The sequence below is a fragment of the Viridibacillus soli genome, from assembly GCF_016612995.1.
GTDB lineage: Bacteria > Bacillota > Bacilli > Bacillales_A > Planococcaceae > Viridibacillus > Viridibacillus soli.
Window position 1 is genome coordinate 1 of the sequence record NZ_JAEOAH010000037.1, and the last position, 57,671, is coordinate 57,671.

Genomic DNA, 57,671 nt, shown 5'->3' on the forward strand with positions numbered 1-57,671 from the left:
TGTTCAGCCCCAACTAGCGTTGTAGAATGGAACACAGTCTAAGACCGCCACATCCTGTGGCAACGACTGCGTGACCCGCATCGTGCGGGCTTGAAACAAAAGCATATAAAAAGAAATCTACTATCTAAATTTACCGTAACCGCAAGACCAAAAACCTCACCCTCGTATTTACACGAAGGTGAGGTTTTCTCATTTTACAAGCCACCAAGATAAGCAGCTTTAACTTCTTCTGTTTCTTGCAGCTCTTTCGCTGTACCCGATAAAACAATGCGCCCTGTCTCAATAACATACGCACGATCTGCAACAGACAATGCCATATGCGCATTTTGCTCAACAAGAAGAATTGTTGTCCCTTCTTTATTGATTTCCCTAATAATACTAAAAATCGTTTTAACCATGAGCGGCGCAAGCCCCATTGAAGGCTCATCAAGCAATAATAGCTTTGGCTTTGCCATAATAGCACGCCCCATCGCTAACATTTGCTGCTCACCACCGGACAAAGTACCAGAAAGTTGTTTACGACGTTCTAGTAAACGTGGGAAAAGCTCAAATACACGCTGCAAATCTTTTGCGATACCATCCTTATCTTTACGTAAATAAGCACCTAGCTCTAGGTTTTCCTCAACTGTCATATTAGCAAATACACGGCGTCCTTCTGGAACATGTGAAATACCTGCCTTCACAATTGATTGTGCTTGTTTACCTGCAATAGAAGAACCTACATACTCGATTGTACCTTTCTTAGGCTTCAATAACCCCGATAAAGTTTTCAATAAAGTACTTTTACCCGCACCATTGGCACCGATTAATGTTACAACTTCACCTTCATTTACCTCTAAGGAGACGCCCTTTAATGCTTGGATATTGCCGTAAAATACATTGATGTCATTCACTTTAAGCATATTATTCCGTAACCTCCTCACCAAGGTAAGCTTCAATAACCTTTGGATTGTTGCGAATTTCTTCTGGAATACCATCTGCGATTAATTGGCCATGATCTAAAACATAAATTCGTTCACAAATACCCATTACTAATCCCATATCATGCTCGATTAATAAGATAGTTAAATCGAATCTCTTACGAATTAATGCAATCAATTCCATCAAGTCCTTAGTTTCTTGTGGATTCATACCTGCTGCTGGTTCATCAAGAAGTAGTAGCTTTGGACCTGCCGCTAATGCACGCGCAATTTCAAGACGGCGCTGCATCCCATAAGGTAAATTTTTCGCTAACTCGTCTTTATACTTATCCAGTCCAAAGATTTTCAAAAACTTAATTGACTCTTCTTCCATTTTTGCTTCACCAGAAAAGAAGCTTGGCAAGCGAAATACGGAACTGAAAATTGAGTGTTTCGCCAATGAATGGTTTGCTACTTTAACATTATCTAGTACAGATTGCTCTTTAAACAATCGTATATTTTGAAATGTACGACTGACACCACTTTTTGTGACTTGGTGAGGTGACATATTATTTGTCCGCTTGCCGTCAAATGTGATTTCACCTTCTGTTGGTTTATACACACCCGTTAGCATGTTAAAGCTCGTTGTTTTACCAGCACCATTTGGACCAATTAAACCAATCAATTCGCCCTGAAATAATTCTAGACTCAAACCTTGTACAGCCTTTAATCCACCGAACTGAATGCCGACATTTTCCACTTTCAGAAGAAGGTTATTTGTCATCTAGATTACCTCCTTTAGAACGTTTACCGAATTTAAAGTAGTCTGTAATTTCCTTCGTACCCATCAAACCCGATGGTCGATAAAGCATTACAATAATTAATACTAAACTATAAATTATCATACGAGTTTCCGGGAAATCTGTAAGATACATTGAGACCATTGTTAAAAGGACCGCTGCGATAATCGCTCCTGACAAACTTCCTAAACCACCTAAGACTACATAAATTAAAATATCAAAAGATTTTAAGAAACCAAATTGAGTCGGTTGAATAAGGAAGAATTGGTGAGAAAATAATCCTCCTGCAAGGCCTGCAAAGAATGACCCAAGTGCAAACGCTACAACTTTATAATAAGTTGTATTGATCCCCATTGCATCCGCTGCAATCTCGTCTTCGCGTACTGCAACACAAGCTCGCCCGTGTCTCGACTTAGTAAAGTTAGCAATCACCACTACCGTTAGCAGTAAACTGAAGAATGCATATGTCCAAGTTGTTAACTGGTTAATAGGCATACCAGCTGCTCCACCAACATAATCCGTATTCAAGAAAATAATACGAATAATCTCTGCAAATCCTAATGTTGCAATTGCTAAATAGTCACCTTTTAAACGTAGTGATGGAATACCAACAATTAATCCTGCTACAGACGCTACAATAGCACCAACTAATAATGCTGCGAAAAAAGGTAGATCAAACTTCATCGTACAAATTGCTGAAATATATGCACCGACTGCAAGGAAACCTGCATGTCCGATGGAAAATTGTCCTGTAATACCTATGACTAAATGCAAGCTAACCGCCAAAATAACATTTATTGACATTAAAATCAATAAATTAGAATAGTACTGATCTAGTTGACCACCAGTAATCATCCCTTGGATAACTGCATACACAATAATTGCCGCTACAAAATACATCCAAAACACTTTAGACTTTTTCATAAGCACCATTCACCTACACTTTCTCACGGGTGTTCTTACCAAAGATACCCGACGGTCTAAAGATCAATATTAAAATTAAAATTACGAATGCCGCTGCATCACGCCACAATGAGAAACCAATTGCGCTTACAACTGTTTCAACAACACCAAGCACCATTCCTCCGACCATTGCCCCTGGAATAATACCGATACCTCCAAGAACAGCTGCTACGAACGCTTTAACTCCTGGAATGACACCCATTAAAGGATCAATTTTTGTATAATAAACTCCGAAAATAACACCCGCGGCTCCAGCTAGCGCTGAACCAATTGCGAAAGTTGCAGAAATTGTATTATCTACGTTAATTCCCATCAATTTTGCTGCTTCGGCATCATGGGAAACAGCCCGCATTGCCTTACCAATTTTCGTTTTATGTACGATAAATTGTAAAATAAGCATTAAGCCTACAGATACAGATAAAATCATCAATGACTGCGAACTAATATTTGCTCCAAAGAAATTAAATGTTTTATTTGAAAGAACATCCGGGTAGGCTTCGGGCTGAGCACCTCGTATGAAAATCATTCCATATTCGATGAATAAAGAAACACCAATTGCGGTGATTAATGCTGCAATTCGTGTCGCATTCCGAAGTCGTTTATATGCAATACGTTCAACCAATACGCCAAATATTGCACAGGCTACCATTGCTATTAATAGAGCTGGGAAGAATCCTAATCCCCATCCAGAAATGGCATAGAATCCAATAAATGCACCAATCATAAACACATCACCATGTGCAAAGTTGATGAGTTTAATAATCCCGTATACCATCGTATAGCCTAAGGCGATGAGCGCATATATACTACCGAGTGAAATACCGTTTACTAACTGTTGCACCCATTCCATAAAATCTCACTCCTTCTAAACCTAATAAGAGATAAAAAAAACGAAAAAGGGGGACAGTGCCCCCCTTTAGCTAAAAAATTAAGGATTAACTTTAGAGTTGAACACTTGTTTTCCGTCTTTATATTCAAGAACTGTTGCTGTTTTCACTGGGTTGTGGTCTTTGTCAACTGAGAAATTACCTGTGATTAATGTTAAATTTTTAGTCGATGCTAATGCATCTTTAACTGCTTCACTGTCAGTAGAACCTGCACGTTCGATTGCATCTTTTATCCAATACACTGAATCATAGCCTAATGCATTGAATGCATCCGGTGCTTTATCACTATTTGCTGTTTTGAATGCTTTTACGAAATCTTGAATTTTAACATCTGGATCTTCAGAAGAGTAGTGATTTGTGATGTAAGTATTGTTTAGAGCTTTTGCTCCTGCAAGGTCCACAAGTTTAGGAGAGTCCCAGCCGTCAGCACCCATTAAAGGAACTTCAATACCTAATTCACGTGCTTGCTTTACGATTAAACCAACTTCCTCATAGTAACCAGGGATGAAGACGAAATCTGGTTTCGCTGATTTTACACGAGTTAATGTAGAACGGAAATCTGTATCTTTCGCTACATAAGCTTCTTTAGCTACAACTTTACCACCGTTATCTTCGATTACTTTTTCAAATGCAGATGCGAGACCTTTCGCGTAATCACTCGCATTATCTGCATAGATTGCTACTTTTTTAGCTTTTAACTCATTTAAAGCAAAGTGAGCTGCAATCTGGCCTTGGAATGGATCAATGAAACAAGTGCGGAATGCATACTCATTAAGTTTTCCAGCTTCGTTAATTGTAATGTTTGGTGCAGTACCTGAAGGTGATACAACTGGCATTTTTTGTTGATTTGCAATTTGTACAGTTGCTACAGTAGCACCTGAAACTGCAGGTCCGATTTGCGCTACAACTTTTTCTTTAGTAGCTAATTTAATTGCTGCAGTTGTTGCTTCAGCAGCATCTGATTTGTTGTCAATTTTAACTGGTACGATTTTTTTACCATCAATACCGCCAGCATCGTTGATTTCCTTAATTGCTAGGTCAGCCCCCGTTGCAATAGACGAACCGTAAGATGCTACACTACCTGATAGCTCTAAGTTCATACCTATTTTAATTTCGTTGCTGTCTTTACCTCCACTACTACTACCACCTGATTCTTCCCCTTTGCTACCGCAACCTGCTAAAGCACCCACGATTAGTGAAGAAGCTAAGAATACTGAGGCAAATCTTTTTAGTTTGTTTTTTGCTATCATATGAATCCCCCTTAGATACAATACTTTGTTTTTTGATATTTCTGATAATTATAAACAATTAAGTCGCTATAAGCAATATAGTTATATAAATTTAATAGATTATCAGTTTCCAACTATTTTCGAAGCACACTCAATATATTAAAACATTCTGTTAATTCCGTCTAGAGTAATTTTTCAGTTAATTTAAAATATCCTTATATATTATGTTAGTATTATTAATTTACACTATTTTTATACTATTTTTCTATTATAAATAGTATATTTATGTCCTTTCATAAAATTGAAAAAACTCGTGAAATGTTTAGATTCACGAGCTTTCTTTTTAAATACCAATTATTTTCTTTTTTCAATAACTTCCCTGACCAAAAGGTAAAATAATCAGAAACAATTGTTAAAAAATACCTTTTTAACTCCTTATAAATACCTAAATGATAAAATTCGTTCATTTGGATTGTGAGTGGATAATTCTTTAATTAATATTTCATCCTGTAATTCAAAATTTGTTTCGTACTGTAAAAATTGCACATAATCCAATGATGGATAGTATAAAATAACATGGATTTGACGAGGTACTTCTTCTATTGACTGTAGTATATTATTAATTACCTTACGAAAAATTTGAATAGAAAATGGATTGAAAAAGAAAAATACATTATCTTCATGCTTAACTATATAATCTTGTGCTAACACACATTGAAAATCGATAGAAGCACTCTTCATTCTAAATTTCTTCGTATATTGTGTTTTATTCATTAAAGCACTATCGTAAAAAGTTGGATTCATTTCAACTCCAACAACTTGTGTTTGAAAACGATGATGTATATAAAAAGGGACACGCCCTTTGCCACACCCCATATCGACTACATGATCCGTACTGGCAAGCTGATATGTATCAAAAAATTGCTCCAGCGCTACATATGGCGTTGGTTCATAACGATGATAATGAGCCAATGTCGGATAGCCAAACTCATCTCCTACCGTTTGTATATGTAGAAATTTATCATATTGTTGTTCATTCATATTCATAACACCTCTCTTTTAATATTAAATATTTTACAGTTAAAAATTCCGATTATATATGGATCATCTCTTATGATGAACTCGCAATTTAATAATAGTTTAACGGAAAGAAAAAGGTGAATAGAATGGCTCGCATAAAAAATAAAGTATCAATTATTACTGGTAGTGGCACAGGAATTGGCTATGCTAGAGCTCGATCCACTAATTTAAAGCTGAAAGTACTCATTTAAAATCTGTATCAATCAATTTATGTTTTAACGACAAAATACCAAATACCTTTTAAGCTAGCTGTTTTTTATTTTCATTACTTTATGCTTGATCGATCATAGCGTAAAATCGTATTTAAATTGATTATCCAATTGCAGTATAAGCTCGGTACTTTGTGCACGGAGTCTATACTTTCGTGCAGAGAACTGCTGATTCTGAGTACCGGCTGAATCCTTACACGGGTTCAACTTGAGTTTACTCTCACAACAGGGATTTTTCCACAAAATATCAAAAGGTTGCCCTTAATCGTTGTGGTATACGATCAATTGGACAACCTTTTTTTCTAAATATAAGTTGGATGAGTTGCACTGCCAGCACGATCATCAAGCTTCATAACTTGCCGAAGCTTACTTCGCAAAAGGGGGTAATCCATTTGCGAGATGGCACTTTGCGACCTTTCACACTAAATTCGTCTTGGCATCTCATATCTCTTACCCCTTTTCAAATCTTATTCATCACTAGTTAATGTGTTTTCGATATTATAATCTTCATATAAAGAAGACAACCATGTTGAGTAATTTGTTTTTATTTTTTCATTCGTTAAAGCTGTTTTCACTTCGGGTTTGGAGTCTTTATAAGTAGCCTCTTTCGCTTCTTTTTTCCCGGTTACTTTAATGATGTGGTAGCCGTTATCTGTTTTGATTGGTTTACTGACTTCATCGATTTCCATAGAGAAAGCTGCTTCTTCAAATTTCCCGTCCACTTCACCTTTACCAAAATAGTTTAAGTTACCCCCATCTGTGGCACTGGCAGTATCAGTTGAATATTCTTCAGCTAAAGCTGCAAAGTCATCGCCGTTTTTTATTTTCTTCTCTACCTCTTTTGCTGTATCTTCATCCTCAACTAAAATATGACTAGCTTGTACCTGCTCTGCTTGAGAAAAGGTATCTTTGTTTTCTTTAAAGTATGCTTTTAACTCTTCTTCTGTAATATCAATCGTTGGTTCAATCAATTTCGTCGTTGTTAAATACGTTTTGATATTGTTTTTGGCATCTTGCAAAGTCATACTGTTAGATTCTAGAGCTGTTTTAAATGCACCTTCACCGCCGTAAGACTGTTGTAAGTTATCGAGCCCAACTTGAATCTCTTCATCTGATATTGTGACTTTTTGTTTCTTGGCTTCTAGTTCGATTACCTTGTTTGAGATCAATGTACTCAGTACGTCTGTACCGTATTGTGAAACCAGTTCTTTATTTAACTCTGATTGAGTAATTTTCACGTCGTTTATTTTTGCGACGTAATCATCTGCTCTCGTTGATGTTGCATAGTAAGCAATAGCTGCAATAAGTACTACTAGTAGAATCCCAATGAAAAGTATAAGGCGTTTTCCTAATTCCTTTTTGTTTTGTGGCGCTGCATTCAACATTCATCTCTTCCTTCCTTTACTCTTTATAAAACCTACTATATAGAGTCGATGTGTCAGTTAAATGTCGAGATTGATTTTTTAGAGGAACTGAAAAATCCAGTTCGCTATTGAGGGCGAATTGGATTTTTGGAGTTCACGATTATATAGTTGCCTTTGGAACCATTAATTCGAATATTGTTCCTCGCTCTGAGCTTTCTACAAGCTGTAGATCACCCTGCATAGATTGAGCCATCATTTTACTAAGTGGTAAGCCGAGACCTAAGCCACGTACTTCGTATTTCTTATTCTCTCCTCGATAGAAGCGTTCAAAAATTAAATCTTGTTCTTCTTCTGAAATACCGTATCCACTATCAGATACTGTAATTACAACGGCTTCCTGCGTTTCATAAAGCTTAACGCTGATTTCCCCTTGCCCTTTTACCGCTTGCTTAGCATTTGTAAATAAATTCGTGAAAATCTGTTGAAAGCGAATCGCATCAATCTTCACTCGCACTTGCTCTTTTAAAGTAGTAAGTACCAGTTGAATATCTTCTGTATCTTGCATAAGCTCCCATTGCTTTACCGTTTCTTTTACCAGCTGATTGATCTCTAGCTCTTCAAATTTTACTGGGATAGCGTTTACAGCAAATGAGTTGAATGCTAGTAAATCGCCAACCATCGTTCTTAATTTAGCTGTTTCATTTATCGCCATTTTCACAAATTCGCGGGCCTCATCATCCGAAACGACGCCATCTTGAATGGCTTGTAAGAGACCGCTAATCGACGTTACTGGTGTTTTCAATTCATGTGTCACGCCTGCTAATAATTCTGTTCTCATAGACTCAAGTTGTTCTAAGCGAATCGCCATCTCCTTAAAAGAATGAACAAGCTCATACACTTCTTCTTCCTTTAAGTTTTCGGGAAGTTGAATATTATAATCGCCTTGCTGTACTTGTTTCGCTGCAGCAGCTACCTCTTTAATAGGAGTAGCTAATCTTCTAGATAAGAAATAAATTGCCCCTAAACCGAGCAAAGCTAAACTTCCTATCATAATTGCTAGCTGACCATATTCTTGATTTAAATGTGTCAGGCGCTCTTTAGATTCAATAATGACAACCCAGCCAACTTGTTTATCAGCAATTTCAATTTTCTTCTTCACTGCATAATAATCTTTTGGTATTCCTTCATAGGTAAATCGCTGGACCTCATCTTCGGAAGATAAAATATTAGCTTGTATCTTTTGCTCCAACGGCTCTTTTGAACGATTACTTGAAATGAGTATCTTTTGCTCCAACGGCCCTTTTGGACGATTACTTGAAATGAGTATCTTTTGCTCCAACGACCCTTTTGGACGATTACTTGAAAGGATTTTGCCATTTGTATCTACTATATAAATGACCGGATTAATATCCATATTCATAAAGCGCTCGCGCTCTCTGAAAAGACCAGGGTTATCGTCTTTTGGAATCCCGACATCTGCATTATCTGAAATGCGATTGGTCGTTTCCTCAGCCATGAACTCAATCATATCCAAACGATATGTAAGCATTGTATGGCGTAGCCAAAGTGCAGATATACATGCCACAATCGTTAGCCCTATACAGAGAGTAAGCAAATAACGCGTCGTCCAATAACGTGTTAAGGATACCCTTTTCTTGTTATGGCCTTTGAACACTTAACTGATACCCCAATCCACGAAGTGTCTTTATTTCTCCTTCTTCAGCTGGCCACTGTTGGAGTGCCTTACGTAATCTTTTAATTGCTAAATCGACTGCCCGATCACTACCGTCATATTCCCAACCCCATACATACTCAATTAGCTGATTTCTTGTAAATGTTTGGTTTGGATGCTCTGCTAAAAACATTAACACAGATAAATCACGTGGTGTTAAATCTATTTCTTCATTATTCACATATACTTCATGCGATCGTAAGTTAATTTCTAAGCTACCAAATTGTCTCTTAGGCCCTGTATCACCCTGTGTTCTTCTTAAAACAGCTTTCACACGTGCAACAACTTCTTCTGCTATGAATGGCTTTGTAATATAATCGTCAGCACCTCCATTTAAGCCTTCTAGACGATAATTTACGTCACCTAAAGCAGTTAGCATAATAACTGGGCAGGTACTAGATTGTCTAATTTCCTTTAAAATCTCCCAGCCATTTTCTCCTGGTAACATAACATCTAATAACACGAGATTAGGGTTACATCCATGGAATTTCTTGATTGCATCAGAACCGGTAAAAGCCTGCTCTGTTTGAAAATTCACCTTTTGTAAATATGCCTTCAGTACTTGGCTAATCGCAAATTCGTCCTCTACAATGAGTACTTTATCCATATAAACCCCTCCAACTCGCCATTACATTTAATTTTCACATATTATAACATTTCAATACGTCAACTAGATGTCAAACAGACCTTCCAACGCTTAGCTAAAAAAATTTTTCCAAATCAAAAAAACTCCACTAACATTGTCGTTAGTGGAGTCCTTAATATATAGAGCTAGAGCTTGTTCTGTTTGTAATAGAAATTATTATTTATTTTACTGATTCTTCTGGTGTGTCAAAATAGTTTGCCGCTTTCTCGTAATCGAAGCGACCTTCCCATTTAGACATTACAACTGTAGCTAGAGAGTTACCAACTACATTTACAACTGTACGAGCCATATCAAGAATACGGTCGATACCAGCGATAAATGCTAGACCTTCAGGTGGAATTCCTACTGAACCAAGAGTTGCTAATAATACAACAAATGATACACCTGGTACGCCTGCAATACCTTTAGAAGTAACCATTAATACAAGCAATAATGTAATTTGGTCCAGAATACTTAAATCAATACCATACATTTGCGCAATGAAAATCGCCGCAATAGCTTGGTATAGCGTAGAACCATCTAAGTTAAATGAATATCCAGTTGGTACTACAAAAGATACTACATCCTTTGGACTACCGAATTTCTCCATTTTTTGCATCACTTTTGGTAATACAGTTTCAGAACTTGACGTAGAGAAAGCTAAGATCAATTCATCTTTTAATACTCTAATTAAACGGAAGATATTAATACCAACCATTTTTGCAATCAGACCCAAAACCACAACGATAAAGAATATCATTGCTAAATAGACTAAAATCGCTAATTTCCCTAAAGGAATTAATGACTCTAAACCGAATTTTGAAACGGTTATCCCAATTAATGCGAATACACCAAGTGGAGCAAATTTCATAACTGTGTTTGTTACCCAGAACATAGCGTCCGCTGTTCCTTGGAAGAAAGCAAGAACTGGTTTCCCTCTCTCACCAATAGAAGCTACACCAAGACCAAATAATACAGAGAAGAAGATTACTGCTAACATATTTGTATTAGCCATAGCAGAAATAATATTCGTTGGTACAATACTTACGATTGTATCAGCGAAACCATGACTTTGTACTTCTTCAGTTGTATTTAGATATTGAGAAATATCACCTTTAGTAATAGCACTCATATCCACACCAACACCAGGTTGGAATACGTTCGCAGCCAATAAACCGATTACAATTGCAATTGTTGTTACGACTTCAAAGTAAATAAGCGTTTTCACACCTAATTTACCAAGCTGTTTCATGTCACCTGTTCCAGCAACACCTAAAATCAATGTAGAAACAATGATCGGTACAACAATCATTTTGATCATATTCAAGAAGATTGTACCAATTGGTTGTAAATATTCTTCAACTTTTGGATTATCGTAGAAAATTGCACCTACTGCAATACCTAAAACAAGCCCGATCAATATTTGAATAGCTAAACTAATTTTAAATTTTTTCTTCATCAATAAGTCACCCCTTTGTCCTGTTCTTCTTTTTACAGAAAAAGCCTTATTCATATTCTAACTACGACTTATCAAATCCGACAAAATCCGACAATACTATTTATTATTTTTTAAAACGCGAAATTTATACTATCATTTGCTTTTATTTTTTTATTTAGGTGGGTGATGATATTTTTCTAAAGATTCCACATAAAGTACTTGTAAAAATTTTTTAACGTTTACCTTTAGCTTCCTCGGCATTTTAGAATCATCTTGAATTGAACGCATACACGTGCGAATTTCTGAGAACTCGAAATAACGAGGTGCATAATATTCAAATTCCGGATTCGTATAATCAACGACACCTAATGTCGCTAAATTATTCATGGCAGCTAATATTGTTCTACGAACACGCTGCTCAATAGCCTTACATTCCTTCATAATTTCCACGCCGTTTGTCTTTGTTTCAGATGCAAGCTCTTCATATAAATCCTTTAAGGCCGGCAATTGCATGGATGGTTTACTTCGATTTATTAGATGCTCCATTAAAGATAAAATATCATCACTACCCACTTCACCGACGATACCCATATCATTTAAAATTGACAACACAACATCCCTCACAGTACGATGTGTCTCCTCTTTCGTCGTCTCCTCAAAATTCACTAACGACTCCCGGATTGTGAGAAGTGACCGTTTTAACAAGAAGCGCTCCGCTGTTTTCTTCAAAACATTTTGCACTTCCATACGATTAATTGGTTTATGGATAAAAAACTCCACATCCTTCTCATACGCTTGTCCAACCATTTCCTTATTGACGACTTGTGAAATCATCACAAAGTGTCCTTTAAAACCTTGCTTTTTTAACTGATCAATCGTTTCAATACCATCTAAATGTGGCATTAGGAAATCAATCAGCACAAAATCAGGATGACTTGATAACACAAGTGGCAATGCACTTTCTCCGCTGTCCGCCTCACCAATTATTACCCCTAAGTCACCTTCAATAATAATTTGCTTGAGCATTCTTCGACTTGCTGCATCGTCATCTACTATAAAATAACGCAGTATTATTCAACTCTCTTTCGAATATTCTTCGTTGGTATTTCTATATGGAAAATCAAGCCGCTCTCAAATTTTTTAACAGAAATATCACCTTCAAGTGTTTGTACAATTTCGCGCACATGAGACAAACCAATCCCGGTTGCCGCAACACCATGCTTATTATATTTGGTCGTAAAGCCAGGCTCGAATATAATATCGAAATCCTCTTTAGGGACGCCTTTGCCCGAGTCACTTACTATAAAGCATGTCACGTCTACTGTATCAAACAGCTCGATTGAAATCTCACCATGATCGCCTATTGCCTCCACCGCATTTGCTACTAGATTATTGAGCATAGCTAATAAAGGAATTTGTTGATTCGTTTCAAAGTCAGTCGAGGCATTCACATTGAATGCAATATGTTTACCTAATAACTCACTATATTTAGTATTCGCCGTCGTGACGAAATCAAGTAGGTTCGATAAATAATACACATCATTCGTTTTTTGCAGCGTGATATTCGATAGACCCGAGAATATACGCTGTGCATCCTTCTTCACTTCATGAATTTCCTGGGCAATATTCAAAGCTTTCACACTTAGCTCTCTTTGCTCAATGTCCTTCAATTTACGATAAAGGTCATAACTAGACGCTGTGATTTTCTCGATATGATTCATAGATTTTTGCAAATATAACGTTTCGACATATAGGCCGGAGTCGACTGTTAGTTTTTCCTCTAACTGTTTATGCTTTTCCGTTAAAACGACAGAGCTATACAATCCAATAACGAAAAAGCTCCGCAATAAAGCAACCGCACTTAATATCCACCAATCATATAAGCCAATACTAGCTTCTGTTATTAAATAATAACGAATGATATGTTCTGCACTATTCCCTAAGAGTTCGAGTAGCGCCGCATAAACACCTAAGCGTAACGGGCTTTCTTGATATTGCCCTACACGCAATAAACGAAAACCATAAACAAAAACAAAATAATATATAAAGGCAGGTGAATGTAGTTTCAAGCTTTCCGCTAAATCACCTAGATTAAACGCCACATCAACAGTCACACGGAAAATAACAACTGTCAAACCGGTCATAATCCCAGTTCGTATAATAGTAACAGGTGTGCGAACTAAAATAAGTAAAAGGAACGTAATACTCCCTAAACCAAATCGAAAATTCTCTCCATTAAAAGGCGTCACTTTAATTTCACTACTAATGGCGGTCAAAATGGCGATCAGGATAACCCATAACAGCTCAGACTTTCTCCATCTAACACTTAAATTATTCATAAAACTCTCCTATATAAATAGCCATCAGAAATATATATGTCTAAAAATCTCTATATTATTTTTAAATTTTAACTACTAAGTCATTTTACCATTGTTCGATTTACAAGGAAAAACATTTACTGGCTTTTCTTATTCACTCGATATTGTAGTTTAAGCATCAAACTCAAAAGGCTTTTATATACATCCTATAACGACTTAAGTTGTTTGCCGTACAACATTTTAATCTACAGAATTTCCCCTTAAATAATCGCAATGTCTCTTACCAAACTGATTAACCTACTATTAATTCCCTAAATACACTTGTAATAATTCCTTAATTGGTATAATATTCTATACTAACAAAACATATAAACTAACTCGCTTTTGTAATCTAGAGTATTAAAGCGATATTTATCTTCGTTCTAGTTACTCAACTTAGAGAAAGAAGGCTGCTTATGAATTTAGACTGGTCTTATATGATTGATCAAATACCTTTGTATAAGAAAGCATTAATTCTTACTATTAAATTAGCTTTTTGGGGGATATTACTATCCACTATCATCGGGTTAATATGTAGTATTATTCAATATTCCAAAGTAAAGGTTTTACGCAATATTGTACAAGGGTATATCGAACTTTCAAGAAATACACCATTATTAATTCAACTATTTTTCCTTTATTACGGTTTACCGAAAATGGGCATCACCATTGAAGCAGAACTGTGTGCGATTATAGGGCTTGCCTTTCTAGGTGGAAGCTATATGACCGAAGCATTGCGTGCTGGTATTGAAGCCGTTCCTGTAACCCAAATTGAAACAGCGAAAGCAATTGGCCTAAGTAATAGTCAGTTGATACGCTATATTTTATTACCTCAAGCTGTGACCTCCAGTGTTCCTGCTCTCGGTGCCAACTGCATATTTCTTTTAAAAGAAACATCAATATTCAGTGGAATTGCCATTCTAGAGTTAACGAACACTACAAAGGATTTAATCGGCATGTTCTATAAAACAAATGAGTCCTTATTAATGTTAGTAATTGGCTATCTCATTATTCTTCTACCAATGTCACTTCTCTTGTCTTGGTTAGAAAGGAGAGTCCGCCATGCTGAATTCGGGTATTAACGTATTATTTGAAGGTATCAATATGCAACGCTTACTAATGGGGCTTCTCGTGACTGCAAGAGTTGCTGTCTTTTCTATTATTATTGGCTGTACATTAGGAACCATCATTGGTGTTATTCGAACATCTAAATCTAAAATTATTAAAATGGTTTTCCGCATATATTTAGAGCTTTTTAGAATTATCCCTATATTAGTTTGGCTATTCGTTTTCTATTTCGTATTACCAGCGGATTTCAATATTAACCTAGATGCAGAAATCGTTTCAATTATCGTCTTTAGTCTCTGGGGAGCTGCTGAAATGAGTGACATCGTCCGTGGTGCTCTTATTTCTTTACCAAAACATCAAGTTGAATCTGGTAAAGCTATAGGCTTAAATACGATTCAACTATATTGGTATATTTTGATTCCTCAATCCCTTAAGCGAACACTACCGTCCGCTATTAACCTAGCGACAAGAATGATTAAAACAACAGCATTACTCGTTATGATTGGCGTCATTGAGGTCGTCAAAGTTGGTCAACAAATTATTGAACATGCCAACTTAAAAAATCCAACAGCCTCCTTTTGGGTTTATGGATTCATCTTCTTTTTGTATTTCATCATGTGTTATCCATTATCTAAACTGTCACAACGACTCGAACGTAAGTGGGCTTCTTGAGGAGGAATTGTAAATGAGTGAGGCAACACCTTTACTACAAGTGAAGAAATTAGTAAAAAAGTACAACAATAAAACCATTTTAAATGGCATTGACTTAACAGTAGACAAAGGAAAAGTAATTGTCATCTTAGGCCCATCAGGTTGTGGGAAAAGCACATTGTTACGTTGTTTAAATGGCCTGGAAGATATACAAGATGGCTCTATCCTTTTTGCAGGTCAAGAGCTTATAGATCCTAAGGTTTCTTGGCAAAAAATAAGACAACAAATAGGAATGGTATTCCAAAGCTACGATCTATTTCCGAATATGACTGTACTTGAAAATGTTCTACTAGGTCCTATTAAAGTACAGAAAAGAGACAGAGCTGAAGCATTAGCACAAGCGCGTGAGCTACTACAACGCGTTGATTTAGCTGATCGCGAAAATGACTATCCAAGACAATTATCCGGTGGTCAAAAGCAGCGTATTGCAATTGTGCGTGCACTTTGTATGAATCCTGAAATCATGCTATTTGATGAAGTCACAGCCTCACTTGACCCTGAAATGGTACGTGAAGTATTGAATGTGATTTTACAACTAGCTTCACAAGGGATGACGATGGTAATTGTTACACACGAAATGAACTTTGCTCGCTCAGTAGCCGATGAAATTATTTTTTTAGATAACGGGAATATTTGTGAAGCGGGTCATCCAGAAGATTTCTTTAACAATCCTCAAACAGATCGTGCGAAGCAATTTCTAAATATATTACAATTCTAAACACCATAGGAGGAAATAGAAGATGACAAAAAAATTCTTCAAGAACGTATTTGCACTTATTACTCTATCCATTTTAGTTTTGGCGTTAACAGCTTGCGGGAATGATAATTCATCAGAGGATAAAGGAAAAACATCTTCAATTGACGCTATTAAAGAACGTGGAAAAGTCCGTATCGCTGTCTTCAGTGACAAACCACCATTTGGCTACATCGACGAAAACGGCAAAAATCAAGGTTATGACATTTTACTAGCTAAGCGTATTGCTAAAGATTTATTAGGTGATGAATCTAAAGTGGAATTCATCTTAACAGAAGCACAAAACCGTGTAGACGTTTTGAAATCCGATAAAGTTGATATTACATTAGCTAATTTCACAGTAACTCCAGAACGTTCTGAACAAGTTGACTTTGCAAATCCCTACATGAAAGTGGCCATTGGTGTTGCTTCACCTAAAAAAGCCGCTATTTCTGATATACAACAATTAGATGGCAAAAAACTATTAATCAATAAAGGTACAACTGCTGAAACATATTTCGCCAAAAATTACGCGGATATTGAGCAAGTGAAATACGACCAAAACACTGAAACTTTCGAAGCGTTAAAAGATGGTCGTGGCGCTGCTCTTGCACACGACAACACATTGCTTTACGCATGGGTAAAAGAAAACCCCGACTACGTTGTTGACATCAAATCTATTGGTGACCTTGACTACATTGCACCGGCAGTGAAAAAGGGCAACAAAGAATTACTCGATTGGCTAAACGAGGAATTAGAAACACTAGGTAAAGAACAATTCTTCCATAAAGCATTTGATGAAGTTTTGAGACCTGTATACGGTGAGAATGTACAAGCTGACGACGTTGTAGTTGAAGGTAAATCTAAATAACCGGCTATTGCCCTCTTGCTATTTAAAGGCGATATACGTACCCACTCATATATAAGAAATCCTTCATTTCTTATATAAAAACCCGATTAAGCAGCCATTTTTATGCGCTGTCTTTATCGGGTTTATCTTTTGCCTAAATTTAGATTACTTTTTTATAAATAACTACAATCTATTATTTTAGTCATGGTGCTGTTTAAGAAGTTTTAACATATTTTAACCGTCTATCATTTTCGCAATTAATTGTCGATTTCGTTTTTTAAATAACTCATTATGCGAAGATACCATACCAAAGCCATTTGCCTCTGGTTCAATATATTTCTTCGCCTTATTTACTGCGTTAGCTGCATCTTGAAATGCACCCGCGATTAAATTAACCTTGCCATCATATTTCACGATATCACCAGCTGCATATAAACCTGCTACTGAAGATTCACCACAAGAGTTACTTTCAATATAAAAATTATCTGCCATATCAATATCAACTTCACTATTTTCAAGTAAAGATGTGTCTTGATCATAACCATGATTAATGATGACTTCATCAATTTCTAAATATTCTACTTCATGATTTTGATGATTTGTTAACTCGATTTTCTCAATTATTTCTCGATTTTTACTTGCTACTAATTTTGTAATGGATGTGTTAAAAAAAGATGTAACCGAGCTTCCTAACAATTGATTCACTTGAGATTCATGGCCATTTAACTGATCCTTACGATAGGTTAAGTACACCTTTTTAGCAATTGGCTCTAATTCATTTGCCCAGTCGATAGCTGAATTTCCACCACCAGAAATGATAACCGTTTTGTCTTTGAAGCGTTGAATTGATTTTACTGTGTAATTTAAATTGGACACTTCAAATCGCTCTGCTCCTTCAATTTGAATTTTCGTTGGATTTAAAATGCCACTTCCTACTGCAACTATTATAGTTTTAGAATAGTGTTTATTTCCTGAAGCAGTTGTTAATTCGAAGTGGCTGTTTGCATTTTTCTCAATGGATTCTACTTTCTCATTTAACACAACGGTTGGATTGAATGTTAACCCTTGCTCCACTAATTGTTCAATTAGTTGCCCTCCAGATATTGGTTTATGGCCACCTACATCCCATATCATTTTCTCAGGATAGACATGTAATTTACCGCCTAAATAAGGTTGGAACTCAATAATTTTTGTTTTCATCTCACGTAATCCACTATAAAAAGTCGAATATAACCCTGCTGGTCCTCCACCGATTACAGTGACATCAAATAACTCTATTTCTTCCATATTATATAACTCCTATTTATATTCTAATTTATTTATATTTTCCAATATTTTTATCATTTTTAAAAAATATTTGACAATCAATATCATTCGCTTTATATTTAAGCATGCAGAATGATATTGAAATTCATTCTCAATTGTAAACTATTAATTTTATTTTGTAAACGGAGGTTAGTCATATCATGGTTCGCCTATATACAGATGACTTAAGCATTGGTTATGGTGACCGTTTAATTGTCAAAGGATTGAGTATATCAATTCCTGATAAGAAAATCACAACGATTATCGGCGCAAATGGTTGTGGTAAATCTACGCTTTTGAAAACAATGACTCGTATTATTTCTCAGCAATCAGGCGCAGTCCTGCTAGATGGTGAAAATATTGCTAAGCAAAACACGAAGGACTTAGCGAGTAAAATGGCCATTCTCCCTCAAACACCAGAGAGTGTTAGTGGGTTAACCGTTGGAGAGCTCGTATCCTATGGTCGTTTCCCTTATCAAAAAGGACTTGGTCGACTAACAAAAGAGGATTATGACGTCATTGAATGGGCACTTGATGTAACAGGAACTACTGAATTCAAATATCGCTCTGTTGACGCATTATCGGGCGGTCAAAGGCAACGTGTTTGGATTGCAATGGCACTTGCACAAGAAACAGAAATCATTTTTCTTGATGAACCAACAACATATTTAGATTTGGCTCATCAACTAGAAGTTCTCAGCCTTTTACAAAAGTTAAACAAAGAACAAGAACGTACAATCATCATGGTATTACATGATTTAAATCAGGCAGCACGTTTTGCCGATTATATTATTGCATTAAAAGATGGAGAAATCGTGAAAGCTGGCAATTGTGAGGATGTCATTACAGCTGATGTACTCGAAAAAGTATTCGCGATTGATGCCCATATCGGAATAGACCCTAGAACAAACAAACCTATGTGTGTCACATATGATTTATTAGAAGGAGCAAACAAATGAAAAAATTATTTTTACCATTCTTATTATTATTCGTTCTAATCATTGCCGCTTGTGGCAATAAAGCTGAGGATACTTCAGCAGATAAAAACAATGAGCCAACGACGATTACATATGAATCTGAGAATGGTCCAGTAGAAGTGCCAGCCAACCCACAAAAAGTAATAGTATTAGGTTCTTTTGCAGGTAACGTAATGGCACTTGATGTACCCCTTGTAGGTGTTGACTCTTGGGCAAAAATGAATCCTCGCTTTGATTCTACTTTAAAAGACGTTGAAGAAGTAACAGATGAAGATATAGAGAAAATTATAGAGCTTGAACCAGACTTAATCATTGGTCTTTCAACTGCTAAAAACATTGATAAACTAAAAGAAATTGCTCCAACAGTAACATTTACTTATGGCAAAGTAGACTATCTTACACAACATTTAGAAATTGGCAAATTATTAAATAAAGAAAAAGAAGCAAAAGCATGGGTTGCCGACTTTAAAGAACGTGCTGCTACTGCAGGTGATGAAATCCGTGCAAAAATCGGGGAAGATACAACAGTTTCTGTCATTGAAAATTTCAATAAAGACCTATATGTATACGGCGATCACTGGGGCCGCGGAACAGAAATTTTATATCAAGAAATGAAATTAAAAATGCCTAAAAAAGTAGAAGAGTCAGTCTTAAAAGACGGCTACTATGCTTTATCTCAAGAAGTCTTACCTGATTATGCTGGTGACTATGTTATCTTAAGTAAATTCTCAGATGGTGATACTTCATTCCAAAAAACGAAAACATATAAAAACATTCCTGCTGTTAAAAATGGTCAGGTATATGAAGCAAATGCTAGTGAATTCTATTTCAATGATCCGCTAACTCTAGAATATCAATTAGACTTCTTCAAAGACCATTTCTTAGGAAAATAAGCATCACTAATTTTAAAATAGGAATGATGATTAACTATGACAAAAGAAAAACAACAATCCATACCGTTTGTTATTAAATTCATAGTAGGAATTATCGTTCTGATCTGTATATTTACAGTAGCTATGGTATTCGGTGCTGCAAATACTTCTGTAAGAGAAGTATGGCTAGCTATTACTTCAGATTCAGCGAGTGATACCATTACGATGATTCGAGAAATCCGTTTACCAAGGGAGGTCGGCGCCATTTTTGTTGGTGCCGCCCTTTCTGTTGCGGGTGCTATTATGCAAGGCATGACACGCAATCCATTAGCAGATCCTGGATTACTTGGACTAACTGCTGGAGCAAATGCCGCTCTAGCCATCACCTTTGCTCTTCTACCATCCATAAACTATTTTGGTATTATGATTGCTTGTTTCATAGGTGCCGCAATTGGGGCTGTTTTAGTATTTGGAATCGGCATGTTAAAAAGAGGTGGATTTTCTCCACTGCGAATGGTGTTAACCGGAACTGCAGTCTCTGCATTCCTTTATGCAATAGCTGACGGGGTATCCTTATACTTTAAAATTTCAAAAAACGTTTCTATGTGGACGGCTGGGGGCCTTGTCGGCACTGCATGGAGTCAGCTACAGCTAATTACACCTATTATTATTGTAGGTCTAATTGTAGCGCTGCTTCTCTCAAGACAGCTCACCTTACTAAGTTTAAGTGAAGAAGTAGCAGTTGGCTTAGGACAAAATACAATGCGTGTAAAAATCATTTTATTTTTCATCATTATCATTTTAGTTGGAACATCAGTGGCACTTGTAGGGAATATGGCCTTCATCGGTTTAATGGTACCTCACATCGTGCGTGCCATTGTCGGTACGGATTATCGTCTCGTTATTCCTATGTCAGCAATCACAGGGGCTTCCTTTATGCTGTTAGCTGATACAGTTGGGCGTACAATTAACGCACCTTATGAAACGCCTATTGCTGCTATTATTGCTGTTTTAGGACTACCGTTCTTTTTAATCATTGTTCGTAGAGGGGGCAAAGTATTCTCATGATTGCACCTTATTTGATTAGAAGACAAAGGATAATCATATTTGTACTATGTGCTTTAATTATGGCTACATTTATTATAGGTTTAGGCATGGGCGCATCTTCTGTTACATTCGACCGCATCATTCCTACCCTTCTTGGTAACGGTACTTTTAAAGAAGAGTTTGTACTCTTTTCAATCCGATTACCTCGTATTCTTATAACAGTTTTAGCGGGTATGGCGCTTGCCTTATCTGGTTCTATTTTACAAAGTATTACACGCAATGACTTAGCAGATCCAGGGATAATCGGGATTAATGCTGGCGCTGGAGTTGGCGTAGCTATTTTCTTTTTATTTTTCCCTGTTGATGTTGGAACGTTTGTCTATGCGTTGCCTGCAGTGGCTTTTTTAGGCGCTTTACTAACTGCGGGGTTAATATATGCTTTCTCTTATAGCAAAAAAGAGGGGCTACAACCGGTACGTTTAGTATTAGTTGGGATTGGCTTTTCCATGGCGCTTTCTGGTGTAATGATCGTCCTTATTTCATCAGCGGAGCGCACGAAAGTTGACTTTATCGCCAAATGGCTTGCGGGTAATATTTGGGGAACTGACTGGCCTTTTGTTTGGGCAATTTTACCTTGGCTTGCACTACTTATTCCATTTACTTTATTTAAAGCGAATAAGCTGAACTTGCTAAACTTAAGTGAACCTGTTGCAATTGGAGTTGGTGTATCGCTTGAAAAAGAGCGTATTGTTCTCCTTTTGACTGCTGTTGCATTAGCTGCATCTGCAGTTTCAGTAACTGGTGGTATTGCCTTCATTGGCCTTTTGTCACCTCATATTGCAAAAGCATTAGTAGGTCCGAGAAATCAACTATTCATACCGGTCGCCATCTTAACGGGCGGTTGGCTATTACTGCTTGCAGACACTATAGGTCGCAATGTTCTAAGCTCAAGTAGCATTCCAGCAGGCATTATCGTATCACTAATTGGCGCCCCGTACTTCATATACCTGCTGTTTAAGAAGTAAACTTAAATTTAAAAACCCTGAATACTCCCGCTTTTAATTTATTGGGTGCGGTTAGTTAAATTAAAGTCCAACTAATCAGCATCCATGAAACTAAATAAACTATTTACTGCCCATCTACTTGGTTATCGTGCAAGTGTACTCTATGATGATTATTCTTTATAAAAGAGACAAAAGGAGTATAGTGAATTTCTATACTCCTTTACTTATATTTGAATCTATTTTTTATAAAAATCAAAATGATATGGTGCCTGAGCATCTCCTATATAATTTCTAGCATCATATTTGAAATTTAATTTTATTCGAGTACTATTATCAAACCACGTAGGCGAACCACTAACTAAAAAGTTAATTGCCCTATGTCCTCCCGGTTTAATTGTTATAGAATTAACCATCCGACATTTATTTCCTTTTAATTTTATTAAAATCAATTTTCTATCGTATGAATAGTAATCAAACTAGCCAAATATTACTTTCTCTAACTAATTTCTCTGATTCTCGGATAATATGGAGTTGGAAAGATATAAGAGGGTGCAGATTATTCACAAGCGTCAATTCCTTGCGCTTACCGTTGCAATTTTAATATATTTTTATTAATAACAATTACTTTTTCCTGGGAACTTCTTGTCCATTTTCTTAGCACAATCCATCTGAATCATAACCATTGTTGCAACAACTCCAGCCAAATTAGAGCGTACACCTAGTGCTAATAATTTTTTAGCTGCAAAAGTAAATTCTTTATCAAAAATCGCATTCGCTATTGTAGAAACTACTGTTACTGGACCATAAGCTGCTTTTAATCCTTCAGATATACACTTGTTACTAGCTGATAAATATTCAGGTTTATCTTTCATTAAATACCATCCGCAACCTACTGCTCTAGGTGCAATTTTTGGAACTTTAGTAGAGTTTAATTCATTCTTATCAACAAATACATCCGCATCTTCCATCTGCTGAATAATTTCTTCATAACCTTCATGGTCTTTCAATTCGTTTTCAAAAATCTCTTTATCATATCCAAGTGTATATCCTTTTTCATCAGTAACTATTCCTTTTTCAAAAATTAAATTTAAAGATATCGCAAGTAAAGCAACCTCTTCTGAAACATTTTCATTTTCTAAAGCTTTAGTTGTTCCAGCAAAAACACTAAAAAATGAAAGCATGACAATAGAAACCACCATACTTAATTTAAATAGCATATTATTAGCAAATTTCATCATTTATTCCTCCTTGTGTCACTTTCAAAATCAACATTTATTGTTTATTTAGCAATTTTTTATATATAGAAAATTGTTATTAAAACAAAAAAATTATTTTTTTGTTTTTCTTTCCTTCATTAACATGTTTAAAAAAACAAAAAGTCCAGTAAAAAATAAAGCAAAAATTATATTTGTAATTAGATTTAAATCTTCCCTAGTATTAAAAAGTAAAATAAATATACAAACAAAATAAACAACAATAGCTATTACTTTTCTTAAATTATCCAAAAAAAATTTTTTTATTTTATTCATTAAAAATAATCACCTCTTAAGTTATAACAACTATAAATTAACCAACAAAAAATACTCTTAAACTATGTTATAGCAAAAATACGTAAATTGATAGGTAATTATATTAAATTTATGTATTAATAACACTATTTACATAAAACATAATGATAACTCCCTCTTTTTCATGAAATTTACAAATAAAAATCCTCCATTGTCGTATCTACCGCATCTTCCGTCACACCTATATACTTCATGGTAATCGTTGGTGCAGAATGATTAAATAACTGCTGTGATACCCAAACGTCTTGCGCATCGTATGCGTGCCAATATCATCCCGTCCAAGTGCTTCTGCAGCCTTCTATAGTACTCTGTACGCTTGTGTCGTCGAAATCGGGCCATTTGCATATGCTTCCATATCAGAAGCAGGATGTGGAACTAACAATGAGCGAAGCATTTGTATATCTTACTCTCTAGCATTAGGCCATGTTTCATACTTGTTTTAAGGTAAAATCACAGGCATACAATGATGAAGTGAGCTCATTAATCCATTAGGTGTTGTAGTCAGCATCGGATAAGAATTTATTCTCTCACCCTTATATTAGACGCTTTACTTTCGTTGTAAAAAATCATTACGTCCAGATTTCATCGAGCTTGCTCGATGAATTCCCTTAAAAACCTGTGGGATCCGCCGGGGCATAAACTTAGATTTGGCCCACTGAATTGTATACATTTGTTGCATTCATCTCATCACTTATAGAAGTGGGGTACTTCTTCTGAATCAAGTTAAAGCAAAATAAATATTAGGATTAAAGCGAAAATAATTTGGAATAGACCAATACCACCTGCATATCCGGATAATTTCCATCCATTCTGTGTTAAATCTTTTACATTAACACTCATACCAATACCCGCAAGTGCAATGATCTCCAAATAGTTCCCAAAAACTTTTATCGGATGTGTAATTGATGTTGGAAATAAAAAAACACTATTGATTACGCACAATAATAGAAAGCCAGCAACATACCAAGGGACAATTGACCCCATACTGAATTTTTCTTTAGTAGCTTCTCGAGCTTCTTGATTTGCCATTTTTATACGTTTTAGAACAAAAACAACTAACACTAAGAAAATGATTCGGCTAATTTTAAAAATTTCTGCCTGATCTTTCACAGCCTCACCAATAATGCTTCCACTGGCAACAACTTGCCCTACAGATTGCAATGTCCCACCTATTAGAGCTGAGGAAGGCAGAACGTTATTATGAAAAACTGTACTTGTGATAACAGGTAAAAGAACCATCATAACCGTACCCAATAAATTTACAATTGTTATGGATACAGCCATATCTGGCGTTTTTGCATTGATAGCTGGCGCGGTTGAAGCAATTGCAGAAGACCCACAAACAGCATTACCGCTCGCCATCAATAACCGAAAATCTTCACCAAAACTCATTTTTTTCCCTAACCATATGACAAAAGCAATTGTTCCAGCCATTTGAATAAGAATATAAGATATGCCTGTTATGCCAATATTAAATAAAGAATTAAACGTTAACGTTGCACCCAATAAGATAATTGAATAATATAGCAGTTTACTTTCAGAAAACTTTATTCCTGGTCTTAGTATTGTTTTAGAGCCAAATTTTAAATTACCGACCAGAATTCCTATTAAAATAGCAAATAATCCACTACCTAAGCTTGGAAAAAAACGACCAAATACCATTCCAATAAGGGCAACAATAATGCAAGATATCAATCCAGGTAGAATGTTTATTATTTTCCTCATTTTTTTACCCCATTTAATTTTGTTTGTACCTAAACTTTACTGGAGAAATAATAATCAGTAAAATACATATAAATAATTATTATTATTAGTATTTCTAATAATAAGAGGAGGCCTCCCATGTATTATGATGCTTTAAGAACATTTGTTGCTTTAGCGGATATAAAGAATTTCACAAAAACTGCCGAATTCTTGCATATTTCTCAACCTAGCGTCAGTTTACATATTAAAAACTTAGAAGCTGAATTTAGTACACAACTCTTTTTGCGTTCGCCTAAATCAGTTAAAATTACCCCTTCTGGTGAAATGCTATATGATCGTGCTCAACAAATGCTAGCTATATATGAACAAACAAAACTGGATATTCTATCACTTCAAAATGAGATTAAGGGCAAACTTGTCATTGGAGCAAGCTTTACAATCGGGGAATATATTTTGCCATCGTTACTCGTCGATTTACAACAGCAATACCCCGAACTTGATTTAGAGATGTTCATCGGCAATACAGATGAAATCGTAGAATCTGTACGTTTACTAAAAGTAGATATCGGCTTAATCGAAGGTCAAACAACAGATAAAGAATTAATGTTAGAACCCTTTATGGAAGATGAGTTATTATTAGTTGCATCCCCTGAGCATACACTTGCCCATCAAAAGCACGTTACGATTCAAGACTTACAAAATCAAACTTGGCTAACACGTGAAGAAGGCTCAGGTACACGTAATTATTTACTACATGTACTGCGCTCTAACGGTATAAAAATAAAATCACTTCTATCTATAAGTAGTAATCAAGCTTTAAAGGAATCTATGATACAAGGAATTGACGGACTTACACTGCTATCTAAAAACGTCATTGAGAGGGAAGTAAAACAGCAGACGTTGGCCACTATTCAATTGGAAGACCATACATTTAAACGTCGTTTTTCTTATATCTATTCACCTATTATGAGCAACAAAAAGAATACAGCTATGTTCATCAAAGAAATCGAAAAGAATTATTCCATATAAAAAGCCGTTTCTTACATCAACTAAATGATGTAGGAAACGGCTCTTATTCAATACCCTTATTATTTTAACGTACGCTTCAAAAATGCCTTTGTACGTTCGTTTTGCGGATTATTGAAGATTTGCTCTGGTGAACCTTCTTCAACAATTACCCCTTTATCCATGAAAACAACACGGTCTGAAACTTCTCGTGCAAATTCCATTTCATGTGTCACGATTAACATCGTAAGACCAGTCTCCGCTAATTCTTTCATAACTTTTAATACTTCTCCTACCATTTCTGGATCAAGGGCGGAAGTAGGCTCATCAAAAAGCATAACATCCGGCTCCATAGACAACGCTCTAGCAATAGCTACACGTTGTTTTTGACCTCCTGATAATTGGCGCGGCTTCGCATTCACATAACGATCCATCCCTACAACCTTCAAGTATTTCATCGCCACTTTCTCAGCTTCACCTTTAGAGCGTTTTAAAACCTTCGTCTGTCCCACTAAACAGTTCGTTAACACATCAAAGTTATTAAACAAGTTAAAAGATTGGAATACCATCCCCAGTTTTGTACGATAACTATTAATATTATGTTTATTATCTAGAATATTCTCACCTTGATAAATAATCTGCCCACCGCTTGGCGTTTCTAATAAGTTAATACAACGAAGAAGCGTAGATTTACCCGATCCAGAAGAGCCGATGACACAGACAACTTCCCCTTTATTTACGGAGAAATCGATGTCTTTTAGTACTTCATGAGTGCCAAAGGATTTGCTTAGATGTTGTATTTCAATTACTTTTTTCATAAGTTTGTCTCCTTTGCTCGCAATCATGATTTTTTACCTTCTATTTGCGTTAAATCATCCATCATCTGATAGTTTTGTGGACCATCTAATCGTTTTTCAAAATAACGTAAAATGCGTGATATAGTAATCGTCATGATTAAATATAAAACACATGCGACAAAGAACGATTCAAAGTATCGGAAATTATTTCCTGCAATCGATTTTGTTTGGAAATATAACTCAGTTACACTAATTACGTTCAATACAGATGAATCTTTAATATTCATAACAAACTGGTTACCTGTTGCTGGTAAAATATTACGCGCAACTTGTGGTAACACAACATGAATCATCGTTTTCCAGTGATTCATCCCAATAGCTTGAGCCGCTTCAAATTGACCTTTCTCAACACTTACAATGCCCCCACGGACAATTTCTGTCATATAAGCGCCCGTATTAATAGAAACAACTAAAATTGCTGCAAAAGTACGATTCAAATCTAAATCAAATGCTTGAGCAGAACCATAGTAGATCACCATTGCCTGTACAATCATTGGTGTTCCTCGGAAAAATTCCACATAGATTGCTAGTATTGCATTAATAAACTTCAAGAAAAATCTCTTTATACCACGATCTGGCTTGGGAATCGTATTAATAACACCAATTAACAATCCAATAAGAGCACCAAAAATTGTACCGACAATAGCAACTAATAATGTCATCCATGCCCCGCGAAGGAACATCTCCCAGTTGTCCGTTACAATGCTAATAATCCAATCAATACTCATGCTGTTCCTCCTTCAAAAGCAATAATACCGGGTACTTTGTATGCAACCGGTATCCGTCATACATTATTTTGCAGCTGGTTGGTTTTTAATCGCTGCATCCATGATTTTGGTACGTTCTTCTTCAGAGATACCTTTTAAAATTTTATTAATTTTATCTTTTAAATCACTATCTTTTTTAACACCTACAGCAATTGCAGTATCTTCCTCTGATGCTTTAAACCCATCTGTAAATTCGACCATTACAAATTTATCATTTGCAGCTGAAGAACTGATTCCTTCTGGGCGCTCAGATACATAGCCGTCAATTACACCCGATTCAAGTGCTACACGCATTGCAGGGAAGTTATCCATTGCCGTTTGTTTTTTAACACCTGTAATTTGATCAATTACTTTGTAGTGTGTTGTATTCAATTGACCTGTAACTTTGGCACCACTAAAATCTTGGATTGAAGTAGCTTTCTCGTATTTACTACCTTTTTTAACAACCATTACATAATTAGATGTGTAGTAGTTATCAGTGAAATCAATTGTTTTTTTACGTTCAGCAGTTGGTGACATACCCGCCATAATTGCATCAATTTTGCCTGAAGTTAATGAAGGTACAAGACCATCCCATTCTGTTTTCACAATGACTAATTCTTTACCTAAAGAATCTGCAACACGTTTTGCAACCTCAAGATCATAACCGCCAGCATATTCTGCATTACCTGCAATTTTCACTGCGCCATTGGAATCATCTTTTTGTGTCCAGTTAAACGGAGGATAACCTGCTTCCATACCAATTGTGAATGTTTCTTTTTTCTTTCCGCCTGTAGTAGATTTACCTGTATCTGAATCTTTAGATCCACAACTAGCTAGTAATAAAATTGCTAGTAGCATCATGCTTGAAAAAATTGCCCATGTTCTTTTCATAATATTTCTCCCCCTTAGGTAATATCCATTTTTTTCTTATTAAGACTAAAAAAGGCTAATATACGTATAAAAAACGCGGCCTAAGATGAACTTAGGTCGCTTTGTATATTAGCCTAAATCCTCTACTTATCCCTAAATGAGATAGCTCAACTCAACGAACTAGGACGTTCATTGAGACAGTCCTGCAGTTATTAACTACAGACCCAGCAAGTAACATCGAGTGTATTACAAACTTCGGCGATATCTCCTTCTCTATAGCTTCATAGTTTCTCAAGCTCCACTATAGACTAATAGATATCGCGCCTCTACCTCACCCAATAGAAAGTGAGGTCGTATTCAATTATCATTGTACACAGTCTACATCAACAAACTTTCACTGTCAATAACCCTTTGGTGAAATAATCTGAATAATACAGAATTTCTTACAACTAATTATTACCCTCTAATAATGTCTGATTGAATGTACGTAATTTCTCCTGTAGTGGCATTGATTTTCTCAATTGCACCACTTTCACCCGAAAAATCAATGAAGTAATTTAAGCTGTAAATTGTCACTTCATCATCATCTTCATCAGTTTTTTCAAAACGTGCAAGCTTCATTTGTAGGTCTTTTTTATAAATAGCATCTGCTTCTGCCAATGTAATCGTTGGTGTTGTATTAATCTCGCGGATGGAATCTATATCTAAGATACTATATAGACATGATCGAATAATTCCCGTATGAACGCCTACTTCAATAAGGATAGTGTAGGCCTCTAATTTGTATTCTTTGAAGTAAGGGATGAATGTAAACATTGTCGTCGGCTCTTCTTCATACTCCTCTTCATGTTCACCCTCATCATCGTACTCATCTTCATCGAAGAAATCATCTTCATCGGCTTCGAATTCTTCCATATCTTCACTAAATACAACTTGATCTTCAAGTTTATATTTATCATGAATATCCCCAGCAATAATTTCTAAAAATTGCAGAGCGTTTTCTTTCAACTTCGCGAAGGCCAATTCTTCTTTCGATTCTGTATCCCATCCCACATTCGATTCATAGCTAGCGCCTTCATCATCGAAATGTAGCACTTCGATTACCGCTTTTGCATCGTCACCTTCATCATCCAAATCTTCCGCTACGTACCAAAACAAATTACCATCTTCTTCACGTAACACATATTGATCTGTAGCACCTAAAAGTTTTGGTAATGTGGTCGTCACTTCAACTGGGGGCACTGTGAATTGTTCCAGTTCTGTGTCTTTGAAAAGCACACTCGCTCTTTGAACTTTTCCATCAACAGTAACGCCCATATAATCACGAATTGGTTGATATACTAATTCAAATTCCCCTTGCTCGTCATTTTCTTCGATTCCTAACGCAACTAATGTTTCCTTACATAAAACCCCTCTTGCTTCATCCTCTGTTACTTCTACCTTTGGATAAGTAAGCTGATAATATTCTTGGAATAAAGTAGCTGATGTAACAGTGCCATACTGATTGATTTCAATAACAGCACCTGAATTAGGTAAAGGGAGTTTCAGCTTTTTATCCATTACTTCATAAATCACTAAATATTCGCCCTCACCAATTTCAATCAATTTGCTCAATTGTACTACTTCACGTCCGAAATCCTTCACAAACGAATCTGTAATATGTAAAATTTCATCGATTTCAAGTTCTTTCAGCTCTTCTTGCTCAATATCGCTATTCTCCATTAATTCATCAAAATCAATGTTAACGGTTGTAAGCTCTTTGTCTTCAGACACTTCAATATAACCGTAATTGACATCATTATGTGCATCCACAATTTCAATGATATCTTCCATTAATTCATCCTCTTTAATCACAATAGAAGGCTGCCCAATTAAATACTTCTTCAACTTCATTGCTAGTTCTATCATACGATGCTCCCTTTCAAGAAATGTATTATTGTTACTATAATATTAACTTCTTAAGCACTGAATTACTATCAAATAAAGCATTCTCTAAAAAAAACGACTAGGTATTTTTATATTCTCCTGGTTTATATGAAAAAAACGGAAAATAAAGAAAAAAGACCCACATTTAAGTAGCCCTTTTTCCGTCATTACCCTATTATTTAGTAAATAGTTCCTTCATAATTTCCTTCATAGCATGACTTGACTCTCATCTAAAATTTCCATCGTTGAAGATATTGTATTTTTTCTTTAGTCTTTTGTTACTTGAACAATATTCAAAAATACATCTATAAATTGCTCACCAAATGTACTTAGTATTTAGGGTCATCTAATTCTTGATAAGCTCTTTGATAAGGGCCGCCATCTGTAACTTCTGCATGATATAAAGCCTTCATTGCATAGTTTTTCTCAAGACCCATCGACTTTTTCAGCTCTTTGAATTTTTGATGCAGTTCTTTATTTTCATTAATCAACTTCTGCATCTGTGATTTGCTGTATTTCAAAAGATTTTCATCTCCTTTCAGATGTTTAATCTATTGATTCAGTATACCACTAATTGCAGCACTCTATAACGATTGAATCTAAAGCATAACTTACTTTTCACAGTAAATTAAGTGACGGTTAATGAGAGTAGTGATGATTTTCTAAATCTATAATATAAGATAAGTCTTTTTGTTTTAATCGTTAACTGCTTATTTTTATATTCCCCCTATACCTCTACCTATAATAATTGGAATATATATTCCTTTTTCATCAACAAATTTATATATAGGCTGGTTATCTTGTAATTTATAATATTGCACAAGTAATTGTTTTTCTTCAAATGTTAAATAATTGTTTAGAGATAAATAGAAATAACTTGATACGTGAGGAAGAAGCCCTTATTATGCTTTTCTAATTAATTTGAGAGTGTCCAAACTTCTTGCCCCTTCTTCACTTATTCCTTAGATGCAATGAAAATAAGAAAAGTTTTATTTAATAAAAATGTATTTTGATTTATTTTTTAAGGTATCCTATTGTTCTCTACAATGAAATACATGTAAGTCAAAATGATGAATTCAACTCCAACATCAATATACTTTGACATCTTACTGGAAATGAGGTAAATTACTAAAAGACGAACATTTTATTTATACTATTAATTAATATTCGGTTTTAGGAGTGTATTTTATGGATAATGTATTTGATTACGAAGATATTCAATTAGTTCCAGCAAAATGTATAGTAAATAGTCGAGCTGAATGTGATACAACTGTAGATTTAGGTGGACATACATTTAAGTTGCCAGTCGTACCTGCTAATATGCAGACAATTATAGATGAAAAAGTGGCAATTCAATTAGCTGAAAATGGTTATTTCTACATTATGCATCGTTTTGAACCAGAAAAAAGATCCACTTTCATCAAAGATATGCATTCACATAGCCTTATCGCTTCTATTAGCGTTGGTGTTAAAGAAGAAGAATACGCTTTCATTGAACAATTAGCTGCTGAAAAGGTAATCCCTGAATTCATCACAATTGATATTGCACATGGTCATTCTAATGCAGTGATCAATATGGTACAACATATAAAAAAACACTTGCCTGAAAGCTTTGTCATTGCAGGTAACGTTGGGACACCCGAAGCTGTTAGAGAATTAGAAAATGCTGGTGCTGACGCTACTAAAGTGGGGATTGGACCAGGTAAAGTATGTATTACGAAGATTAAAACTGGCTTTGGTACTGGTGGCTGGCAATTAGCTGCTCTACGTTGGTGCGCAAAAGCTGCTACTAAACCGATTATCGCTGACGGTGGGATTCGTACACATGGTGATATTGCTAAATCAGTACGCTTTGGTGCATCTATGGTTATGATTGGCTCATTATTCGCTGGACATGAAGAATCTCCAGGTCAAACAATAGAAAAAGACGGCCAGCTTTACAAAGAATACTTTGGTTCAGCTTCTGAATTCCAAAAAGGCGAAAAGAAAAACGTCGAAGGTAAAAAAATGCATGTAGAACATAAAGGTGCTCTAAAAGACACTTTAATCGAAATGCAGCAAGACCTTCAATCATCAATTTCATACGCTGGTGGTAAAAAACTAGATGCCATTCGTACAGTAGATTATGTAATCGTTAAAAACTCAATCTTTAATGGTGATAAAACATACTAAGAACTTAAATATAAAAAACCTCGTCAGAGAATTTTCCTGGCGGGGTTTTCGTATATTCATTCAGCAAATTTACAGTTGCTTATTTTCTAATATCTCAACAAATTTTGTTGAAGCTGGTGATAGTGGCACACTTTTTAAAAAGCATACACCTATACTTCTTTTCGGTATTTCTTCTATTAAAGGGACTTCATATAAAACACCTTTATTTAAATACTCTTGAGAAAATTCTTTCGTCACACACGCTATGCCTAAATTTATCTTCGCAAATTCTAATAATAAATCATGTGAACCTAATTCAAATTCGGGTGAAATTTTAACACCTTTAGTCATCAAATAATCATCTACATATTTTCTCGATATCGATTGTTGCTCAAGTAATATTAATGGCAGACTCACTATTTCATCAAAACTTAGCGGCTCTATAATTGCATTCTTATACTTCGCCCCACAAACAAAAATATCATGAACATCACTACATGATCTGAGTTCCAATGTCGGGTCATCAAGTGGGAAATTGCAAATTGCAATATCGACTTCCCCTGACTTCAATACAGCACAAAGCTCTAACGTTGTACCATTAATAATTTTAAATTTAATATTCGGGTATTTATTATGAAAAGCCTCTAAATAAGGAAGTAGAAAGTACCTCGAAATTGTATCCCCTACACCTATCTTTAACTCCCCTGTCGTTAAATCCTTAAATTCTAAAATCTTCTCTTCTCCAACATGAAGTAAGTTAATAGCCGAGTTAGCATATTCAAATAACAGACTACCTTCATATGTTAAAGTGACCCCTTTAGGCGTTCGATTAAAGAGGCGTATATCTAATTCTTTCTCCAATTGCATAATTGCTTGACTAACAGCTGGCTGCGTCATGTAGAGGTCTTTTGCTGCTTTAGAAAAGCTCGAGCTTTTTCCTACTTTACAAAATACTTTATATAAATCTAATTTACTCACCATATAAATACTCCTTATACCTATCATTTGTTATATTAATTTTACTTATATCATTACTCTAATGTATATTACAAGTAGGTAGTTAGATAATATAAATATATTTTAGAGTTTTAAGGAGCGATTATGTTGGAAAGAGTAGTTGGAACAGTCGTAAGAGGTCTTCGTGGCCCAATCATCAATCAAGGTGATAGTATCGAAGATATCGTTGTAGAAAGTGTATTAAAAGCTTCAGAAGTTGAAGGCTTTACTATTCAAGATAAAGATATCGTGACAGTAACAGAATCAATCGTTGCTCGCGCTCAAGGTAATTATGCTACAATCGATCACATCGCAAAAGATGTTAGTGCTAAATTTGGAGATGACACTGTAGGCGTTATTTTCCCAATCTTAAGCCGTAACCGTTTTGCTATCGTTCTACGTGGTATTGCAAAAGGCGTTAAAAAAGTTGTTTTAATGCTTAGCTACCCATCAGATGAAGTAGGTAACCACTTAGTTGATCTTGACACACTTGATGAAAAAGGTGTTAACCCATGGACGGACGTGTTAACTGAAAAACAATTCCGTGAATTATTCGGGCACAACAAACACACTTTCACTGGTGTTGACTATATCGATTACTACAAATCATTAGTCGAAGAATATGGCGTTGAATGTGAAGTAATCTTCTCAAACAATCCAAAAACAATTTTAGAATACACTAAGAGCGTGCTAACTTGTGATATCCATACAAGATTTAGAACAAAACGAATTTTAGAAGCTAACGGTGGAGAAAACATCTACAGCCTAGATAACATCTTAGCTGAATCAATTGATGGTAGTGGCTTCAACGAAAGTTATGGTCTACTAGGGTCAAACAAATCAACAGAAAACAGTGTAAAACTTTTCCCACGTAATTGCCAACCTGTTGTAGATAAAATTCAACAAACGCTAAAAGAGAAAACAGGCAAAAATGTTGAAGTTATGATTTATGGTGATGGCGCATTCAAAGATCCGGTAGGTAAAATTTGGGAGCTGGCTGATCCAGTTGTATCACCTGCTTACACAGCTGGTCTTAGTGGTACACCGAATGAAATCAAATTAAAATATCTAGCTGATAATAACTTTGCTGATTTAAGAGGCGAAGAACTTAAAAAAGCTATCTCTGAATACATTGATAATAAAGGAACTGACCTTGTAGGAGCAATGGAAGCACAAGGTACTACACCTCGTCAACTTACTGACCTAATCGGTTCTCTATCTGATTTAACATCAGGTAGTGGTGACAAAGGTACTCCAATGATCTTTATCCAAGGTTACTTTGATAACTATACAAAATAATTTTATATAAAGAAAAAGCAATGCTAGCAAAAGCGGGCATTGCTTTTTTTTTGCTTTTACATATTGTGAACTCTTTGGTTAATTGTATATTAGTATTATTGTGCAATTTGAAATTTTGAAAAAATTAGGGGCAGAAATTTACAAAAACAGGTAATAACGTATATGTTTATACTATATAATATGGGGTAAACCCTTTAAGTAGCATACTTTTCGTGTTTAATGTTAGGAGGTTTAACGACTAACTTCTCTGCTAAGAGCGTATACATAAAAGATGAGGAAATTGACCTTTTCAAAAAGGTACAAATTGAGGATAATCCAAAATATCCTCAACATATTCAAACAATGAGGGAATTTGGATATAAATTTTCCGGTTCAGCTTAGTTTATTAGCTATTAAAATCTAAATAGTTCATTAAAGTTAAGCCGTACGCTGATACTATTCATTTCAAATTCGTGTTTTCTTGTTTTATTTGATCTATTTGGTTTTTCCCTTTCATTTTGGTTTAATTGCTAAGGCAATTGAAGTTTAAAGTTTCACCTACTTACTTATAGAGCAGTAATAAAGTTAACTATTTTTACTATAAGAATTAAAGGAATTCCGACAATTAATAAACCTGTAAAGAAATAATAAATCATTTTTACAATATCGAAACTTGCTCCAGCTAAGTCATCAATAAATTTTGTCATATATAATTCCTCTCTAATATACCTTCGGCTGAATAACTTATTTTAACTAATTTGTTATATTAGTAAACTCTACAATTAGGGCATTCTTCTCAAATTATTTCCCGTTTTAAATGCTCAGCTTTTTCAAATCCTTATCTTTATCGATTACCCCTATACCGCACCGATTTTTTACATACTGTAATTCTCTATGAATCTAATCCATACAATTTCTTACAAAGGCATGGCGGAATCCATGTGCAGCCTGATTAATCCCTGTTTTCTTGCAGGCCACATTTATTCCATCTCGAATGGTTGAGTACTATACATTGACCACTCGTTCTTTGTCGCCCTTGCCCTGAAGTAACTGTTCTAGACGTTTTTCAAAATGACGAGGGGTATTGATCTCTCTTTGCCGTCCGCCCTTCGCAATCCCTGCACCATCGCCTTTTTTATTTCAAACTTCCAGCTATCCATTTGTTCCTCATATGTAAAATATTATACTCTCGCATTGGTAGCCTTTCTTACCCGTAAACCTAGCTCTCTTATCAAATCAACAGCCTTTGACACTTCGGGTGATACATTTTCTCGAATCAATTGCATTTTTTCAAGCCTATACGCTCGATTTCGTACATCTAGCCTCCTTGTACGCTTTTCTAAAATGCGAAGGGCCGTTTCAACATTAATTCTATGTCCTTCAGAAATTCCCTTCTCACTTGTGCTATGTCCCCTCTGTAATGTTCCTTATCTAAATCAGCAATCGACTTTACTCCATACTTGGATCTCGCCCTTTTCACAAAGGTTTGGTAGTCACTCATGGTATTTTCCTTTTGCTTTTTGAATGAATGCCACTGTTCCCATCCTCTCTTGCTGCACGCTTTGAAATACCGATTTTATCAATCGCTTCAATGCTTTCTTTGATTTCTCTTACGATCGACGTACGTCCTCTTCCTGCCATTCAAACACCCCATTTTTTCAAAATTCGCTTGTTAGGGTCAAATGCCGAGAATCAATTATAAGATAACCTACAATACTTTGACAAGATTTAAAAAAATATGTAATACTTGTAAAATAATTCTCTAAAGATAGTTTTATTATTACTAAAGGCGTGAATAAGACGGTCAAAAAGCTTCTTGTTTTATTTAGTATTGTAGTTGTAATGTTTAGCAGTTTTGTTTCTTTGAGTAAAATCAGCCATGCTAGTGAGGTTTCTGATTGGGAAACTAATTATAGTGAAACTGATGAAGAATTGATTTAAGCAGCAGAAAAAGTTTCTAGTTATTTTTCTGTAGATGAAGATGAGAATATTATCTTTAATGCTGACCGTGATACGTTAATTAGTGATTTAGGAGTATCGGAGGAAGATGCTGATTTAATGATTCTAACGATTGCTGAATTAACATCTAATAATAAAAATCCACAAATTCAGCCTTATGGATTTGTTGGAATGTACCTTATTTTATGTCCTCAAGTTCGAGCAATGAATGGATGGGCAGCAGGTGCCTTTGCGGCAGATTATGTAGGATGGTATACTAAACAATTTGCTGTTAATCCAATTACTGCCGATGTAGCTGGTCTTATTACTGCTGGTACAGCTCTTGCTGTAAAAAATGCAGTTGAAAATAACCTCAGACAGGTTTCTCTTGGTATGGATATTCCATACATGTTTTAAAAATAGATGAAGTGAGTATTACGATACTCACTTCCTTAAACTATTGATTTAATAATTAGTTAGTAGAAAAGCATAAAAGAAGAGGAGTTATATTTAAAATGTACTTACTTTTATTTACGATAGTTTATTGTTTTATAACACAACTTATGAATATATCTTATGGACCTGCTTTTGGAATATATTTATTACCTTTTGGCTTTATTAAAGGTTATTTTAGTAACGAGTTTAATAACTTTATAAATCTAGAATCGTCTAAAGATTTGTATAAAAAAAATGGATCTAAAGATTCTTTAATAGAACTGTTGTCTTTAGTTATAGTCTATATTAATTCTTTTTTAATTCATTATGAGCCCTTTTCTATTTTCGAATTTGTTTATTTATTTGCTGGTTTTGCAATTTTATATCGTTTTCTATTTTGGGGTATAATACGAACAATTAGAGAAGAATTTAATTTCCATATTTAAAATAATAACCAAAATACACCATTAACAATTCGATCATACTGAATTCCTTAATTTTTTTAGGATTTAGTTTGTTTTTTTATACATTTTACGGGCGAGGGAGGTTCTTCTTAATCTTGATCTCTATTCTTTTGGTTAGTGGCTTTTTCAACTTCATATTTTACTCTATACCCCATATAGACTCTTTTATTAGCCCCTACATTTAAGGTATATCCAATACTACTACTTTTAGTTACAGCAAGAGAACCTGTTGCTAAATTATCAGAAACTCTTTTATAACTAGACCACTCTTCTGAAGTTGTAACATTTTTTTCACATTACGATAATCATTTATAAATAATGGATCTATCGATGATCGTTCTTCAAGAGATATTTCTAGTTCAGCTGCACTAGCATTATTAGGCATCACTAGAACTATTAAAGAAAAAGCAAACATAGATATAACAACAAACATCCTTTTAATAACTTTAATTCCCATAAAAACACTTCCTTACTTTTTTATAATATCATAATATTCTGCATATTCGATGGATTCTTCCTCCTACATTAATAATACTTGATAGTGTAGCTTTGAAATAAAGTTTGATAAAAAATTTCTCAAAAAAGCACCCAAAGGTGAGTTTGGGTGCTTTTTTTATTATTGGGTAGATACTATTTTATTTTTTGGGGCAAAGTAGAGAAAAAGTAATTGAAATAATAAAATAAAAGTGAAAACAACTCCCAATACAATAAATGCTACCATTCTTAATTCCGATGTTTGTTCTAAGCCAGAACCATCTATTTTTCTAACCCCAATAAATATTGCTGTAGCAGCAAATAACACTAACCAAAATAAACTAGTTATCCACCACAATTTCATTATACTAACACTCCCTTTATTTACTAAAAAACATTATATTGTATATTATACAAAAAAAAGCTTGCGTTAATATGGCTAAATTATTTTTATGGAATCGAAAAACTCAATGGATATAGAAGTTGTTAATGCTAATATGAAAGATTTCGATGCTGTTAATGTCATTGTTAAAGAAGGACAGGATGAACATTCCAAAGCGTTACCACATATTTTTAAAGCAGTTGATCAAGTTATGCCACAAAGTTATTTTTACGAATTATTAGAAGGGGTTAATAGTGAAATCTTAGTTGCAAAAATAGATGAAGAAGTGGTGGGTTTTGCTGTAATAGAAATAATTGAGTCTCCCCCATTCTATTACATGACACCAAGAAAATATGCTTATATGGTGATCGTTTAAGAAATGTCAAAAAGCTCAAGAACGTTGTTACATCAGTGTTCTTGAGCCTTTTTTTATTTGAGCGATTATGCACGAATTTTATACATGTCCTCAAAAACCTTACTACCTCAATGATTTCCAGGGTTTTACGAGCAATGGGTCAGTTGTTGTTTTTGCATAAAATCCTATCTATTTTTCTTCTCTACTTTACTTAACGGGCGATTATTTGTATAAGCTAATTATAAAAATTGATCGAACTTTGTTATAAATTATTAATCTTTATTCTAAATCGACAGATAGAAGCGTATGTAGTTTATGCGGGCTAGGAACTTTGCGTAACTTACGATTTAAATGATTATTGGCACTTAGTTTTATTAATACCAGTTATTGTTATATATTTTCTTGTCATATATACTTTTCTTTAATAAGAGGATTTAAGAGATCCAAAAGGGGAGATTAAAAATAAAGGATAATAAGAAATATTCCATGGGAACTAGTGTCATAAAAAAGGGAATTAGCTACGGAACTTGCTTATCTATGATTATTTCCTACACTGCATATCATTCAATAGGATGGGCTATTATACACGGGTGTTTTAGTTGGCTTTACGTTATATATTACTTTTTAAAATATTCACCCGGTTTATTTTAAAATTAGAAAAGACTTCTAGTGTTTTTTTCTAGAAGTCTTTTTTCATTATTAATTATTGATTATTTCATATCTGTTTATCGACAATGAATTCCGTCTTTTGCTTTATCGCTATTTGTGATACGGTTCACCTTGCTCTAAAGGCATCGTCGTAAGAAACGTTGTTTGTTCTCCAAGCTTACTTTGAACAGAGATGCTACCATTATGCATGTCTATAATTTTCTTTACGATTGAAAGTCCTAATCCACTGCCCCCGTTTGACATAGCTCTCGACTGATCAGCTTTAAAGAAACGTTCAAAAATATGCTGTTGATCTCCTTCTGTCATCCCTATTCCAGTATCAATAATGGAAATCGTCACAGTGTCATTCTTGGGGGCTATACGAATGCGAATCGTTCCACCGTTCGGAGTAAACTTAATACTATTACTAAGTAAATTCATCCACACCTGATTCATTAAATCTTCATCAGCAACTATAGTAATATTCCCCAATTCGATGTCCATTTCAATATTTTTATCTAACCACCTTGGTTCACAAGATAAAACAACGTTGCGTAATTGTTTATCTAGCCGATACTGCTTCGGTTCAAATGGATGATGTTGTGATTCTAATGAAGTTAATTTTAGTAAATTATCACTTATTTTCGATAACCGCTTACTTTCCATCTCGATAATCTCTAGATAATGATGTCGTTTTTCATCTGGCAAATCAATATTTTTCAATGCTTTTGCAAATCCGTTAATAGATGTTAGTGGGGATTGAATTTCATGAGAAACGTTGGAAATAAATTCTTGACGCATTTTTTCCATTTCCCCTAATTCAATTGCCATATCATTTATCCCACTAATCAGCTGCCCAAATTGATCTCCTTCACCTGATTTAAGATCTAGTTTTACGCTAAAATCCCCTTTTGCAATTCGCCGTAAAGCATCTACAATCGTCTCCCAATAATTCCGCTGTCTTTTTGCTCCAAATAGAAAAGTTACTGTCACTGTACATCCAAAGAGAACAAATACACCAATTACAGTATAAAGTTGTTGCCAAAACCCTTGAGGATACTTACCTAGCCAACTATATAGAAAAGAGGTAATGTGAAAAGAAATGAACGCAAATAATGTACTAACTATAAGAAAAAGTATGATCACAGATAGAAACTTCAAAATAAGTATCCACTTTTTCATGTGCCTAGTTCCAATCGATAACCAAGACCTCGAATAGTCCGTATGGTGAACACACTTTCTTCTTCTGGGAATCGCTCTCGCAGTCTTTTTACATGAACATCAACTGTACGCTCATCACCTTCATAGTCAAATCCCCAAATCTCTTCTATTAATTGCTCACGCGAAAATGTCTTCCCAGGGTAACTTGCCAATGTAAATAATAAGTCAAATTCCTTTAATCGAAGAGTAATACTTTCTCCCCTATATACTAGCTCATACGTATCGCGATTCATCCAAACGTTACCGACTTCAACTGTTTTGGACAAAGAAATACGATAACGCTTGAGGATAGATTTAACTCGAACGATTAACTCCGCTGGCTCAAATGGTTTTACGAGATAATCATCTGTACCTAAGTTAAATCCTTTTACTTTTTGAGCAGTTTCCCCTTTTGCAGTCAGCATAAGAATTGGCAATTCGTTATTTAGCTTTCGTATTTCTTTGCATAACTCCCATCCATCCATATTCGGCATCATAATATCCATAATTACCATATCAATTTTCTCTGACTCCAGCTTCGAAAGTGCATCAACACCGTCCACGGCTTCCAGTATATCTAGGCCTTCATTTTGTAAAAACACCTTTACTAATTCTCTAATATGTTCATCATCATCCACAACTAATAATCTTGTCATGACAACAAATCCCTTCATACTTACTCTTGAATACGTAATTGTTGTTTCGCGAATTCTCTGTACATCTCATGTGATTGAAATAACGCATCATGCGTCCCACTTCCCGTAATATGCCCTTTCTCTACAAATATAATATTGTCCGAATCGACGACGGTAGAAAGACGGTGGGCAATAACAAGTGTCGTTCTTCCTTTCATCAAATTATCCAATGCTTTTTGGACATAGATTTCTGATTTACTATCAAGACTAGAGGTCGCTTCATCAAGCATTAAAATTTGTGGATCACGTAATAACGCTCTAGCAATTGCGATTCTTTGTCGTTGACCTCCTGAAAGCTTGATACCTCGTTCTCCTACTTCAGTATTAAACTTATCTGGAAGTGCTTGAATAAATTGATCAGCATACGCCATTTTAGTGACTCTTTCAAGTTCTGTATCTGTAACCTCTTTATCTATTCCATAACAAATGTTATCGCGTATTGTACCGGATATAAGTGCACTTTCCTGAGCAACGTATCCAATTTGACTTCTCCAAGAATGTAACGAGAACGTATCAATAGGTGTATCTCCAAGTGTAATGGTCCCTTTTGTTGGTTGATAATATCGTTCTAAAAGAGAAAATGTAGTAGTCTTTCCTCCACCACTCGGTCCAACAATAGCCGTTACTTTACCTGGTTCAATTGTAAAATTAATATTAGATAAAATCGATTCTTTTCCATATGCAAAGTCCACATGATTCATATGAATAGGCTCTGTCACTAGCTCCAACTGTTTGCCTACATATATATCTTCTTCATCGTGTTCAAGTACTGTACTAATTCGCTCTGTTGCTCCCATTGCTTTTTGCAATTGTGTAAAGAACATCGTTAATTGAGTCATTGGAATAATAATTTGAATTAAATATAAAATAAAAGCAACCATGTCGCCAGCTGTTAATGCTCCAGAAGAGACACGCACTCCTCCATACCCAATAATTGCTACTAGCACAATCATTAAAATGAAAGAAATCAAAGGCGAGATCAGTGCATGTATTTTGGCTTCTTTTAAACCAAAATTGAAGAGATTTGTAATACCTTTTTTTCCACGCTCATATTCTATATTCTCTGCATTTGAAGCTTTCACTAAACGTGATTCTGGTAATACTTGATTTAACAAAGCAGTAAATTTTGCCGTTTCATCTTGCATTCCTTTTGAAATTACGTACATTTTCTTTCCTAACAGCATTAAAATCAACATAGCAATTGGAACAGCAACAAGCATTACTAAAGTCATTTTCCAATCTAAGAATAGCAAAATCGTAACAGAACCAATAATCGCAATAATTCCAGATAAACAGTTAGCAAGATGTTCTGTAATGAGTTCCTTCACAACTGCGGTATCATTCGTTACACGACTCAATGTCTCCCCTGTATCATTTTTATCATAATAAGGAATTGGTAAATGGAGTAATTTTCTCCACAATCGCTCTCTCAATTTTGCTACCACGTGATGTCCAACTCGGTTTAACAGATAAATAGAAAGCCCGCTCGCTATTGCCTGGGCAATAAAAGCAATGACTAGCAAAATAATTTGCCAATAGTTAAGTGAATCTAGTGAAAAACCGTCCACTAATTTCTTTGTGAACAACGGAACGACAAAACCTACCCCAGTTGTCGCAAAACTCATACATAGTGCAATGATTAACAAAAGCTTAGGAGGTTCTGTTTGTTTTATTAGCTGTACAAACTGTCGCCAACCTTTTAATTTATTCTCTTTTATCTTTTCCTTCATTATTCACATTCCTCCTTATATTTCCCCATAAAAGCGTTTCAGCAATCTTTCATTAGTTACTTTATCATTTCTTTATGAACTGAATATGAAATGATAAAAGAGAGTTGCACTTCTTATTCATATTACTATATCTGTGCACAATAGGGAGATTAGTGAAAAATGAAGGGCAGTCATTTTATGAGAGCTATAAATACAAGTGAAATCAAAATGCCTTACTTCTTCATAAGTTGATACAAATAGGAAAAGGAGAAGAAATATCACCGTCAATAGATGATATTTCTTCTCCTTTTCTAATAATATGATTGCAGGTATACCAAAATTCATTCTAAAAATCCGCCATTAAAATACCAAAATAATTTTTCATTATCTAGTTCTAGTTCTAAAAACTCTGGATTTCCTGTAAGAAAGTATATAAAGAACCTCTTTTTTCACATAAAAGGTCTCAAAGTAGATTACTGTCAGCAGCCTTCTCCTGATACTATCGGAGCTCGCATTTTCCACTATATAATAACTAAGGGAAATCGTAAATTATTTTTAAATTTTAAGCTCATTAGCGTTTAAATCATTTCATTAAAATAATGCTTATTTATCCTTTTTATCCACAATAACATGCTCGAATTTTTCTCCTGATAAATCGATATCAAATGCTTGGCCGAAACCAATTACATAACGCCCTTCTTTTGGCATAAGTTCAAATAAAGATAAATCTAATCCTCGTAAAACACCCATCATTGGTACACCGTGGTTATTTTCAAACTTAGCAAATATTTCTTCGTGGCCATTATTTCCGATATTCTCTGCAGTACATTGAAATCTAACTCGCTCACGCGCAAATAAATTAGGGGCATCTTGCTCATCTGCAAGCATCATAATACTAATTAAACTTCTCTCTTCAATAAATTTATAATGATCTGTAATTATACTTATATAAATATAAATCTTCCCATCATGCTGAACGTACGGTGCATAACTAGTAAATGGATCACCATTGTCATCCTTGCTACTAATCACAACTGTTTTACACTTGTCTATAAATCGTAAATATTGTTGCTTTTTTTTGATGATATCAATTTGTTTTACCATTTTCCTTCCTCCTCTTATTGTGTAGCTACCCGTGAAATGCCCATTAAATTAATACGTGGTTTTCCATGCTGAAAATGTGTATCAATTTCACATTCCACCCCGTAAACATTACGAATCATTTCTTGTGTCATAACCTCTTCTGATGTACCATATTTCACGACTATTCCTTTTGAAATAACGCATATTTTATCACTATAAATACTTGCTTGGTTTAAATCATGTAGCACCATCACAATCGTCATACCTAACTCCCGATTAACTGTGTGAATTAGTTCTAACAACTGAAGTTGATGAGCAATATCTAAGTAGGTGGTTGGTTCATCAAGTAGCAATATTTTTGGTCGCTGTGCCAATGACATAGCAATCCATGCACGCTGCGATTCCCCACCTGAAAGTGAGGATACCAATCTTTCTTTTAATGGTGTTAACCCTGTCTTTTCAATAGCCCATTCCACTATGCTTAAATCTTCTTCATTTGTGCGCTCATACCATTTTTTATGTGGTATACGTCCATATCTCACTAATTCTTCTACTGTAATATCTGAAGGTGGCTCATTCGATTGAAACAATACACTCATCATCTGTGAAATTGCTTTTGTTCCTAGTGATTGAAGGTCTCTACCATCTAAAAAGATTTTTTCTTTTTTAACAGGTATCAATCTAGACATTGCTTTTAAAGCTGTAGACTTCCCAGAACCATTGGGACCAATAATGGAGATAATTTCACCTTTTTCAACATTCAAATTAAAGTCATCTAATACTTTTTTATGATCATAACTTATATTCAGTAATTGAGCTTTTAGCATTCTAAATGTCACCCGATCTCATTAAATATAAAAAGTAAGGTCCTCCAACCATTGCCATCACAATACCAGCTGGAATATCTAAAGGTGAAAATAGAGAGCGTCCTACTGTATCAGCTAATAATAATACGAGCGCCCCTAACACCATACTCATAGGCAATAAAACACGATAATTTGACCCTACTATAAATCTCGACATATGTGGAACAATGAGGCCAACAAAGCCCAGTAATCCCACAACAGAAACAGAAATAGCCGCTAAATAAACTGCAACTAAGGAGAGTACGATTCGAATTCGGTTTGTATTCTCTCCTAAATTTATAGCTACATTCTCTCCTAGATTCAAAATATTTGCTGAACGGATGCAAAAGAGTGCTGCAATCCAACCAATGATTGAATAAGGAAAAAGAAGAATAACATCTCCCATTCCTTTTGCTGATAAACTCCCGTTTAGCCATTGTATTGCAGAAGGAAGACGATCACTATAAAGAATTGATAATAGACCCGTTATACCGCCAAATACAGAATTAACAGCTATCCCTGAGAGAATAATTCGGACAGGTGATATGCCATTTTTCTTCCATGCTAACGCATAAACTAAAGTAACAGCTACAAGCCCACCTACCACCGCAGCAAGTGGAATCCACTGGTCAAAACTAGGGAATAGCAGCAGGATAAATAATACCGTTACTGCTGCTCCGCTAGATACGCCTGTTAAACCTGGATCTGCTAGCGGATTCCTCATGACTGCCTGAAGCAATGCACCTGATATGGCTAAATTTGTGCCTACTAATATAGCAATCAGAACTCTAGGAATTCGCAAATCCCTGACAATAGTTTCTGACATTGCCTCACCAGAACCAAATATTGTTCTAATGGTTTCCATAGGTGACAAATGTACACTACCTATTCCAATTGATAAGATCATAAAAACTACTAGTAAAATAAATGTTACACCTATACTAAATCTTCTTTTCGGTTTTACTTCCATTTCGTCCAACCCTCATCTTAAGTCATATTACTTATATAAAATCTCGTTAAGCTGTTCTAATCCATCTGTAGCTTTTACGATAGAGGCATAGCCAAATATTTGGTAGTCCAGAGCCTGAACACGATCTTCTTTAAAGGCATTTAATTTCTCCCATGCACCATTCTTTTTTACTTCTGCTTTAAATTGTTCTAGCGCAGCCGTTGGATCTCCGTGAGAAACAAGAAGTATAGCATCTGGATTGGATACTATAACATCTTCCATATTCATTGGCACGTATGCCTCTGTTGATTTTTTCGCTTCATTTACAATATTTTTAGCACCTAACTTCTTCACTAAACTACCAACATATGTTTTTTCGCTCATTAACATGAATGACTCTCCTGAACCAAATAACACCATTACTTTAGATGAGTCTTTACCTTTCACATCTTCTAATACTGCTGTTTCTTTCTCTTCTAATTGAGTCAGATATTCTTTCGCTACTTCTTCTTTTTGTAATGTTTTCCCTAATACTTCAAACGAAATTTTAAGATCTTCATATGAATCTGTCGGAATATAAGCAGTTGCTACTTTACCGTTTTTTATCTTCTTTTCTAAACTATCTTGAATTGATTCAGGTCCAATTACTATATCTGGTTTAAGGCTTACTATTTTCTCTACATCAGGCTCAATAGGAGAACCAATTTGCGCTATTTTATCGAAGCCTTCAGGTAGCTTATGGGTTGAAATAGGTAACCCAACCGGTTTTACATCCAATATATTTAGCATTTCCGCAATCGAAACAGATGTTGTGACGACCGAATTTGGCTGTTCTGAAGGGAATTGCTTTAATAATTTTTCTAGTTTTTTTATATGTTCACTAGATACCTTTATATCACTATTAGATTTTGCAGCTTCACTTCCTTGATCTGCTACAACTTTTTTTTCAGCTGTTTCTGGCTCTGACTTATCTTCTGCACATCCTCCCAAAACAAGTAATGCGGATAAGACTACAGTTCCATATACACTTTTCTTCATAGTAAAAAGTCCCCTGTCTTTTATAATTGAAAATAATTATCATTATCAATTAGAAATATATCAAACAATGAAACTGTTTACAACTACTTTCTCAGGAATTGATGAATGACCATTTATAGTTACGTGATAGGGAAGCTGATTAAAAAGGTGGAATAGGTAACAATTTAATTAAAAATCCACACTGAATAAGCAACATTTTTTGAATTAGTAAGTGGATTTAAATTAAAAAAGGTGACATATCGTTCGATTCTGAACGATATGTCACCTTTGCCTTTTGTATTTCTTACTCTGGTTCCCTCATTAAGCTCATAATTCGCTTATAACATATCCACATTAGACCTAATCACTTCATTAAATTGAGTAATCGATACTACTTTTTGATTATAAAAACGATTCATTTGTGCTACGCTTACTATACCTTTCAGTCTTGTTATATCCATTAAAACAAGAGGAAAGCCATAGAAATATACTTGCCCTATTTTTAAAAACCCCTCTGACATTTTAAATCAGAGGGGTAAATTTTGTGATTCCATATACTCTTAAGCTTCTTGTGACAATGAAACAGCTGTTTTTTGTCTTCTTAATAAACTGACTAGTACATAAACAATAGGTGTAGTAGCTATTGATGCAAAAAATTTAAAGACATATTGCGTTAGAATCAAACTTCCTAGTACAGCTATTGGCATTGTGCCGTAGAATGCAATGGTGATGAAAATAGTTGTGTCTATTAATTGGCTCAGCATAGTGGACGCATTATTACGTAACCACAGCTTTTTTTGCCCATGGATGGACTTTAATTTATTGAACACAAAAACATCAAGGTTTTGACTTATCGCATATGATATTAAACTAGCCAAAATAACTCGGAAGCTTCCACTTAAAATAGTTTGGAACGACTCCTGGTCATTAAAAATGGGTGCTGATGGCAAATTAATTGTAATGGTGATGAATAATAGAGCAAGGATTTGCATTATAAATCCCGCATTAACTGTTCTTTTCGCTTCCCTTTTCCCATAAACCTCAACAATTACATCAATAATAGGATAAGTAAATATGTAAATGACTACAGCAGCAGGTAGTATAATCCACTCCCCAATGCTAAATAGTTTAACTGCTACAATGTTCGCCAATATGAGCAGCCCAACAAAAATTCCATTTAAATATAAAAGCATTACTATAATTCTCCCTTATCGATTATCAATTTTTTCCGGATATAGGTCATGATTCATCAAACGGAAATGTGCCATCTCTTCATACTTAGTACCAGGTTTCCCATAGTTGCACCACGGGTCAATAGAAAGTCCTCCACGAGGAGTAAATTTCCCCCAAACCTCAATGTATCTCGGGTCGAGTAATTGTATTAAATCGTTCATGATAATATTGACGCAATCTTCATGAAAATCTCCGTGGTTTCTGAAACTGAAGAGATATAACTTTAATGATTTGCTCTCTACAAGTTTTTGATCAGGTACGTACGAAATATACATCGTTGCAAAATCTGGCTGATGTGTCATCGGGCATAAACTAGTAAACTCTGGACAATTAAACTTCACAAAATAATCCCGATTCGAATGAAGATTATCTACTGCCTCCAATACCTCAGGTGCGTACTCAAAAGAATATTGTGTATGTTGATTACCCAATAACGTTAAATCCTTTAACCCTTCTTCATGGCTTCTTCCAGACATAAAAAACCTCCTTCTAAATGTATACCAAACACTTTTCAAGAGAGATCTGCCCCACCATTCTAAAATTCCACTAAAGAGATAAAAGACATAAAAAAAGCCACGTCCGATATGGACATGGCATATTGTCATGTATCCATAGTTTTTTATAGAGGGTATCTGCTATGAACCTCTCCCGTTCAAGTACGGGTATTCCATTTACATATGATATAGAATACCCAACGAAACGTCAATTAAAAGTTAATTAGGTATTTTATTCTATCTCATATTGATAAAGCATTAAAATTTCAACTACATCTAAATGATGCGGTTATTACTAGTACTAACACCTTACTTATTAGCCTCATATACTTTCAACAGTTTACCTTTTATAGTCGTATTCTTCATGCTTTTCAACACAATTGGGCCTTTATCATTTAGTATTTCAACATAAGAAAAAGTATCTGTAATTGTAATGATTCCAATATCTTCGACTGTTACGCCAGCAATCTTAGCAATCGTTCCAACAAAGTCTACTGCTCTAAGTTTCTTTTTCTTACCACCATTAAAGTATAATTTCATGATTTGTTTGTTTAATTTTTCATTTTTCGCCTTTTTCATTATTGGTTCAACGTTCATTTTTGCTTCAAAATCAGATTTTTTATTTGAAACTTCCTCTTTTGAAGGCACTGCCAAGCTCGGGATTTTGAAACCAATATATTCTTCAATTTCATTTAAAAATTTATCTTCAAATGGTGTAACAAAGGTCATAGCTTTCCCTTTTTGTCCTGCTCGTCCTGTTCTTCCTGTACGATGGACATAACTTTCTTTCTCTAACGGAAGGTCATAGTTAATGACATGCGTTATATTATCAATATCAATTCCTCTAGCGGCTACATCTGTTGCGATTAAATAGCGGAAATCCCCTCGTTTAAAATCATTCATCACTTCAAGACGAATATCCTGTATCATTCCCCCATGAATTTTGTCGCAGCTATAACCTAAATCCGCTAATTGCTCACACAAAAGATCTACTCGATCTTTTGTTCGGCAAAAAATGATACAACTATCTGGATTTTCAACAATCGTCACGTCTTTTAGCATTGAGATTTTATTATTCTCTTCCACCACAACTAGAGAATGATCGATTTTATCTGTCGTCAATCCAGTTGCCTTAATTTCAATATCAGTAGGTTTTTTCATGTAGTTAAGAGCTAAGTTTTTAACCGCCTCTGGTAAAGTAGCTGAAAATAACATTGTCACTCGTTTTCGAGGTAATTCTTTAATAATGGCTTCTACTTGTTCAATAAATCCCATATTCAGCATTTCATCAGCTTCATCAATAACAAGGTAGCGAATCTGATCTAAGACCAGAGTACCTCTTTCAATATGATCCATCACACGTCCTGGAGTCCCAACAACTACATGCGTTTTTTGTTTTAATTCTGTTTTTTGGATGGCAAAGGGTTGCTTGCCATAAATCGCTGTCGCTTTAATTCGTTTAAATCTACCTAAGTTTGTGAAATCCTCTTTCACTTGAACAGCAAGTTCTCTCGTTGGTGTCAAAATTAACGCTTGAGGTTTATTTTCCTGCCAATCGACTAATTCACAAATTGGAATACCATATGACGCCGTCTTACCACTACCTGTTTGTGATTTCACAACAAGATCGTTTTTCTCCAACACTAGCGGTATTACTTTACTCTGAACTTCTGTTGGATTTTTATATTCTAAGCTATCCAGTGCATTTACGATTTCATTACTCAATTTATAATCTTTAAAACTTTTTTTACTCATAATTATTCCTCTTTTGTTTTGAATTATTTTTCTTATTATTTCCGTAAAGTTTATTACCTTATACAAGCTATAATTATATGCCTTTTATTTACATCATTTAATTGAAAATAGTTAGGTATTCCAGAAAATGCTCCTTAATTTTCCTGTTTTTCAGGTTGAGAATAAAATAAATATCAAAAAAAATGAAAGCAAAAAAATTATAATTACAAATCTCTTTGCTTTCATTCCATATTATTATTTTGCTTATTGATTATTTAAGAATAACCTAATGCTTAACGGTTTGTTATATAGAAAAGGTCCCCCATAAAATAATTATATAAAGCTCCTCTACTAAATTATTTTACTTCATCCTTCTTAAGCTGCTTACTTCTCAACTGACCGCACGCTGCATCAATATCGGTCCCATGTTCTTGGCGAATTTTGCAATTGACACCTTTCTTTTTCAAAGTATCGTAGAAAATTAATACCGATTCTTTTTCACTTCTTTGATACTGGCTATGCTCATCTACAGGATTGTACGGGATGAGGTTCACATACAATTTATCTTTTATATCACTAAGAAGATCCGCAAGTTCCTCCGCTTCCTTCTTATGATCATTCACGTCCTTCAGCAGAATATACTCAATCGTAAGTCTACGGTTGTTTTTTTCTAGATAATACTTAAGTGAATCCATTAACTTTTCAATTGGCATTGCACGATTTATTTTCATAATACGTGTGCGTAGCTCATTATTCGGCGCATGCAACGATATAGCTAGATTTACGGGTATTTTAGTGTCCGTAAATTCGTAAATTTTGTTGACAATTCCACTAGTTGATACTGTGATACGTCTAGCTGCAATGGCAAGTCCTTTATGATCCATAACTACATTTAAGAAGTCGATCATATTTTTGAAGTTATCAAATGGCTCTCCTATGCCCATCACAACAATATGGCTGACGCTTTCGCCTTGTCCTATTTGATCGAGATGAAGTTGAACATTCATAATCTGTTCGACAATTTCCCCACTTGATAAATCACGGCTTTTTGCGAGTAAGCCACTTGCACAAAAACTACAGCCGATATTACAGCCTACTTGCGTTGTAACACAAACGGATAGGCCATATTTATGTCTCATCATAACCGTTTCAATCAAATTTCCGTCCTGTAATCTAAACAAAAATTTAACTGTTCCATCTGATGCTTCTTGCTTTATATGTTCACTCAAAGTTTGAATGGCAAAATTCTCTGTTAATAATTGAAGACAGTCCTGGTTAACATCTGTCATATCCAAAAAATTAGTCACGCGCTTTCTATAAAGCCAATCCCACACTTGCATTGCTCTAAATTTTGTATGATCACGTTCTATCAGCCATTCAGTCAATTGATCTACAGTTAATCCATAAATGGATGGTTTATTCATGATTTCCCTCTTTCCTTGATGATAAAAACTACTTTTACTATTATAGCATCCACTTGAATGAAGTGCCCTTACTTAAGAGGCAGTTCTCCATAACATATCTAAGTCCCATTTTAATTCATAATTATATAACAAACTGAAGTATACCTAGGCTAATGGGAATCCTTAGAATTATTTTTACGTTGCAATTAGAAAAAGGATTATCTAGATTGAGATCCATTGTGACATAATCCCTCCAGGTTTTAACAAGTATTTAAGCTCGTAAAACTTCCCTGTTTGCACGCCAAACACTAAAGACTTTTCACCATTCTAAGTGATTTCACATAAATTAAAGTGAAATTGTTTAGAAAGGAGGTTTGTATCTTGAATAACAATAGTTTTTATCCGCATGGAGGACATGGTGACGAATTCGGCAATTTTGGTGGGAACTTACCATCAGGAGCAGAAATATCCCCATCTACACTGAGTTCCCCACCCGGCTTTTCTCCGCCTATTCCAGCTTGGCAAGTTGGGCCTAGTGGCTTAAGACGTTGTTTGTTTCGTAACACTTATATATGGTTAAATAACGGAAATAGTTTTTGGTTTTTCCCAACATTTGTTGGCAGAAATACAATTATAGGATTTCGCTGGTCAAGAAGAAGATTTGGCTGGGTTTATCATATGATTAACCCCAATACTGTTCGTTCTTTCCAATGTTTCTAGGCAAAATTGCTATATTTCCGACTATATGAAATTTGATTTTCTAAAGGATTAAAATGATTGAGTTTCAATGTACAAAGTGAGATTTCATAAAAGAAATCTCACTTTTCTATGCTAATATTTCTAAACCCTATGTTCAAGGTTATCAAACCAAATTCTATATATTATATTTATTGAAAATAGAATTTTAAATAGAAAAACTCTCAAAAAAATTTTTTTCATATTTTTTTCCGTTGCTTAATTCATAGATAAAAAAAGACTGAAATATTTCATTCAGTCTTTTACTTTGATTTAATATTATGTTATTTATACTTTCCCATTATAAAAATTTTACCACAACAGCAGTAAAACCTTTTCCCCTCTGGCCTCTAATCCAAGGCTTATGAACTGAGAAATAATTATGCAAACCTAACTAGTGCTGATTACCAATTGGCATATTCCATTACGGGCTCCTTCAGATATATGTAAGAAAGTGTTGTCTTTTGTGATTAAGATAAAAAAGCCAATTTGACGCAAGCAGGCTTATACTTGCAGATGATTTTCAATACTTAAAAAAGTCCATTCTATGAAACGGTTCACTAGATATTACCAAAATACGGAATCCAATTTTGAATATCCTAATTTTTTTAGAATTAATTAATAGACTACGAAAACTTTTTCTTAACGTGCTACTTTTTTAAAATAACGATAAATTTTTTCTAATTTTTTTGCTTGTTTCCCCTTTGGACTTTCCATGTTACCAAATTCAAAAAATTTCACTTTTTTGATTCCTACAAAATTAAATAAGGCTTTTCTCATTAATGTTTTATGTGCATTATTCAACCAGAGAAGTGGATATTTTGTAGGTCCCTTCATAGTGGATACACATACAACAGGCTTTCCTTTTAAAAGCCCTTCTGGTAGAAGTCCCTTCTTATCCCTATAGGCAAAATTTGCAGCAAACAATTGATCAATGTATCCCATTAGCATTGCAGGTGGTCTTCCCCACCAAATAGGATAAACAAAAACAATCTTATCAGCCCACGTAATTTGCATTCTATATTTTTCAGTTTGAGGATCACGATACATATCACGTCTACGTTTATGTTCATTAAATACTAGAAGCGGATTAAAGCCCTCTTCATATAAGTCTAAAACCTGCAATTCTTTTATATTAGAATTTTCATTGCTTCCTTTTATGACTTCCTGTAAAAATGCATAATTTAAACTTTTGTGATTAGGATATGTGTAAATAACTAACGTTTTCATAAAGCACCCCATTACTTATCATTTGATAACAAAACTATACCATTTGGCAAATTTAGTTGTCAAATGATAATTGTATTATGATAACACTTTTGTTATCTTCTCAGTAAGGGGTGAAAGTTATGGATAAAAAAGCTCTTTTTAATAAATGGGTATCATTTACAACTTCTGTTCATCAAGTGACACACGAATTAACACAGAACGTCAAATCAGATTCCATCACGCCAGTTCAATATAACATTCTAGAATATATAACAGTTAGTCAGCCCGTTACTCCTAGTGACATTAGTAACTGTCAGCATATATCTATGCCGAATACGAGTCGTGAATTAAAAAAATTAAGCGAAAAAAATTTAATCGAAAAAGTTACTGATACTGAAGACCGACGAAAACAATATATCCGTCTCTCGAAAGATGGGAAAATCATGATGGACGAGGCCCTTGCTTTTGTAGAATTTCGTTTTCTAAATCGAATACAAAATGCGTCAAAAGAAGATCTAGAGGATATTGACCGCGCACTAGATGTTCTTCAGACAAAACTATTTTATTAATAGGTAATAATAACAGAAAGAGGGCTCTCTTGATTGGAAGATTAATGTTCATATTTGAACAACTTCTAATCAAGGGAGCCCTTTATATTGAGTCTTCTAATTGGCGTACTATTGAAATTGAATCAAAAATAATTTCATATAATAGCTAATCTTCTTACCCCAATAAGCACAAAACGGATTAATACTTACTACAATTTATATTGAATATTTAACATAACTTCTCATCTATTGTTGACTCTTTTCATAGACTGTATTGACACTAAATTATTTTTTAAAGATATTAATTTTCCCATACTATCTTTAGTTAAAAGTAAAAAGGAGCAGGAGAATCGAATGAATAAGAGGAAATTAGTATTATCAGTGATTTTAAAGGAAACACCTAAACTTTTGCAATTATTTTTAAATTTTTGCCTAGTAGTTTTAGCGCTCATTTTGTCATTTCTGCTTATTAAAAATATAGTAGGGTTCTTGGAGATATTAATGAAAGATGGTAGTAATGATTATAAACTTTTCCTTACGAATATCCTTATTTTCTTTTTATATTTTGAATTCCTCACGATGATCGTTAAATATTTTAAGGAAGATTATCATTTTCCTCTTAGATATTTTATATATATTGGAATTACCGCTATGATTCGGCTTATTATTGTAGAACATGATCACCCCATTGATACATTGATTTATTCACTAATCATTTTGATTTTAATCATAGGTTATTTCATTATCAATATTACACCGTTGGAAAGACCTGTTCGTTCATGGTTCACTAATAAGCCAGAGGAAGGCTAGGTTTCCGTATTCACTTTGGTTAATTAATAGTATTTTTTAGATTGGTTCAGTTAAGTTCATCTTTTTAAAATTCACTGATTGATTTATACACGTCAAATTTACATATGGTCTAACGTGTTTATTTAAGTCAGAAAAATACAGGAAAAGGGAGCACATCAAAAGCCCTTAAAACAAAAGAAGCCAAGAAAAATGTATATTTTTCTTGGCTTCTTTTTCGTTTATCTTATTCTCTTTGAAAGTAGCTAGTGATTCAAGTTGTTTTATTCACATACGCGTTTAAACTTCGGATTGCTTTTGACATTATTTTTGATCACATTTGTACTTTTTAAGAGTTTTATTGGGAGGGTTATGGGTAGGATCAATTAGAATTTTAGAAAAATAGGTACAAAGCCAAAGCAAGTCTTATTCGCGATACATATAAATACAAAGCGACAGAACTAATGGGATAGATAAAGGGGGTGATAAAGGCACATTTATTCAATATAAGTTATAAAGCCATTTCATAACAATATTATGAAAAACTAGCTGGAAAGAAGGTAGAATAATATGCAACTAATGGCTTGGGTAACCATTTTATCTTTTTTGCTTACTCTTGGGTTTATTCTTTGGAGACCTAAAGGCATTAATGAAGCTATACCTGCTACGATTGGTGCCATTGTTGTATTACTAAGTGGTAGTGTTTCGCTTACTGAACTTGGAATCATTACGGAAACCATAAGTGGGGCAGCTATTACCATTATGGCAACGATTGTTATGGCCATAGTCTTAGAAAGCTTTGGGTTCTTTAACTGGGTCGCAGAAAAACTTGCAGAAAAAGCAAAGGGTTCTGGCATCCGATTATTCTGGTACGTCAATCTTTTATGTTTTCTCATGACACTCTTTTTTAATAATGATGGTAGTATTTTAATCACAACCCCGATTTTGGTCATGTTATTAAACAATATGGGGTTAAAAAACCATCAAAAAATTCCGTATTTACTGTCTGGAGGCTTAATCGCCACCGCTTCAAGTGCTCCTATTGGTGTAAGTAACATTGTAAATCTGATTGCTCTGAAAATCGTGCATATGAGCTTGTATGCTCATACGGCAATGATGTTTGTTCCTGCAACACTTGGTTTACTACTGCTAGTTGGTCTCCTGTTTCTACGATTTAAAAAGGTCTTACCAAAAACAATCCCTACTAAAGTAACCGGACTGTCACTCCCTTCTTACCATCCGCTCAAACAAAGTTCCGTATATTCTTCGGAAAAGGATCGTTCAAAGTTTATGCGCAACATCCTGTTATTCGTATTCGCTGTCCGTCTCAGCCTCTTCATTGCTTCATTCTTTGCCATTCCAGTCTCTGTTATGGCTGTTATTGGCTCTCTTGTACTTTTAGGATGGAGATGGGCCTATTTAAAAATACCTCCAGGCGATATGCTAAAAAAAACACCATGGTATATTATCATTTTTGCTTTTAGTATGTATATCATTATATATGGTCTAAATAACATCGGTTTAACGGATTGGTTGATTGGATTCATGCGTCCTATGGTTTCTGGAAGCCTACTCCACACAAGTGTGTTAATGGGAATACTACTATCTGTACTCTCCAATATATTTAATAATCACCCTGCTCTTATGGTTGGAACTCTCACGTTAACGAGTATGAATCTAGATTTACTTTCCTTGAAGGTTGCCTATCTAGCGAATGTTATTGGGAGTGATATGGGATCTCTACTACTTCCAATGGGAACGCTTGCCACGCTCATGTGGATGCACATTGTAAGGCGTGGAAAAGTTAGAATCACTTGGTGGGAATATATAAAAGTCACCATTGTCGTTATTCCACCTACAGTATTATTTACATTAGTATTGTTATATTACTGGGTTACTTGGCTTTTTTGATGAGTAGTACAAAGATAGATAGTTTTAGAAAAAAGGCAAATGAAATTCGTTATCGATTTTATAGATTTAATGAAAATAGGCTAGCTCAAAAAGGTTTGAAAGAACATAGCGATTTTTTAACTACTGAAAAAAACAGTGTAACGTAATTAAAAGCATATTAAAGCAGGCAA

General features: G+C 34.8%; 56 protein-coding genes and 2 riboswitches. Of the genes, 18 read left to right on the plus strand and 38 right to left on the minus strand.

Going from position 1 to position 57,671, the window contains the following annotated elements:
* Positions 1 to 194 precede the first annotated feature (194 nt).
* From JFL43_RS17630 to JFL43_RS17685, 12 genes are all read right to left on the minus strand, one after another.
* Positions 195 to 902: an ABC transporter ATP-binding protein gene (locus JFL43_RS17630; protein ID WP_100795281.1), complete on the minus strand. Its 708-nt coding sequence runs from the start codon at positions 900 to 902 to the stop codon at positions 195 to 197.
* A 1-nt stretch (position 903) separates the two neighbouring features.
* On the minus strand, positions 904 to 1,683 hold the full coding sequence (locus tag JFL43_RS17635) for an ABC transporter ATP-binding protein (protein WP_200750048.1): 780 nt from the start codon (positions 1,681 to 1,683) through the stop codon (positions 904 to 906).
* Entirely contained in the window at positions 1,673 to 2,623 is a 951-nt protein-coding gene (locus tag JFL43_RS17640; protein WP_100795283.1) for a branched-chain amino acid ABC transporter permease, read from the minus strand. Before JFL43_RS17640 ends, JFL43_RS17635 begins: the two co-directional genes overlap by 11 nt.
* A gap of 13 nt (positions 2,624 to 2,636) precedes the next feature.
* Positions 2,637 to 3,512 carry a branched-chain amino acid ABC transporter permease gene (locus JFL43_RS17645; protein ID WP_100795284.1) on the minus strand — a complete coding sequence of 292 codons (876 nt, stop codon included), beginning with the start codon at positions 3,510 to 3,512 and terminating at the stop codon, positions 2,637 to 2,639.
* 78 nt (positions 3,513 to 3,590) lie between these two features.
* Positions 3,591 to 4,799, minus strand: coding sequence for an ABC transporter substrate-binding protein (locus JFL43_RS17650; RefSeq protein WP_200750049.1), 1,209 nt, complete (start codon positions 4,797 to 4,799; stop codon positions 3,591 to 3,593).
* Positions 4,800 to 5,213: 414 nt separating this feature from the next.
* On the minus strand, positions 5,214 to 5,819 hold the full coding sequence (locus JFL43_RS17655; RefSeq protein WP_200750050.1) for a class I SAM-dependent methyltransferase: 606 nt from the start codon (positions 5,817 to 5,819) through the stop codon (positions 5,214 to 5,216).
* 715 nt (positions 5,820 to 6,534) lie between these two features.
* Positions 6,535 to 7,452 (minus strand): peptidylprolyl isomerase, encoded by a 918-nt coding sequence (locus JFL43_RS17660; protein ID WP_200750051.1) that lies wholly within the window; start codon positions 7,450 to 7,452, stop codon positions 6,535 to 6,537.
* A gap of 139 nt (positions 7,453 to 7,591) precedes the next feature.
* Positions 7,592 to 9,106: a HAMP domain-containing sensor histidine kinase gene (locus JFL43_RS17665; protein WP_200750052.1), complete on the minus strand. Its 1,515-nt coding sequence runs from the start codon at positions 9,104 to 9,106 to the stop codon at positions 7,592 to 7,594.
* On the minus strand, positions 9,090 to 9,770 hold the full coding sequence (locus JFL43_RS17670) for a response regulator transcription factor (RefSeq protein WP_200750053.1): 681 nt from the start codon (positions 9,768 to 9,770) through the stop codon (positions 9,090 to 9,092). The genes JFL43_RS17665 and JFL43_RS17670 overlap by 17 nt, the downstream gene beginning before the upstream one ends.
* A gap of 199 nt (positions 9,771 to 9,969) precedes the next feature.
* Complete coding sequence (locus JFL43_RS17675; protein WP_200750054.1) at positions 9,970 to 11,247, minus strand: cation:dicarboxylate symporter family transporter; 1,278 nt, start codon at positions 11,245 to 11,247, stop codon at positions 9,970 to 9,972.
* A gap of 150 nt (positions 11,248 to 11,397) precedes the next feature.
* On the minus strand, positions 11,398 to 12,294 hold the full coding sequence (locus JFL43_RS17680; RefSeq protein ID WP_200750098.1) for a response regulator: 897 nt from the start codon (positions 12,292 to 12,294) through the stop codon (positions 11,398 to 11,400).
* 2 nt (positions 12,295 to 12,296) lie between these two features.
* Complete coding sequence (locus tag JFL43_RS17685; protein ID WP_200750055.1) at positions 12,297 to 13,565, minus strand: ATP-binding protein; 1,269 nt, start codon at positions 13,563 to 13,565, stop codon at positions 12,297 to 12,299.
* Positions 13,566 to 13,999: 434 nt separating this feature from the next.
* On the opposite strand from JFL43_RS17685, the gene JFL43_RS17690 reads away from it, so the two are divergent.
* The 4 genes from JFL43_RS17690 to JFL43_RS17705 are packed head-to-tail and all read left to right on the plus strand — an operon-like array spanning position 14,000 to position 16,966.
* Positions 14,000 to 14,665, plus strand: coding sequence for an amino acid ABC transporter permease (locus tag JFL43_RS17690; RefSeq protein ID WP_200750056.1), 666 nt, complete (start codon positions 14,000 to 14,002; stop codon positions 14,663 to 14,665).
* Positions 14,646 to 15,323 carry an amino acid ABC transporter permease gene (locus JFL43_RS17695; protein ID WP_200750057.1) on the plus strand — a complete coding sequence of 226 codons (678 nt, stop codon included), beginning with the start codon at positions 14,646 to 14,648 and terminating at the stop codon, positions 15,321 to 15,323. Before JFL43_RS17690 ends, JFL43_RS17695 begins: the two co-directional genes overlap by 20 nt.
* A 13-nt stretch (positions 15,324 to 15,336) precedes the next feature.
* A complete protein-coding gene (locus JFL43_RS17700) occupies positions 15,337 to 16,080 on the plus strand; it encodes an amino acid ABC transporter ATP-binding protein (protein WP_200750058.1) in 744 nt (247 codons plus the stop codon).
* 22 nt (positions 16,081 to 16,102) lie between these two features.
* Complete coding sequence (locus JFL43_RS17705; RefSeq protein WP_200750059.1) at positions 16,103 to 16,966, plus strand: cysteine ABC transporter substrate-binding protein; 864 nt, start codon at positions 16,103 to 16,105, stop codon at positions 16,964 to 16,966.
* A gap of 213 nt (positions 16,967 to 17,179) precedes the next feature.
* Here JFL43_RS17705 and JFL43_RS17710 read toward each other — a convergent pair whose 3' ends face one another.
* A complete protein-coding gene (locus tag JFL43_RS17710; protein WP_200750060.1) occupies positions 17,180 to 18,232 on the minus strand; it encodes an NAD(P)/FAD-dependent oxidoreductase in 1,053 nt (350 codons plus the stop codon).
* Between the two features lie 179 nt (positions 18,233 to 18,411).
* Between JFL43_RS17710 and JFL43_RS17715 the strand changes: the two genes are divergently transcribed.
* From JFL43_RS17715 to JFL43_RS17730, 4 genes are read left to right on the plus strand one after another with little or no spacing between them, the layout of a single operon-like run.
* Positions 18,412 to 19,209, plus strand: coding sequence for an ABC transporter ATP-binding protein (locus JFL43_RS17715; RefSeq protein ID WP_200750061.1), 798 nt, complete (start codon positions 18,412 to 18,414; stop codon positions 19,207 to 19,209).
* A complete protein-coding gene (locus JFL43_RS17720) occupies positions 19,206 to 20,120 on the plus strand; it encodes an iron-hydroxamate ABC transporter substrate-binding protein (RefSeq protein ID WP_200750062.1) in 915 nt (304 codons plus the stop codon). The genes JFL43_RS17715 and JFL43_RS17720 overlap by 4 nt, the downstream gene beginning before the upstream one ends.
* Before the next feature lie 36 nt (positions 20,121 to 20,156).
* The gene (locus JFL43_RS17725; protein WP_200750063.1) at positions 20,157 to 21,167 is read left to right on the plus strand and encodes a FecCD family ABC transporter permease; all 1,011 of its coding nucleotides are present in this window, start codon (positions 20,157 to 20,159) and stop codon (positions 21,165 to 21,167) included.
* Positions 21,164 to 22,171: a FecCD family ABC transporter permease gene (locus JFL43_RS17730; RefSeq protein WP_100795307.1), complete on the plus strand. Its 1,008-nt coding sequence runs from the start codon at positions 21,164 to 21,166 to the stop codon at positions 22,169 to 22,171. Before JFL43_RS17725 ends, JFL43_RS17730 begins: the two co-directional genes overlap by 4 nt.
* A gap of 590 nt (positions 22,172 to 22,761) precedes the next feature.
* Here the strand turns inward: JFL43_RS17730 and JFL43_RS17735 are convergent.
* From JFL43_RS17735 to JFL43_RS17745, 3 genes are all read right to left on the minus strand, one after another.
* The gene (locus JFL43_RS17735) at positions 22,762 to 23,388 is read right to left on the minus strand and encodes a hypothetical protein (protein WP_200750064.1); all 627 of its coding nucleotides are present in this window, start codon (positions 23,386 to 23,388) and stop codon (positions 22,762 to 22,764) included.
* 90 nt (positions 23,389 to 23,478) lie between these two features.
* Positions 23,479 to 23,679 carry a hypothetical protein gene (locus JFL43_RS17740; RefSeq protein WP_200750065.1) on the minus strand — a complete coding sequence of 67 codons (201 nt, stop codon included), beginning with the start codon at positions 23,677 to 23,679 and terminating at the stop codon, positions 23,479 to 23,481.
* A 762-nt stretch (positions 23,680 to 24,441) separates the two neighbouring features.
* Positions 24,442 to 25,443 carry a YeiH family protein gene (locus JFL43_RS17745; RefSeq protein ID WP_200750066.1) on the minus strand — a complete coding sequence of 334 codons (1,002 nt, stop codon included), beginning with the start codon at positions 25,441 to 25,443 and terminating at the stop codon, positions 24,442 to 24,444.
* Positions 25,444 to 25,560: 117 nt separating this feature from the next.
* On the opposite strand from JFL43_RS17745, the gene JFL43_RS17750 reads away from it, so the two are divergent.
* Positions 25,561 to 26,451, plus strand: a complete 891-nt coding sequence (locus JFL43_RS17750; RefSeq protein WP_200750067.1) for a LysR family transcriptional regulator — start codon at positions 25,561 to 25,563, stop codon at positions 26,449 to 26,451.
* Between the two features lie 59 nt (positions 26,452 to 26,510).
* On the opposite strand, the gene JFL43_RS17755 is transcribed toward JFL43_RS17750, so the two are convergent.
* The 5 genes from JFL43_RS17755 to JFL43_RS17775 form a co-directional block, all read right to left on the minus strand.
* Positions 26,511 to 27,245 carry an amino acid ABC transporter ATP-binding protein gene (locus tag JFL43_RS17755; RefSeq protein WP_200750068.1) on the minus strand — a complete coding sequence of 245 codons (735 nt, stop codon included), beginning with the start codon at positions 27,243 to 27,245 and terminating at the stop codon, positions 26,511 to 26,513.
* Positions 27,246 to 27,268: 23 nt separating this feature from the next.
* Positions 27,269 to 28,012: an amino acid ABC transporter permease gene (locus tag JFL43_RS17760; protein ID WP_200750069.1), complete on the minus strand. Its 744-nt coding sequence runs from the start codon at positions 28,010 to 28,012 to the stop codon at positions 27,269 to 27,271.
* A 63-nt stretch (positions 28,013 to 28,075) separates the two neighbouring features.
* Entirely contained in the window at positions 28,076 to 28,924 is an 849-nt protein-coding gene (locus JFL43_RS17765; protein ID WP_200750070.1) for a transporter substrate-binding domain-containing protein, read from the minus strand.
* 134 nt (positions 28,925 to 29,058) lie between these two features.
* Positions 29,059 to 29,240, minus strand: a riboswitch (Lysine riboswitch).
* 119 nt (positions 29,241 to 29,359) lie between these two features.
* Complete coding sequence (locus JFL43_RS17770; RefSeq protein ID WP_200750071.1) at positions 29,360 to 30,811, minus strand: hypothetical protein; 1,452 nt, start codon at positions 30,809 to 30,811, stop codon at positions 29,360 to 29,362.
* 347 nt (positions 30,812 to 31,158) lie between these two features.
* Positions 31,159 to 31,350: a hypothetical protein gene (locus JFL43_RS17775; RefSeq protein ID WP_100795325.1), complete on the minus strand. Its 192-nt coding sequence runs from the start codon at positions 31,348 to 31,350 to the stop codon at positions 31,159 to 31,161.
* A 667-nt stretch (positions 31,351 to 32,017) separates the two neighbouring features.
* On the opposite strand from JFL43_RS17775, the gene guaC reads away from it, so the two are divergent.
* Complete coding sequence (gene guaC, locus JFL43_RS17780; RefSeq protein ID WP_200750072.1) at positions 32,018 to 33,001, plus strand: GMP reductase; 984 nt, start codon at positions 32,018 to 32,020, stop codon at positions 32,999 to 33,001.
* A 69-nt stretch (positions 33,002 to 33,070) separates the two neighbouring features.
* On the opposite strand, the gene JFL43_RS17785 is transcribed toward guaC, so the two are convergent.
* On the minus strand, positions 33,071 to 33,961 hold the full coding sequence (locus JFL43_RS17785; RefSeq protein WP_200750073.1) for a LysR family transcriptional regulator: 891 nt from the start codon (positions 33,959 to 33,961) through the stop codon (positions 33,071 to 33,073).
* Positions 33,962 to 34,084: 123 nt separating this feature from the next.
* Between JFL43_RS17785 and JFL43_RS17790 the strand changes: the two genes are divergently transcribed.
* A complete protein-coding gene (locus JFL43_RS17790) occupies positions 34,085 to 35,275 on the plus strand; it encodes a coenzyme F420-0:L-glutamate ligase (RefSeq protein WP_200750099.1) in 1,191 nt (396 codons plus the stop codon).
* Positions 35,276 to 35,820: 545 nt separating this feature from the next.
* Here JFL43_RS17790 and JFL43_RS17795 read toward each other — a convergent pair.
* Both JFL43_RS17795 and JFL43_RS17800 read right to left on the minus strand, forming a co-directional pair.
* The gene (locus tag JFL43_RS17795) at positions 35,821 to 35,961 is read right to left on the minus strand and encodes a hypothetical protein (protein ID WP_200750074.1); all 141 of its coding nucleotides are present in this window, start codon (positions 35,959 to 35,961) and stop codon (positions 35,821 to 35,823) included.
* 790 nt (positions 35,962 to 36,751) lie between these two features.
* The gene (locus JFL43_RS17800; RefSeq protein WP_200750075.1) at positions 36,752 to 36,895 is read right to left on the minus strand and encodes a hypothetical protein; all 144 of its coding nucleotides are present in this window, start codon (positions 36,893 to 36,895) and stop codon (positions 36,752 to 36,754) included.
* A gap of 417 nt (positions 36,896 to 37,312) precedes the next feature.
* On the opposite strand from JFL43_RS17800, the gene JFL43_RS17805 reads away from it, so the two are divergent.
* Both JFL43_RS17805 and JFL43_RS17810 read left to right on the plus strand, forming a co-directional pair.
* Positions 37,313 to 37,609: a hypothetical protein gene (locus JFL43_RS17805; protein WP_200750076.1), complete on the plus strand. Its 297-nt coding sequence runs from the start codon at positions 37,313 to 37,315 to the stop codon at positions 37,607 to 37,609.
* A 98-nt stretch (positions 37,610 to 37,707) separates the two neighbouring features.
* Positions 37,708 to 38,073: a hypothetical protein gene (locus tag JFL43_RS17810; protein WP_200750077.1), complete on the plus strand. Its 366-nt coding sequence runs from the start codon at positions 37,708 to 37,710 to the stop codon at positions 38,071 to 38,073.
* A 250-nt stretch (positions 38,074 to 38,323) separates the two neighbouring features.
* On the opposite strand, the gene JFL43_RS17815 is transcribed toward JFL43_RS17810, so the two are convergent.
* Together JFL43_RS17815 and JFL43_RS17820 are read right to left on the minus strand one after the other, a co-directional pair.
* Positions 38,324 to 38,548: a hypothetical protein gene (locus tag JFL43_RS17815; RefSeq protein ID WP_200750078.1), complete on the minus strand. Its 225-nt coding sequence runs from the start codon at positions 38,546 to 38,548 to the stop codon at positions 38,324 to 38,326.
* Positions 38,549 to 38,707: 159 nt separating this feature from the next.
* A complete protein-coding gene (locus JFL43_RS17820; protein ID WP_234447871.1) occupies positions 38,708 to 38,929 on the minus strand; it encodes a DUF3923 family protein in 222 nt (73 codons plus the stop codon).
* Between the two features lie 106 nt (positions 38,930 to 39,035).
* Between JFL43_RS17820 and JFL43_RS17825 the strand changes: the two genes are divergently transcribed.
* On the plus strand, positions 39,036 to 39,323 hold the full coding sequence (locus JFL43_RS17825; RefSeq protein ID WP_200750079.1) for a hypothetical protein: 288 nt from the start codon (positions 39,036 to 39,038) through the stop codon (positions 39,321 to 39,323).
* Between the two features lie 738 nt (positions 39,324 to 40,061).
* Here the strand turns inward: JFL43_RS17825 and JFL43_RS17830 are convergent.
* The 11 genes from JFL43_RS17830 to rlmN all read right to left on the minus strand — a co-directional run bounded on the left by JFL43_RS17830 (position 40,062) and on the right by rlmN (position 52,333).
* A complete protein-coding gene (locus JFL43_RS17830; RefSeq protein ID WP_200750080.1) occupies positions 40,062 to 41,132 on the minus strand; it encodes a sensor histidine kinase in 1,071 nt (356 codons plus the stop codon).
* Complete coding sequence (locus JFL43_RS17835; RefSeq protein ID WP_200750081.1) at positions 41,129 to 41,806, minus strand: response regulator transcription factor; 678 nt, start codon at positions 41,804 to 41,806, stop codon at positions 41,129 to 41,131. The genes JFL43_RS17830 and JFL43_RS17835 overlap by 4 nt, the downstream gene beginning before the upstream one ends.
* Positions 41,807 to 41,826: 20 nt before the next feature.
* On the minus strand, positions 41,827 to 43,575 hold the full coding sequence (locus JFL43_RS17840; RefSeq protein WP_200750082.1) for an ABC transporter ATP-binding protein: 1,749 nt from the start codon (positions 43,573 to 43,575) through the stop codon (positions 41,827 to 41,829).
* Between the two features lie 582 nt (positions 43,576 to 44,157).
* Complete coding sequence (locus tag JFL43_RS17845; protein ID WP_200750083.1) at positions 44,158 to 44,658, minus strand: HugZ family pyridoxamine 5'-phosphate oxidase; 501 nt, start codon at positions 44,656 to 44,658, stop codon at positions 44,158 to 44,160.
* Positions 44,659 to 44,672: 14 nt separating this feature from the next.
* Positions 44,673 to 45,464 carry an ABC transporter ATP-binding protein gene (locus JFL43_RS17850; protein ID WP_200750084.1) on the minus strand — a complete coding sequence of 264 codons (792 nt, stop codon included), beginning with the start codon at positions 45,462 to 45,464 and terminating at the stop codon, positions 44,673 to 44,675.
* Position 45,465: 1 nt separating this feature from the next.
* Positions 45,466 to 46,452: a FecCD family ABC transporter permease gene (locus tag JFL43_RS17855; RefSeq protein WP_200750085.1), complete on the minus strand. Its 987-nt coding sequence runs from the start codon at positions 46,450 to 46,452 to the stop codon at positions 45,466 to 45,468.
* 27 nt (positions 46,453 to 46,479) lie between these two features.
* Positions 46,480 to 47,469 carry an ABC transporter substrate-binding protein gene (locus JFL43_RS17860; protein ID WP_200750086.1) on the minus strand — a complete coding sequence of 330 codons (990 nt, stop codon included), beginning with the start codon at positions 47,467 to 47,469 and terminating at the stop codon, positions 46,480 to 46,482.
* 539 nt (positions 47,470 to 48,008) lie between these two features.
* Positions 48,009 to 48,641, minus strand: a complete 633-nt coding sequence (locus JFL43_RS17865) for a queuosine precursor transporter (protein ID WP_200750087.1) — start codon at positions 48,639 to 48,641, stop codon at positions 48,009 to 48,011.
* A 15-nt stretch (positions 48,642 to 48,656) separates the two neighbouring features.
* A complete protein-coding gene (gene queF / locus JFL43_RS17870; RefSeq protein ID WP_100795337.1) occupies positions 48,657 to 49,157 on the minus strand; it encodes a preQ(1) synthase in 501 nt (166 codons plus the stop codon).
* 129 nt (positions 49,158 to 49,286) lie between these two features.
* Positions 49,287 to 49,333: riboswitch (PreQ1 riboswitch) on the minus strand.
* A 151-nt stretch (positions 49,334 to 49,484) separates the two neighbouring features.
* Positions 49,485 to 50,930 (minus strand): DEAD/DEAH box helicase, encoded by a 1,446-nt coding sequence (locus tag JFL43_RS17875; protein WP_200750088.1) that lies wholly within the window; start codon positions 50,928 to 50,930, stop codon positions 49,485 to 49,487.
* A 335-nt stretch (positions 50,931 to 51,265) separates the two neighbouring features.
* Positions 51,266 to 52,333: a 23S rRNA (adenine(2503)-C(2))-methyltransferase RlmN gene (rlmN, locus tag JFL43_RS17880; RefSeq protein ID WP_200750089.1), complete on the minus strand. Its 1,068-nt coding sequence runs from the start codon at positions 52,331 to 52,333 to the stop codon at positions 51,266 to 51,268.
* Between the two features lie 360 nt (positions 52,334 to 52,693).
* Between rlmN and JFL43_RS17885 the strand changes: the two genes are divergently transcribed.
* Complete coding sequence (locus tag JFL43_RS17885) at positions 52,694 to 53,032, plus strand: hypothetical protein (protein ID WP_234447872.1); 339 nt, start codon at positions 52,694 to 52,696, stop codon at positions 53,030 to 53,032.
* Between the two features lie 657 nt (positions 53,033 to 53,689).
* Here JFL43_RS17885 and JFL43_RS17890 read toward each other — a convergent pair.
* Entirely contained in the window at positions 53,690 to 54,277 is a 588-nt protein-coding gene (locus JFL43_RS17890) for an NAD(P)H-dependent oxidoreductase (RefSeq protein ID WP_200750090.1), read from the minus strand.
* A 119-nt stretch (positions 54,278 to 54,396) separates the two neighbouring features.
* Here JFL43_RS17890 and JFL43_RS17895 point away from each other — a divergent pair, with 119 nt between their 5' ends.
* The 3 genes from JFL43_RS17895 (at position 54,397) to JFL43_RS17905 (ending at position 57,501) form a co-directional block, all read left to right on the plus strand.
* Complete coding sequence (locus tag JFL43_RS17895) at positions 54,397 to 54,825, plus strand: MarR family winged helix-turn-helix transcriptional regulator (RefSeq protein ID WP_200750091.1); 429 nt, start codon at positions 54,397 to 54,399, stop codon at positions 54,823 to 54,825.
* 333 nt (positions 54,826 to 55,158) lie between these two features.
* Positions 55,159 to 55,614 (plus strand): phosphate-starvation-inducible protein PsiE, encoded by a 456-nt coding sequence (psiE, locus tag JFL43_RS17900; RefSeq protein ID WP_200750092.1) that lies wholly within the window; start codon positions 55,159 to 55,161, stop codon positions 55,612 to 55,614.
* Between the two features lie 555 nt (positions 55,615 to 56,169).
* Complete coding sequence (locus JFL43_RS17905) at positions 56,170 to 57,501, plus strand: arsenic transporter (protein ID WP_100798072.1); 1,332 nt, start codon at positions 56,170 to 56,172, stop codon at positions 57,499 to 57,501.
* The last annotated feature ends 170 nt before the right edge of the window (positions 57,502 to 57,671 follow it).

What these genes read in the sequence shown, in the direction of transcription:
- JFL43_RS17845 (WP_200750083.1), bottom strand. Translation starts at nt 44,658, where the DNA reads ATGGTAAAACAAATTGATATCATCAAAAAAAAGCAACAATATTTACGA.
- JFL43_RS17890 (WP_200750090.1), bottom strand. Translation starts at nt 54,277, where the DNA reads ATGAAAACGTTAGTTATTTACACATATCCTAATCACAAAAGTTTAAAT.
- JFL43_RS17750 (WP_200750067.1), top strand. Translation starts at nt 25,561, where the DNA reads ATGTATTATGATGCTTTAAGAACATTTGTTGCTTTAGCGGATATAAAG.
- JFL43_RS17635 (WP_200750048.1), bottom strand. Translation starts at nt 1,683, where the DNA reads ATGACAAATAACCTTCTTCTGAAAGTGGAAAATGTCGGCATTCAGTTC.
- JFL43_RS17695 (WP_200750057.1), top strand. Translation starts at nt 14,646, where the DNA reads ATGCTGAATTCGGGTATTAACGTATTATTTGAAGGTATCAATATGCAA.
- JFL43_RS17800 (WP_200750075.1), bottom strand. Translation starts at nt 36,895, where the DNA reads ATGGCAGGAAGAGGACGTACGTCGATCGTAAGAGAAATCAAAGAAAGC.
- JFL43_RS17820 (WP_234447871.1), bottom strand. Translation starts at nt 38,929, where the DNA reads ATGAAATTGTGGTGGATAACTAGTTTATTTTGGTTAGTGTTATTTGCT.
- JFL43_RS17770 (WP_200750071.1), bottom strand. Translation starts at nt 30,811, where the DNA reads ATGATAGAACTAGCAATGAAGTTGAAGAAGTATTTAATTGGGCAGCCT.
- JFL43_RS17715 (WP_200750061.1), top strand. Translation starts at nt 18,412, where the DNA reads ATGGTTCGCCTATATACAGATGACTTAAGCATTGGTTATGGTGACCGT.
- JFL43_RS17860 (WP_200750086.1), bottom strand. Translation starts at nt 47,469, where the DNA reads ATGAAGAAAAGTGTATATGGAACTGTAGTCTTATCCGCATTACTTGTT.
- JFL43_RS17755 (WP_200750068.1), bottom strand. Translation starts at nt 27,245, where the DNA reads ATGAAAAAAGTAATTGAAATACAACATCTAAGCAAATCCTTTGGCACT.
- JFL43_RS17865 (WP_200750087.1), bottom strand. Translation starts at nt 48,641, where the DNA reads ATGCTTTTATATTTAAATGGAATTTTTGTTGGGCTGCTCATATTGGCG.
- JFL43_RS17825 (WP_200750079.1), top strand. Translation starts at nt 39,036, where the DNA reads ATGGATATAGAAGTTGTTAATGCTAATATGAAAGATTTCGATGCTGTT.
- JFL43_RS17785 (WP_200750073.1), bottom strand. Translation starts at nt 33,961, where the DNA reads ATGGTGAGTAAATTAGATTTATATAAAGTATTTTGTAAAGTAGGAAAA.
- JFL43_RS17850 (WP_200750084.1), bottom strand. Translation starts at nt 45,464, where the DNA reads ATGCTAAAAGCTCAATTACTGAATATAAGTTATGATCATAAAAAAGTA.
- JFL43_RS17675 (WP_200750054.1), bottom strand. Translation starts at nt 11,247, where the DNA reads ATGAAGAAAAAATTTAAAATTAGTTTAGCTATTCAAATATTGATCGGG.
- JFL43_RS17720 (WP_200750062.1), top strand. Translation starts at nt 19,206, where the DNA reads ATGAAAAAATTATTTTTACCATTCTTATTATTATTCGTTCTAATCATT.
- JFL43_RS17660 (WP_200750051.1), bottom strand. Translation starts at nt 7,452, where the DNA reads ATGTTGAATGCAGCGCCACAAAACAAAAAGGAATTAGGAAAACGCCTT.
- JFL43_RS17700 (WP_200750058.1), top strand. Translation starts at nt 15,337, where the DNA reads ATGAGTGAGGCAACACCTTTACTACAAGTGAAGAAATTAGTAAAAAAG.
- JFL43_RS17905 (WP_100798072.1), top strand. Translation starts at nt 56,170, where the DNA reads ATGGCTTGGGTAACCATTTTATCTTTTTTGCTTACTCTTGGGTTTATT.
- psiE (WP_200750092.1), top strand. Translation starts at nt 55,159, where the DNA reads ATGAATAAGAGGAAATTAGTATTATCAGTGATTTTAAAGGAAACACCT.
- JFL43_RS17740 (WP_200750065.1), bottom strand. Translation starts at nt 23,679, where the DNA reads ATGAATAAAATAAAAAAATTTTTTTTGGATAATTTAAGAAAAGTAATA.
- JFL43_RS17835 (WP_200750081.1), bottom strand. Translation starts at nt 41,806, where the DNA reads ATGACAAGATTATTAGTTGTGGATGATGATGAACATATTAGAGAATTA.
- JFL43_RS17805 (WP_200750076.1), top strand. Translation starts at nt 37,313, where the DNA reads ATGATTCTAACGATTGCTGAATTAACATCTAATAATAAAAATCCACAA.
- JFL43_RS17710 (WP_200750060.1), bottom strand. Translation starts at nt 18,232, where the DNA reads ATGGAAGAAATAGAGTTATTTGATGTCACTGTAATCGGTGGAGGACCA.
- JFL43_RS17670 (WP_200750053.1), bottom strand. Translation starts at nt 9,770, where the DNA reads ATGGATAAAGTACTCATTGTAGAGGACGAATTTGCGATTAGCCAAGTA.
- JFL43_RS17685 (WP_200750055.1), bottom strand. Translation starts at nt 13,565, where the DNA reads ATGAATAATTTAAGTGTTAGATGGAGAAAGTCTGAGCTGTTATGGGTT.
- JFL43_RS17645 (WP_100795284.1), bottom strand. Translation starts at nt 3,512, where the DNA reads ATGGAATGGGTGCAACAGTTAGTAAACGGTATTTCACTCGGTAGTATA.
- JFL43_RS17795 (WP_200750074.1), bottom strand. Translation starts at nt 35,961, where the DNA reads ATGACAAAATTTATTGATGACTTAGCTGGAGCAAGTTTCGATATTGTA.
- JFL43_RS17640 (WP_100795283.1), bottom strand. Translation starts at nt 2,623, where the DNA reads ATGAAAAAGTCTAAAGTGTTTTGGATGTATTTTGTAGCGGCAATTATT.
- JFL43_RS17875 (WP_200750088.1), bottom strand. Translation starts at nt 50,930, where the DNA reads ATGAGTAAAAAAAGTTTTAAAGATTATAAATTGAGTAATGAAATCGTA.
- JFL43_RS17630 (WP_100795281.1), bottom strand. Translation starts at nt 902, where the DNA reads ATGCTTAAAGTGAATGACATCAATGTATTTTACGGCAATATCCAAGCA.
- JFL43_RS17745 (WP_200750066.1), bottom strand. Translation starts at nt 25,443, where the DNA reads ATGAGGAAAATAATAAACATTCTACCTGGATTGATATCTTGCATTATT.
- JFL43_RS17730 (WP_100795307.1), top strand. Translation starts at nt 21,164, where the DNA reads ATGATTGCACCTTATTTGATTAGAAGACAAAGGATAATCATATTTGTA.
- JFL43_RS17855 (WP_200750085.1), bottom strand. Translation starts at nt 46,452, where the DNA reads ATGGAAGTAAAACCGAAAAGAAGATTTAGTATAGGTGTAACATTTATT.
- JFL43_RS17895 (WP_200750091.1), top strand. Translation starts at nt 54,397, where the DNA reads ATGGATAAAAAAGCTCTTTTTAATAAATGGGTATCATTTACAACTTCT.
- JFL43_RS17840 (WP_200750082.1), bottom strand. Translation starts at nt 43,575, where the DNA reads ATGAAGGAAAAGATAAAAGAGAATAAATTAAAAGGTTGGCGACAGTTT.
- JFL43_RS17760 (WP_200750069.1), bottom strand. Translation starts at nt 28,012, where the DNA reads ATGAGTATTGATTGGATTATTAGCATTGTAACGGACAACTGGGAGATG.
- JFL43_RS17830 (WP_200750080.1), bottom strand. Translation starts at nt 41,132, where the DNA reads ATGAAAAAGTGGATACTTATTTTGAAGTTTCTATCTGTGATCATACTT.
- JFL43_RS17810 (WP_200750077.1), top strand. Translation starts at nt 37,708, where the DNA reads ATGTACTTACTTTTATTTACGATAGTTTATTGTTTTATAACACAACTT.
- JFL43_RS17655 (WP_200750050.1), bottom strand. Translation starts at nt 5,819, where the DNA reads ATGAATGAACAACAATATGATAAATTTCTACATATACAAACGGTAGGA.
- queF (WP_100795337.1), bottom strand. Translation starts at nt 49,157, where the DNA reads ATGTCTGGAAGAAGCCATGAAGAAGGGTTAAAGGATTTAACGTTATTG.
- JFL43_RS17690 (WP_200750056.1), top strand. Translation starts at nt 14,000, where the DNA reads ATGAATTTAGACTGGTCTTATATGATTGATCAAATACCTTTGTATAAG.
- JFL43_RS17735 (WP_200750064.1), bottom strand. Translation starts at nt 23,388, where the DNA reads ATGATGAAATTTGCTAATAATATGCTATTTAAATTAAGTATGGTGGTT.
- guaC (WP_200750072.1), top strand. Translation starts at nt 32,018, where the DNA reads ATGGATAATGTATTTGATTACGAAGATATTCAATTAGTTCCAGCAAAA.
- JFL43_RS17725 (WP_200750063.1), top strand. Translation starts at nt 20,157, where the DNA reads ATGACAAAAGAAAAACAACAATCCATACCGTTTGTTATTAAATTCATA.
- JFL43_RS17650 (WP_200750049.1), bottom strand. Translation starts at nt 4,799, where the DNA reads ATGATAGCAAAAAACAAACTAAAAAGATTTGCCTCAGTATTCTTAGCT.
- JFL43_RS17815 (WP_200750078.1), bottom strand. Translation starts at nt 38,548, where the DNA reads ATGGGAATTAAAGTTATTAAAAGGATGTTTGTTGTTATATCTATGTTT.
- JFL43_RS17765 (WP_200750070.1), bottom strand. Translation starts at nt 28,924, where the DNA reads ATGAAAAGAACATGGGCAATTTTTTCAAGCATGATGCTACTAGCAATT.
- JFL43_RS17705 (WP_200750059.1), top strand. Translation starts at nt 16,103, where the DNA reads ATGACAAAAAAATTCTTCAAGAACGTATTTGCACTTATTACTCTATCC.
- rlmN (WP_200750089.1), bottom strand. Translation starts at nt 52,333, where the DNA reads ATGAATAAACCATCCATTTATGGATTAACTGTAGATCAATTGACTGAA.